The sequence below is a fragment of the Empedobacter sp. R132-2 genome, assembly GCF_030324375.1.
In the GTDB taxonomy this organism is placed as follows: domain Bacteria; phylum Bacteroidota; class Bacteroidia; order Flavobacteriales; family Weeksellaceae; genus Empedobacter; species Empedobacter falsenii_B.
On record NZ_JACAGG010000012.1, the window covers coordinates 1 to 57671 of the forward strand.

The window sequence follows — 57671 nt, forward strand, 5'->3', positions numbered from 1 at the left end:
TGTAGTAACTACAATTTACTGCTTTTTAGCAGGTTGTACAACTTTTATATACAATCTAATACAAATGCACTACCGGTGTTTTTTAAATCTTTTACGTTTTGCGTAAAAGGTTTTTTTTATTCACATTCACAAGGTTCTCTACTTCGTCTTTTGGCTTCATTGTCCCAAAAAGGATAAAATTTTAATCCAAAATAAAAGTTCGCAGAAGTTAATTTTTTCTGTTTAAAAACGATTGGAATTGCATTATCACTGCCCAAAATTAGAGGGCCAATTCTTACATACCCACCAAATGTTATATTTTCAAAATCATAGATAGAAAGGGAAGGTCCAATTCCAAATCCATTTTTTTGGATAGTATAAGAAGTTTGTAGTACATTGATACGTTTCAAACTATTTTCAAAAACTGGAATTCGTTGCATCCAATTGAAATTTAAGTAATGATTTTCAATAATTTTTTTACTCAGATTAAGATGTAAACTCGTTGGTAAACCGATCGAAAAATTATTTCCCGTTTTAGATTTTGTTTCATCACCATAAACTTCTTTGCTCAAAAGTCCTAATTATTGATCAACACTTTCAAATTCAACTCCATCTAATTTTGGATTATTACGAATTTGAACTCTTTGCGAAGGATTGTAGAAATGATGGTTATCGCCTCTGAATTTTACTAATCCAACATCTAATAAATTTGCCGAAAATTTGAAATCATATAATTCATCATTCGCTCTTCTGTTCACAAAAGAAATTCCTAAATCTATTCCAACTCCATTTCCTCTATTTCGTAAAACATATTTATCTCGATCAAAATCATAATTGGTAGAATATCCTGCTTTTATATCATAATTTGACGCATAAATATTTGCATCAGGATTGTCGATTGTACTTGTTATAGTTGGTTCAGCTTCTAATTTTATCGCGTTTTTACTTTTGATATACGCGCCATCTAAACCCAAAAGATATTTAATATTTGCCCCAATAATAACTTCAGAAGTATTAGTTGTATACAAATTTGTCGCAACATTTAAGCCTAATTCAGCCCAATTCATTGCATTTGTCTTTGTAGGTTCAAACTCATAATTTTTTGGTTCTATTTCATTCTGATTACTAAAACGAAAATAATTATCTAAATCTTTAATAGAACCTTGTGTACGAAGTCGGGTGAAAATTCCAAGACGATAAGTTTGATTATTAATTTTCTTTTTAAAAGAAACGGAAGGTCCCAGAAAATCATTTTCCAAATGATAAGAAATCGTATTTCTAGTTGCGAAATCTAAAATATTAGAATGCGTTTCTCCTCTTATTCCAGCTTTTATATTTGCTGATTTTGTTTCACCTTTTATTAAACCTAATACGTTTTGATCGGATACGTAAGCGTAATCATTTCTGAATAAAATATCCTCAGAAATAATATTAATATCCCATTTATTCGGGTTAAAATATGAAGTTGTCGGAGAAAAAACACTACCGTTAATCCCGCTATATTGATCATTACTAAAAGATAAAATATTTTGTCCAAACGTAAATCCTGAACAAAAAATAACGGTTAATAGAAGTTTTTTCAAATGATAAAATTTTTATTAAAAATAAGAAAAATCAATTGAAATAAATTACGGTTTTACGTACAGCTCAAAAAAAAGAGTTTCAATTTGAAACCCTTCTTTATAAAATTAAATTTTAATCACCATCAATTAATCTTCCTAAACCTCCTAAAATAGAACCTTCACCTTGTGAAGAACCGCCTGCAGAAGGTGCATGTGCAATAATACGATCAGCCAATCGGCTAAAAGGTAAAGATTGTATATATACAACACCAGGACCTCTTAATGTAGCAAAGAAAACACCTTCTCCTCCGAAAAATGTATTTTTAATTCCGCCTATAAATTCGATATCGTAATGAACAGATTGTTCGAAACCAACAATGCAACCTGTATCAACTTTCAGAACTTCGCCAGCTTGTAAAACACGACGATGTAATGTTCCACCAGCATGAATGAAAGCCATTCCGTCGCCTTCTAATTTTTGCATAATGAAACCTTCTCCTCCAAAAAGTCCAGTTCCTAATTTTCGATTAAATTCAATTCCAACCGAAACTCCTTTTGCAGCACAAAGAAAAGCATCTTTCTGGCAAATAAATTTTCCGTTCACTTCTGGTAAATCTATCGGAACAATTTTTCCTGGATATGGTGCAGCAAAAGACGCTTTCTTTTTTCCTTGTCCGTAATTTGTGTACGAAGTCATAAACAAACCTTCACCTGTTAACATTCGTTTTCCGGCATTTAATAATTTTCCGAAAATTCCACCACTTTGTTGAGAACCATCGCCAAAAATTGTTTCCATTTTTACACCATCATCCATCATCATAAAACTACCTGCTTCTGCTACAACAGTTTCTTGTGGATCTAATTCAATTTCGACAAATTGCATTTCTTCACCGTAAATTTTATAATCTATTTCGTGTGAATTCATTTTTTTAATTTTACTAATTAGTCGACAAAATTCGTAATTCGTAACAGTTCTTATTTAAAATTAGTATTAAATATGAACCAATGAGGTATATTCTTTTTTTGAAAGTAAACAATCCGTATTTTTGTTTAACTTGAAAAAGTATTATGGCAGATATTAAAATTACAATTATAGATAGAGAAGGTGTTTCGCACGAAGTTGACGCGCCTACTGATATGAATATGAATATCATGGAGCTTGTGCGCGCCTACGAATTAGCACCAGAAGGAACCATTGGTATTTGTGGTGGAATGGCGATGTGTGCTTCTTGTCAATGTTATGTCTTAACACCAGAAATTCAATTACCAGAAATGACGCCTGATGAAGATGCAATGTTAGCAGAGGCATTTAATGTGAAAGATAATTCACGTTTAGGTTGTCAGTTACATCTTTCGAATGAAATGGATGGATTAGTTGTTGAATTAGCACCAGAATATTAAATTTTAGTTTTACGTGGTACGTTATAAGTTCTACGTTACAATTTTGTTATTATCGTTTAGCGTAAAACGTTTGGCGTAATACTTAAAACTTATTAAATGAATCAATTAGATAAAAGACTTTTTTTGTTAGATGCTTATGCCTTAATTTTTAGAGGGTATTATGCATTTATCAAAAATCCACGAATCAACTCAAAAGGTTTCAATACATCGGCAATTATGGGATTTACGAATTCCTTGTTCGATGTCATTCGACGTGAACAACCAACGCATTTGGCGGTTGTTTTTGATGTTGGTCAAGCAACAGTTCGTACGGTAGATTATCCTGAATATAAAGCAAATCGTGATGAAACGCCAGAAGCCATTCGTCAAGGCGTTCCGTATATTCAAGATATTTTACGAGCGTTAAAAATTCCAGTACTTTTCGCCGAAGGTTACGAAGCAGATGATGTGATCGGAACATTAGCACAGAAAGCAGAGAAAGCTGGTTATACAACTTATATGGTGACACCCGATAAGGATTTTGCGCAATTGGTAACGGAAAAAATTAAAATGTATCGTCCTGCTGCAAATGGAAAAGGTGTTGAGATTTGGGGAATTGAAGAAGTAAAAGAAAAATTTGAAATCGACGATCCAATTCAAGTTATCGATTACCTTGGAATGATGGGTGATGCTGTGGATAATATTCCAGGTTTACCAGGTGTTGGAGCAAAAACGGCAAGTAAATATTTGAAAGAATTTGGATCATTGGAAAACCTTTTAGCGAATACAGATAAGCTGAAAGGGAAAGCTAAAGAAAAGATTGAAGAGAATAAAGAGCTTGGAATTCTTTCGAAGAAATTAGCAACGATTATTACAGATGTTCCTGTAGAATTTGATGAAGAAGATTTAACGGTTTGCCCGCCAGATATAGAAAAAGTTACTGAACTTTTCACGGAGTTAGAATTCCGTCGTATGTTAGAAACGGTTTACAGAATTTATGGTTTGGATGTTTCGGGAATTATCAAAGAAGCGCAAGAAGAAATTTCTGCGGCAAGTCAGATTTCTTCGAATCAAGTGCAAATGGCTCAACAATCATTGTTCGATTTTACGTCTGATGAAGAAATCGTTCCACAAAATTCAGCTTTTACAGATATTTCAACAACCAATCATTTGTATCAATTGATCGATACAAAAAAAGGTCGTGAGATTTTGTTGCGAAATATTCTGAAACAAAAAGAAGTGACATTCGATACAGAAACGACTTCACTGGATGCATTGGAAGCAGAATTAGTCGGAATTTCGTTTTCTTGGGAAAAAGGAAAAGGATATTATATACCTTTTTCTACTGATTTTGAAGAAACAAAAGCAATTATCAATGAATTTAAACCATTTTTTGAAGATGAATCAATTTCGAAAATTGGTCAAAATCTAAAATATGATATTAAAGTTTTAAACAAATATGACATTGTTGTTTTAGGTCAAAATTTTGATACGATGATTGCACATTATTTGATTAATCCAGATATGCGTCACAATATGGAAGTGTTGTCAGAAACATATTTGAGTTATCAACCAGTTTCAATCGAAAGTTTGATTGGAAAAAAAGGAAAGAATCAAAAGAATTTCCGTGATGTTCCGTTGATGGAGCAAACCGAATATGGAGTAGAAGATTCTGATATTACAAATCAGTTGAAAAATCTTTTCGAACCAGAATTAATCAAATCAAATACACACAAATTATTCACTGATCTTGAAATGCCATTGATGCAAGTTTTGGCTGATATGGAATTGGAAGGTGTTAATTTGGATGTTCCGTTCTTGAAAGAACTTTCGGTAAAACACGAAGCGAAATTAAGAGAATTAGAAACAAAAATTCACCAAGATGCTGGAGAAGAGTTTAATCTTAATTCGCCAAAACAATTAGGAGAAATCTTGTTCGATAAGTTAAAATTAGATCCAAAAGCAAAGAAAACCAAAACTGGACAATATGCAACTGGAGAAGAGATCTTATCGAAACTGAAAGATAAACATCCAATTATTAAGGATATTTTAGAGTATCGTCAATTACAAAAATTAAAATCAACTTATATTGATGCGCTGCCAGAATTGGTGAATCCAAAAACGGGTCGTGTGCATACAACGTATGCGCAAACGGTTGCTGCAACGGGACGTTTGTCTTCTGTAAATCCGAATTTACAAAACATTCCGATTCGTTCAGAAGAAGGTCAGAAAATTCGTAAAGCCTTTGTTGCGCGAGATGAAAATCATGTGATTATTTCTGCCGATTATTCGCAAATTGAATTGCGTTTGATTGCACAAATGTCACAAGATCCTGCAATGGTAGAAGCTTTCAAACATGGAGAAGATATTCACGCTTCTACTGCCGCAAAAGTTTTCAATGTAGATTTAGATGAGGTGACGCGTGAACAACGTAGTCAAGCGAAAACGGTAAACTTCGGAATTATTTATGGTGTTTCGGCTTTTGGTTTAGCAGATCAAGCAAATATTTCTCGTAAAGAAGCCAAAGCATTGATTGATGCGTATTATGAAACTTATCCAACGTTGAAAGCGTATATCGAAAAACAAGTTGAGGTAGCTCGTGACCAAGGTTTTGTAGAAACGTTAATGGGTCGTCGCCGTTATTTGAAAGATATCAATTCGAGAAATGCTGTGGTGCGTTCGCATGCTGAGCGAAATGCTGTAAATGCGCCAATACAGGGTACTGCGGCGGATATCGTGAAAATGGCAATGATTCAAATTCAGAAAGAATTGAAGAAAAATTATAAAACCAAAATGATTTTACAAGTGCATGATGAGTTAATTTTTGATGCACCCAAAGATGAGTTTGAAAAAGTTTCTGAATTAATCAAATCGACTATGGAAGCTGCAATGCAAATGGATGTTCCGTTGATTGCAGAAGTCGGAGTAGGAGCGAATTGGTTAGAAGCTCATTAGAAAAATATTATTTACAATAATTACAAAGCGTTACTTTTTAGTAGCGTTTTTTTTTGTTAAAATATCTACAAAATATTCTGATTAACAAATTCTTAACGAGATTAAAATATATCTTTAATTCATTATTGATTTTAAATTATATGAAAAAACTATTTTACTTATTTACATTGTTTACGATTTGTTTAAATGCTCAAATTATAAATCTAAAAATATTAGACCTTTCGGATAATTTACCACTTTATGATGCAGATGTATATTTCAAAAATTCGACTAAGAATTTTGTATCAGACATGAAAGGAAAAGTTGTGGTTGATTTAAACAATGTTTCGCAAACAGATGAGTTAATCGTTTCGAAAAAAGATTATCAAGATGCAATAATCAACGTATCGGAATTAAAATCTGAAATGATAATCAAACTCGAAAGAGTATCCGAAATCGAGTTAAAAGAAGCTTTTGTAACAAACTTGAAAGCCGAAGATGTTCTACAGAAAGTTTATGATAATTATGATAAAAACTTTAATATTGAACAATATTATTTCTTAGTTAATTTTCAACAAGATTTGTTATTTAATAATAATGAACGGGATTTTATTGATGCAGATTTACAGTTTAAATTTAAACGAGGAGATTTGAAAATTAAATCAAAAGGAATTGTAAACAACGAAATAAAAAGTGGACGAGAACCAAATTCAAATATTCGTTTGATTTATTATTTGGAGAGTATTTATTTGAAAGAAAAATATATTAAGCAATTTGTATACTTATTAAAGGAAAAGAAATATGAAGAATCTAATTTATCATTAACAAAATATGGAGATAGTTTTGTTTATGAAGTTACAATAAAAACAAAATCAAGAGATGTATTTCTGACAATTGATAAAGATACATTTGCTGTTGTTGAGTTTTATTGGGAAACGACTATTCCGGAAACTAAATATTCAGAAAATGAATTTTTAAGAGAAGCAAAAGTTGTTTATAAATATCGTCCTCATAACGGGAATTGGGTGTTGAAAGAAACGTCTGCAATTTGGAACACTACTTATGAAAAAGATGATGAAAAAACAGATTTAGATATGAATTTTAGTATAATCGTAAATGATTATAACACGCAATCTTTTTCAGAGTTCAACAAATCGGTGAACGAAAAGATGGATATTAGAAAAAGTTTTAAATAAAATAAAAACCCAATAAATAAAAATATAATTGTCGCAATTACCTCGTTTTTAGGAATTAATCTGTCAGCACAAACGCAAAAAGAAAGCATACGAGCAACTTACAAAGCCGAATTTATTTTTGATTATGAACAATCGAAGGATATGTTTTCAAAGAATTTGCAACCAGCTTTCAAAATGGCTATAGATAGAGGAGTTTTTGTCGATTTTATATTAGAAAGTAATAAAAATTTATCTGTTTTTCGAGCAGATACAAAAGTGAATAACGCACAACATGAAGCGGATATGGTTGTACAAGAGATTTTGAAATCGGAACAAAATCCTTTGTATAAAGATTTTTCTAAAAATGAATATTATAAACAGTTTGATATTAATGTAAAAACGTATTTGGTTAAAGAAAATATACCTAATTTTAATTGGAAATTAACGAAAGAAAAAGCTGTGATTAATGGTTATAATGTCGTAAAAGCGATTGATCAAGATCGAGATGGAAATGAATTTACGGCTTGGTATTCGCCTGAAATAAGATATAAAGATGGACCTTATTATTTTTCGAATTTACCGGGGTTGATTTTACAAGCAGAAATTATTTCGCCTTATTTTACAGTGATTTTTAAGATTAATCAACTTGAAATTTTGAAAGAAAATCTTAAAATTAATTTACCTACAAGAGGAAAAGTAATGACGTTAAGAGAAATGCAAAACGATATGAATGCATCGTAAACATCGAATGAAGGAGTTGAAAAATAGTCAAAATAAAAGCGTTACTCAAAAAAGTAACGCTTTTATTTTGACTATTTTTAAATGAATTATACCGCTGGTTTGCGAACAACTGGTAAAATTTCACCTTTTTCTAAACAATATTTTAGTACATCTTCCGAAGGAATTTGTTTGGTGTAATCTGCTTTTTCTACAATAAATCCTACATCTTCCAAACGTTTGTAATAATCTAAACCATAAACACGAACGTGATCATATTGTCCAAATTTTTCTTTACGTTCTTCTTTTGTTGTAACCGTTGGATCTTCGTACGTTACATCACGTTGATACGAAATTGGAACTTGCAGAATTCCCCAACCTCCTGGTTTCATGACACGAAATAATTCGCTCATCGCTTTGTGATCGTCAGGAATATGTTCCAAAACGTGATTACAAAAAATGATATCAAATGTATCATCACCAAAAGGTAAATCGCAGATATCTGCTTTTACATCTGCCAAAGGCGATTCTATATCACTTGTGATGTATTCTAAATTCTTCATCGCACGAAAACGCTTGATAAAAGATTGCTCTGGAGCAATGTGCAAAACTTTAGCTTTTTCAGTAAAGAAAGACGTTTCATTTTTTAGGTACAACCACATCAAGCGATGTCTTTCTAATGAAAAAGTTCCGGGTGAAAGTACATTATCACGCTGTTTTTCGTAACCATAAGGCAACAAACTATAATAACCTTGTCCATCAATTGGATCTACGAAACGATTTCCTTTCATAAACCAAACTAAAACTGGACGAACGATATAACTACCTTGAATCAACAATGGACGAGGTAGAATATTCATGATTTTTTTTAAAAGCTTTTTCACAAAAGTTTTTTAGGGTTTGAATAAAAATGGTTTTTCTTCATCAGATTTGATACCTAACGCATCGTAAATAAACTGATAAGTTGACAATAATTTTGGTTCGCCATCTATCACACAAACATCATGTTCGAAGTGAGCCGAATATTTATCGTCGCGCGTTGTAACCGTCCAACCATCTGGATGAAAGAAAACCTTTTCAGTCCCCATATTTACCATTGGTTCGATGGCTAACACCATTCCTTCTTCAATTTTTTTACCAGATCCACGACGTCCATAATTCGGAACTTGTGGTTCTTCGTGCATTTTACGACCTAATCCGTGTCCAACTAATTCACGAACGATTCCGTAACCTTCTTTTTCACAGTATTGTTGAATTGCAAAACCAATATCACCAACGCGATTACCTTTTTTCATTTGTTCAATTCCTTTGAACATCGATTCTTTCGTAATGCGTAATAATTTTTCGGTTTCAGCATCTACTTCACCAACTGCGAATGTATAAGCGTGATCTCCGTAAAAATCATTCATATAAACACCACAATCTACCGAAACAATATCTCCTTCGTTAAGCGGTTCGTCGTTTGGAATTCCATGAACAACTTGTTGATTTGGAGAGATACAAAGGTTTTTAGGAAAATCGTACATTCCTAAAAATGCAGGATATCCACCATTGTCGCGAATAAATTCGCCTCCTAATTTATCTAAATGATTGGTTGTAACACCAGGTACTACTTCTTTGGCTAACATACCCAAGGTTTTTGAAACCAATTGAGCGCTTAGGTACATTAGTTCTAATTCTTCTTTACTTTTTAAATGTATCATAATCCGAAAAATCCTCTTTTCTTTTTCTTCTCAGGAGCTTTTTGTCCGTTTGCGTGAACGCTCAATTCAATCTTTTTTGTAATGATTTGATAAACGTCACTCCAACCTGGGAAACCTCCTAAATTTCTGTCGTCGATAAAGATATCGGCATTTATTTTTCGACTTTGCGTATTTTTGTCAAAATCCTCTCCGTCAAAACTATTGTTGATGGCATAAAACTCAATACCGTTTTGTTTGCAAAACTCAACTGCTTCGTCTAAATATTTACCACTACGATAAGTCCATAAAGTAAGGCGATATCCGTCGTTTTGTAATTGTTTCAATGTTTCGAAAGCAAAGATTTTAGCTTTTCCAATTTCTGGATATTTATCATCTACCACAGTTCCATCAAAGTCAACAGCAATAATTTTATTAATCATGTTTGTAAGTATTTTAAAGTTATTTAGGTTATTTTTTCTGAACAATAATATTTCCAGTCATTTCGGTTGGAATTTCAATTCCCATCAAAGTTAAGATAGTTGGCGCAATATCTCCAAGTTTACCATGCTCAACATTCCATTCGATATCTTTCTGAGCCAAAATAAATGGAACAGGGTTCGTTGTGTGTTGCGTATTAGGAGATCCGTCTTCGTTCATCATAAAATCTGAATTTCCGTGATCAGCCAAAATCACCACATTGTAACCATGTTCTAAAGCTGCATTTATAATTTTTTCCGCACAAGAATCTACTACTTCAGCAGCTTTTATTGCCGCAGACATAACACCTGTATGTCCAACCATATCTGTATTAGCGAAGTTAAGACAAATGAAATCCGCTGATTCTTTTTCGATTTCTGGTACAATTGCATTTGTAATATCATATGCTGCCATTTCTGGTTTCAAATCGTAAGTCGCAACATCTCTTGGCGAAGCACATAAAATACGAGATTCACCAACGAAAGGTTCTTCGCGACCACCATTGAAAAAGAAAGTTACGTGTGGATATTTTTCAGTTTCAGCAATACGAATTTGCTTACGACCAACATTCGCAATAACTTCTCCTAACGTATTTACAATATTTTTCTCGTCAAAAATTACCGCAACTCCAGTATATGTAGCATCATATTCTGTGAGAGTGATATATTTTAGATTTAATTTATGCATTCCAAATTCTGGAAAATCATGTTGCGTTAAAACTTCTGTGATTTCACGTCCACGATCAGTTCTAAAATTGAAACAAATCACTACATCATCATTCTCGATTTTAGCTTTTGGCTGATCATTTTCATCCGTTACAATAATCGGTTTGATGAATTCATCTGTCACGCCTTCATTATAAGATGCACGAATTGCTTCTAATGGATTTGTTGTTGTTTCACCAACTGCATTTACCATTGCATCGTATGCTAATTTCACGCGTTCCCAACGTTTATCACGATCCATTGCATAATAACGACCAGTAATCGAAGCGATTTCTCCTGTTGATTTTGTCATGTGGTTCATCAATTCTGTGATAAATCCTTCGCCAGATTTTGGATCGGTATCACGACCATCTGTGAAAGCATGTACAAAAACATTTTGTTGTAAACCTGATTGATTTGCTGCATCTAACAAACCTTTCAAATGATTGATATGTGAGTGTACACCACCATCAGAAACTAAACCGATGAAATGTACTTTTTTGTTATTCTCTAAAGCATATTGAAAAGCATCTTTTAAGATAGGTTCGTTTTGTAACGTTCCGTTTTCAGCCGCCATATTGATTCGAACTAAGTTTTGGAAAACTACGCGTCCAGCACCCAAGTTCATATGTCCAACTTCCGAATTACCCATTTGTCCTTCTGGTAAACCAACGGCTAAACCAAACGTATCCAACGTAGAATGTGGAAATTTCTCGAAACAGCTATCTATAAAAGGTGTATTTGCTTGCGCGATTGCAGAAACAGCAGGGTTTGGTCCAATTCCCCATCCGTCCAAAATCATTAATATTGCTTTATTGTTCATTTTTCTTGTAATAATTAAGCCCAAAGATAAGCATTCCTTGGGCTGAAAGTTTATTTTTTGTATGGTTTAATTTGCGACTTCACTGATGAATTTGATACGCATTAAACGTAATTCTTCTTCATCATAATCGTCACCAAATTCATCTAACAATGATGACATTGAGTCAGAATCTGCGTCCATCAAGAATTCATAAATTTCCTCTTGTTGGTCTTCGTCCAAAACTTCGTCAATGTAATAATTGATATTTAATTTTGTTCCTTGATAAACGATACTTTCCATTTCAGAAAGCAAATCGCTCATCGTCATATTTTTTGCTTCCGCAACATCTTCAAGATTTAACTTTCTATCTGTCGATTGAATGATGTAAACTTTGTGACTCGATTTGTCCGCAACTTGTTTAATCACCATATCTTCAGGGCGAATGATATCATTATCTTTTACATATTGCGCAATAAAATCTACAAATTCTTTCCCAAATTTCTGAGCTTTTCCTTCTCCAACTCCAAACACATTTGTTAACTCCTTAACAGTTGTTGGATATTGCATTGTCATATCATCTAAACTTGAATCTTGGAAAACTGCAAAAGGTGGAATCTGATGTTTTTTAGAGATTTTTTTACGTAAATCTTTCAATTGTTTCAATAAAACATCATCAAAAGCAATAGGAGCAGAAGACGTTTCTTCTTTATCAAAGCTACCTTCTGATAACAATTTTTTGAAATCAATATCTTCGGCAATTTCAAAAGAAGTTGGTTTACTAATGAAATCTTTTCCTGCTTTGTTAATTTTTAAAACACCATACGATTCGATTTCTTTCTCTAATAAATTACGAACAATTAATTGGCGTAAAATAGATTTCCAATAATAATCTTCTTTCGCTTTTCCAATTCCAAAGAAATCTTCGGAGCTCAAATTATATGATTTTGTAATCGAAGTTTCTTTACCAACGATAACATTTACAAGATCATTTAATTTTAATTTTTGATTTGTTTTCTGAACAACCTTCAATGCAATAACGGCATCATCTTTTGCTTCAACCATTTTCTTTGGATTGCGCATATTGTCGTCCATATTTGCACCTTCGCCGTTTTTGTCGTCAAATTCTTCTCCAAAATAATGTAACAAGAATTTACGACGTGACATTGAAGTTTCGGCATACGCCACAACCTCAGAAAGTAATTGCATTCCAACTTCGCGTTCTGCAACAGGTTTACTTGCTAAGAATTTTTCTAACTTTTCGATATCTTTATAATCATAGAAAGCAATACAAACACCTTCACCACCATCGCGACCTGCACGACCAGTTTCTTGGTAATAACTTTCTAACGATTTTGGCATATCGTAATGCATCACAAAACGTACATCTGGCTTGTCAATTCCCATTCCGAAAGCAATTGTAGCGACAACGACACTTGCATCTTCCATCAAAAACATATCTTGATGTTTGCTACGTGTTTTGGCGTCTAAACCTGCATGGTAAGGAATGGCATTGATTCCGTTTACTTGTAAAAGTTGCGTAATTTCTTCAACTTTTTTACGACTCAAGCAATAAATGACACCAGATTTACCATCGTTTTGTTTGATAAATTTGATGATTTGTTTGTCTTGATCAACCTTTGGGCGGATTTCGTAAAATAAATTCGTACGATTAAAAGAATCTTTAAAAACTTTGGCGCTTTGCATTCCCAAAGTTTTCTGAATATCTTCTTGTACTTTTGGTGTTGCTGTTGCTGTTAAAGCAATAATTGGCGCATCACCAATTTTGTTGATAATCGCTTTTAGATTACGATATTCTGGTCGAAAATCGTGTCCCCATTCAGAAATACAGTGCGCTTCATCAATAGCAAAAAAAGAAATTTTTACCGATTTAAAGAAATCGATGTATTCTTCTTTTGTCAAAGATTCGGGTGCAACGTACAACATTTTAGTTACTCCATCTTTAATATCTGTCATAACTGTTTTCGTTTCTGACTTGTTTAAAGATGAGTTTAATACGTGGGCAATTCCATCATTTTCAGAAATTCCACGTATAGCGTCTACTTGATTCTTCATCAGCGCGATTAAAGGGGACACAATAATCGCGACTCCATCTGACATTAATGCCGGTAATTGATAACATAAAGACTTACCTCCTCCAGTTGGCATCAAAACAAATACATCTTCTTTATTTAGTAAGCTTGTAATGATTTCGTGCTGCTGTCCTTTAAATTGGTCGAAACCAAAATATTTTTTTAGGTAAGATGTTAAGTTTTTCGAAGTGGCTTCCATCTACACAAAAGACTAAAATTAATATTATAAATTAAATAGTTCCTATATTTGATAACTCTTAAATATACACATAAATTTTATATGATTTATATATAATTGAGTGTAAATAAAAAAGGAGAGTAAAAGTACGAAAAATTTTAAAAATAGACAATAGAAATTTTATTGTGGAAAATTCAGAATTAATACAAATAGCGCAAGGGGTATTTCGAGAAGAAATTCAAGCGCTGGAAGCAATAGCTTCTCGTATTAGCGAGTCTTTTGTTGATGCGGTAAATGCGATATATAACACGAAAGGAAAGTTGGTAGTTGTTGGAGTAGGAAAGAGTGCACACATTGCAAATAAAATTGTAGCAACCTTAAATTCTACCGGAACTCCAAGTCAATTTTTACATGCGACGGAAGCTATTCATGGCGATTTGGGTCTTGTACGACCAGAAGATGTGGTGATTTGTATTTCGAAAAGTGGAAATACGCCAGAGATTACATATTTGGCTCCGATTCTTAAACAATATGCATCAGTTTTGATTGGTTTAACATCAAATTTGAAATCAGAATTAGCAAAAAATTCAGACATTGTTTTGGATGTTAATATTGATAAAGAAGCTTGTCCCGTAAATTTGGCACCAACAACTTCTACAACGGCTCAATTGGTAATGGGTGATGCATTGGCGGTAGCTTTGATGAAATTGAGAGCGTTTACACAAAACGATTTTGCAAAATATCATCCAGGTGGAGCTTTAGGAAAACGATTATTGTGGACAGTAGAAAATATTGTTGATCCAGAAAGAAAACCTTCTGTGCATCCAGATTCTTCGATTACAGAAGTCATTAATTCATTAACATCAGGTCGTCATGGAATTACAGTTGTGATTGATAATGATAAAATTGTTGGTGTGATAACAGATGGAGATTTGCGCCGAATGTTATTAAATAATGAAACTTTTGCACATTTAACTGCGAAAGATATTGCTTCAATGAATCCGAAAACAATCAAAAAAGCTGAAAAAGCAAGAGAAGCTTTAGCGATTCTTCGTCACAACAGTATTGGACAATTGGTGGTGGTTGATGAAGAAAATCATTATTATGGAATTTTGGATATTCACTCAATTTTAAACGAAGGAATCGAATAAGCGTATGGCAGATAATACAAAATCGAGTATGTCATTTTTGGCTCATATTGGTGAGTTGAGAGGACATTTGGTTCGTTCTATTTTATCAATTGTGATTACATCTATTGCAGTCGCTATTTATTGGGACGAATTGGTGGAACATGTGATTATGGCTCCATTAAAATCAACTTTTCCAACGTTTGATATTTTTAATCAATTTGGTGAATTAACAGGTTTCGGAAAAATTTATACCGAATCATTTGATATTTCGAAAGAATTGACCAATCTTAATCCATCAGGACAGATCACTTCACAATTTTTTGCAGTAATTGTGTGTGGTGTAATTATCGCAATTCCTTATATTATTTTTGAAATTTGGCGATTTGTAAAACCAGCATTAAAAGAAGCTGAACGAAAATATGCAGGATTTACCATTTTCGCTGTTTCGTTTTTCTTTGTAACAGGAGTCTTATTTAGTTACTATATGTTGCTACCATTGTGTACACAATTTTTATTCACTTACGATCCTTTTGGTGTAGGAAATACATGGACGTTGCCAAGTTATATCGATTTATTTGTTCAATTATTATTATCGATGGGAGTTATGTTTTTGATGCCTGTTTTCGTTTACTTCTTAACGAGTATTGGAATCTTAACACCAAAATTTTTGAAAGAATACCGTAAACACGCATTTATTGTTGTATTAGTGATTGCAGCTGCAATTACACCAAACGATGTGTACAGTATGATTTTAGTTACAATTCCTCTTTGGTTATTGTACGAACTAAGTGTATTGGTTTCAAATTCAGTTTATAAAAAACAATTGAAAGCGAAAAGTAACGACTTAGTAAAGAATTAACAATGTTATGCTTGCATAATAAAATAAATTAGTTATTTTTACATAAAAGAAAAAGTAAACACAAAATTATGAAGATATTAGTTTGTATTAGTAGTGTACCAGATACTACAGCAAAAATCAACTTCACAGCTGACGGAAAATCATTTGATAAAAATGGTGTTCAGTTCGTTATTAACCCGCACGACGAATTTAGTTTAAATAAAGCAGTAGAGTTACAAGAAAAACAAGGAGCTACTGTTACAATTTTAACTGTTGGAGATGCAACTGTAGATCCAGTTATGCGTAAAGCTTTAGCGATTGGTGCGAATGATGGAATTCGTATTGATGCTGATGCTCGCGATGATTTCTTTGTTGCTACACAAATCGCAAAAGCTGCTAAAGATGGTGGTTTTGATTTAGTATTGACAGGAAAAGAATCAATTGATTATAATGGAGGTTCTGTACCAGGATTAGTTGCTGCAATGTTAGATTATGGTTTTGTAAACGGATGTATCGGTCTTGATGTAGAAGGTTCTTCTGCAAAAGCTGTTCGTGAAATTGACGGAGGAAAAGAAACTGTAGAAGTTACTTTACCAGCTGTTATCGCAGGACAAAAAGGATTGGTTGACGAGGCTGCATTAAGAATTCCTAATATGCGTGGAATTATGCAAGCGCGTACAAAACAAATCGCAGTTGTTGCACCAGAAGCGACAGAAACTAAAGTTGAAGTTGTTGGTTATGTAAAACCTGCTGAAAGAGGTAATGTAACATTAATCGACAAAGACAATGTAGCAGAATTGGTAAGATTATTACACGAAGAAGCTAAAGTAATCTAATTATTCACCTAAAAAGAAATTAAAAAATGGCAATTTTTGTATACGCAGAGTCACACGACGGAAAATATAAAAAAGCAGGATTAGAAGCAGTTTCTTACGCAAAAGCTACAGCTGATGTTGCTGGAGATACTGTTACAGCAATCGTTTTTGGAAATGCTACTGCTGACGAATTATATAAATATGGAGCATCTAAAGTAGTTAAAGTTGATAATGCAGCTTTAGCAAAATTTGATGCAAATTCTTACGCAAAAGCTTTGGCTGAAGTTGCTCAAGGAGATGTTGTGGTTTTACCATCAACAAACGAAGGAGCGACTATAGCACCAGTTTTAGCATACAAAACAGGAGCATCTTTAGTAACAAATGTAGAAAAATCTCCAACAGCAGTTTCTCCATTCACAGTTGCACGTAAAGCATTCTCTGGAAAAGGAGTAGAAACTGTTGCAGTTTCAGGAAAAGTTGTAGTTACAGTTCTACAAAACGCATTCGGAGCAAAAGAAAATGCAGTTTCAGGTTCAGAAGAATCAGCTTCAGTATCAGTTTCTGATGCAGATGCAAAAGTAAAAGTTGTTTCAACAGAAATGGCTTCTTCTGATAAAATCGATTTGAAAGAAGCGGATATTGTTGTTTCTGCAGGTCGTGGAATGAAAGGTCCTGAAAACTGGGGAATGATCGAAGATTTAGCAAAAGTTTTAGGAGCTGCTACAGCATCATCTAAACCAGTTGCTGATATTGGTTGGAGACCGCATGCTGAGCACGTAGGACAAACAGGAAAAGCAATTGCGCCAAATTTATATATCGCAGTTGGTATTTCAGGAGCTATTCAGCACTTAGCTGGAGTTAATGGATCTAAAACAATTGTTGTCATCAACAATGATCCAGAAGCGCCTTTCTTTAAAGCGGCTGATTACGGAATCGTAGGAGATGCTTTTGAGATTGTTCCTAAATTAACTGAAGAGTTAAAAAAATATAAAGGTCAAGCTTAATCATTTTAAGATTATAAATTCAATCCGAATCATTTAGGTGGTTCGGATTTTTTTTATTCATTAAAAAAAGATTAAATATTCATCAGTTTTTCATAGATTTACGCCCAAATGGACAATTTAATTAGATTAAATATTAAAGGAATATCTTACAGTCAAACTCAGACTGGCGCATATGCGTTGATTCTAGAGGAAAATGTAGGAGGAAGAAAGTTGCCAATTATTATTGGGAGCTTTGAGGCACAATCAATCGCATTAGCTTTAGAGAAAGATATTAATCCACCTCGTCCATTAACACACGATTTGTTTATTTCATTAGGAAAAGAATTTCAATTGAATGTTGATTCTATTTATATTTATAAATTAGAAGATGGTGTTTTTTATTCGAATATTGTTTTTGTGAATGATGATGGACAACGTGCCGAGATTGATTCGAGAACTTCTGATGCAATTGCATTGGCTGTTCGTTTCAATGCACCTATCTATGCCTATGATAATGTTGTAGAAAAAGCTGGAATTCATTTGGACGTTATTGAAGAAGAAGAAAATATACGTCGCGCAGCAAATAACTTCGAAGATGATTTGGATATCTTGGCTGGTTTGGAAAATGATTTGTCTGATATCAACGAATATGAAGGTTGGACAAAATCTGAACTTGAAACTGAGATGGAAAAAGCTGTGAAGAATGAAGATTATGAATTGGCAGCTCGCCTTCGTGATCAAATCGATAACATGGGAAACTAATAACTATTTCAAATAATTATGTCTGTAAAGCTTAGACTTACAATCATGAGTTTCCTTGAGTTTGCGGTATGGGGAGCATACCTAACCTCTATGGGAAATTACTTAGGATCAGTTGGCTTAGGTCCAAAAATTGGTCTTTTTTACGCGATGCAAGGTATTGTGTCGATTTTTATGCCCGCAATAATGGGTATTGTAGCGGATAGATGGATTCCTGTACAACGTTTGTTGGGATTGAATCATTTATTAGCTGCGATTTTTATGTTTGCAGCAGGTTATTACGGAATGACAGCTGGAAACGATGTAGATTTTACAACAATCTTCGCACTTTATTCGGTTAGTGTGGCGTTCTTTATGCCAACAATCGCCCTTTCTAACTCAACAGCCTACACAATTTTAAAACAAAATAATTTAGACACAATCAAATCCTTTCCTCCAATCAGAACGTTTGGAACAGTTGGTTTTATTGTAGCGATGTTATTTGTTAATTTCTCTGGATTTAAAGATGGTGTTTTTGGATTTAACTTTTCAAGTGATCCAACATTCGTAAGTTTTCAATCCAATTATTATCAGTTCTTTGTATCTGGATTTTTAGGAGTTATATTGTTTTTATACAGTTTCTTATTACCTAATTGCCCAGTTAACAAAAGTTCTGAAAAACAATCTATTTCTGATGCATTTGGTTTAAAAGCTTTTGCATTATTTAAAGATAGAAAAATGGCAATTTTCTTTATCTTTTCAATGCTTTTAGGCGTTTCTTTGCAAATTACAAATGGATATGCAAATCCATTTATCACAACGTTTAAGGATATTCCAGATTATGCCAATACGTGGGGAGCAAGTAATGCAAATGCTTTAATTTCGTTGTCTCAAGTTTCTGAAACATTGTGTATTTTATTAATTCCTTTCGTGCTAAAACGATTCGGAATCAAAATCGTGATGTTGATGGCAATGGTAGGTTGGGTCTTACGTTTCGGATTATTTGGATTAGGAGATCCAGGATCTGGCGTTTGGATGTTTATCTTATCAATGATTGTTTACGGAATCGCTTTCGATTTTTTCAATGTATCAGGTTCGTTGTATGTAGACAAAGAAACAAACGAAGAAATTCGTTCTTCTGCACAAGGAGTTTTTATGATGATGACCAATGGTTTTGGAGCAACAATCGGAATGTTAATTGCACAATACATCGTGAATCATTTAGTGTATAGTCAAACTGATTTGACATTGCAGCTAGAAGGATGGAGACATTCTTGGTTTATTTTCGCAGGCTACGCATTAGTTGTTACGGTATTGTTCGCAATTGTGTTCAAATACAAACACAATCCAGACGAAGTACAAGATGTAAAACATTAAGGTGTAAAAAATATAAAAGCAAGAATCAAAATTCTTGCTTTTTTTATGCACGAAAGTTTCTAATCTATTCTTTTATACGTCACAAACGAGTAAGCATATGGATGTTTTTCATCTTTTTTGAAATCTTCTCGTTCTACTTCTTCCCATTCGTCCAAGTCTATTTCTGGGAAATAAGTGTCTCCATCAAATTCGTGATGAACTTCTGTGATGTACAAAATATCAGTAAATTCCATCGCTTGTTTGTAAATATTTCCACCACCGATAATGTAAATATCATCGTCAATTTTTTTCGCAACTTCTATTGCTTTTGGTAAAGAAGACGCAATTTCGATACCTTCTGTATTCCAATTCTGATCTCTTGTCACAACAATATTGGTACGATTTGGTAAAGGTCTACCCAATGATTCGAACGTTTTTCGTCCCATAATAATAGGATGCCCAGAAGTTATACTTTTGAAATGTTTCAGATCATTTGGTAAATGCCAAATCAAATCATTTTTTGCACCAATTACGTTGTTGCTTGCTTTTGCTACTACAATGTTTATCATAAGTTATAAGGTAAAAAAAGCTATCCTCTTGCAAGGATAGCTTAACAAATATAATAATTTTAGTGAATTATTTCATTTTATTTATAGCATCTTGTAATTGCTCCACTTGTTTTGCAATAGTTGCTGATTTAATTGTTTTTGCAGCATTCGTTTTTACTTGCAATGCTTTTTCAGCCATCATTTTCACAGCTTGTCCTGCTTGTGGATTTTGTTCTTTCAAATATGGATAATAACGCGAATATGTTTTAGCAATTTCAGCCGTTGCATCTGGTGTGTCATTGTTCATAATCCAATTGAAAGCTTGTTCAGCAATTTTTCCTTTTTCTGGATCTTGGAATTTTACGAATTCATACATCGCAGCAGATTCCGAAATTAAAGCAGCTTTATCCAATTGATTATTTTTGATCCAAGTCGGAACTAATGCCATTGCTAAATCTGGTGAACCTTTAATCACTTCATTATCAAGATTAGTTGTTAAATCATTAATTTTTGAAGGATTATTTTTTAAGATTCCAGTTAACGAGGCTCCTTGAACACTAAATGAAGGGCTTTTTGAAGCTTTCTCGAAAATTGCTACATCATAAATATTGGCATCATTCAAAGCACTTAAAGCAGCCGCTTGAACCAATGTTTTAGGATCATTAGAAGCCAATTGTTTTAATTTTGATGAAGCTTTATCAACAATCGTTTTTGATTTTGTGTCCAATTTATGAATCGCATAAATTCTTAATCCATCAAATGAATCATCTAAAGCATTAACCAAGGCATCAGCCGCTTTTGGATTAGTTGCTTGCGCATTTGCCATTGCTTCAATCGCTAATAAACGTGTCGTGTAATTTCCTTTTCCAGCTTTGTATTGCGCAATAAAATCTTCAACAGGTTTTTTATCGTCGATATCTGCTAATAAAACTTGATCCGCATTTGGAATAACGACATCAGGTTTTTGGTTTGCTGCAAATTCGAAAACAGTTTCGGCTTGTTTTGGAACCCAAACTTGTTGACGCGTTGTTTTTCCATTTTCGACAATATCAATCGCAAAAGGAAATTCAAATAATTTTGAAGCATCTTGACGAACAACAACTTTTATTTTTTTATTTGCTGAAGAATAATCTGAAACAACTGTTAATTTTGGATGACCATTTTCGTAATACCATTGATTGAAAAACCAATTTAAGTCACGACCAGAAACTTCTTCCAAAGCCAATCGTAATTGAGTAGATTCAGCTTTTCCGTATTCATTATCTTTCAAATATTTGTTCAAACCTTTGAAGAAAGCATCATCTCCTAAGAAGTTTCTCAACATATGTAAGATAATTCCACCTTTGTTGTACGAAACACCATCAAACATGTCTTCGCGAGAATTGTAATGAACTCGAACCAAATTTTTCGTTGGTCCATCGCCTTGTTTATAACCAAACATTTCGTTGTAACGATGCTCATCCGCTTTCTCTTTTCCGTATTTATATTCAAACCATAAATATTCAGAATAATTAGCAAACGATTCATTCACTGTTAAATTTCCCCAACTTTCAGCCGTAACTAAATCTCCAAACCAATGGTGAAATAATTCGTGCGCAATAACATATTCAGCAGTGTTTTCATCGACTAATTGACCAGCTTTTTGCTGAACACCATCATGAAATAAAGAAGCTGTTGTATTTTCCATAGCTCCAGAAACATATTCGCGAGCCGTCATTTGTGCATATTTATCCCAAGGATAAGGATAGTTTAATCTATCAGAAAAGAACTGAATCATTTCTGGTGTATTACCAAAAATTTGCTTTGCAACATCTTTATATTCTGGTTCTACGTAATAATCAACATTGATATTTTTCCATTTATCATTGATGACTGCGTAATCTCCAATCCCGAAAAAGAATAAATATGGCGCATGTTTTTTATCAAATTTCCAATAATCAGTTTTTGTTCCGTCCGAATTTTTCTTCGAAGATTTCATTGTTCCATTTGATAATGAAACATATTTATCAGGATATGTTAACGTGATTTCTTGTGAAGTTTTTTGATTCGTTTTATCAATTGTCGGGAACCAACAAGAAGAAGATTCAGTTTCGCCTTGTGTCCAAATTTGAGTTGGATAATTTGGTCGTTCACCTTTTGCATTGATAAAATAAACACCTTTTGCATCGTTTATGGCCGCACTTCCTTCTTGTTTTACTTCGTTTGGACGCGCTGTATACTTGATGTAAAGTGTATATTCTTGATCTTTTTTGTATTCTTTATCCAAATCGATGACTAATTGTAAATCATCGTATTTATAATTTAATTTTTTTTTTGTAGCACCATTTACCAAAGCGACTTCGCTAATCAACATTGCTTTTGCGTCTAATGTAACTTTGTTTGTAGCATAGAAATGTGGTTTCAATGTTACCCAAGCTTCACCTAAAACGTGCTCTTTTGCATAATCAAATTTAAGATCCAATTTGGTATGAACAAGATTATTAATTCGTTCTGCTTCTGCACGATAAATATCTAATTTGTTCGTTTGGTTTTCGTTATAACTCGGCGGTGGCGTCATTACTTGCGCATAAGTAAGACTTGATATAATAAAGGCTGATGAAAGCCAAAGGATTCGTTTTTTCATCGTAAAAATTTATTTCTATTGGTTGATAATTTTCTCGAAAAGTTACAAAAAAAGCCTCCAATTTGGAGACTTTAAGTGTTTTTTTATGATTAAACTGCTACAATTCCTTTGATGTGAGGATGAGCTTGATAATTTTCTAATTCGAAATCTTCGTATGTAAAATCAAAAATATCCTTTACATTCGGATTGATTTTCATTGTTGGAAGAGGAAAAGCTTCGCGTGTTAATTGTAGTTCAACTTGTTCAAAATGATTTTTGTAAATATGTGCATCTCCAAAAGTATGCACAAAATCGCCGACTTCTAAATCACAAACTTGTGCAACCATCATTTGTAATAACGCATATGACGCAATATTGAATGGAACACCTAAGAAAATATCTGCACTACGTTGATACAATTGCAACGATAATTTTCCATCATTCACATAAAACTGAAAAAATGCATGACATGGAGCTAAAGCCATTTGATCTAATTCTCCAACATTCCAAGCAGAAACTATAATTCTACGTGAATCAGGATTATTTTTTATTTGATCAATCGCAACTTTAATTTGGTCAACAACTTCTCCATTTGGTTTCCCCCATGAACGCCATTGATGACCATAAATAGGACCTAAATCACCATTTTCGTCAGCCCATTCGTTCCATATTCTTACACCATTATCTGTTAAATATTTGATATTCGTATCACCTTTCAAAAACCACAACAATTCGTAGATAATCGATTTTAAATGTAATTTTTTAGTCGTCACCAAAGGGAAACCTTTCGACAAATCGAAACGCATTTGGTAACCAAAAATACTTTTAGTTCCTGTTCCCGTTCTGTCTTCTTTAAAAGCGCCTTCTGCTAAAACCTTTTTACATAAATCGTGATATTGTTGCATTTTGAGTATATTTAACCTTTCAAATTTAGTGATTTTTTTTAGAATGAAAATTAGTTTAATTTTTACAATTTTAGTGCTTTTTATGTTTTTTGCTTCGTATAGCAAATCAGATTTTGGACGAAAAATTGCGCAACATTTTTATTTCCAAACTTTATTTAATGTTGTTTTGGTGGTTGTTTTTGTGTCAAAAATTGTTCATATCAAACTAAATTTAATCTCAATGATTTCGCTAATTGTTATTGGTTGCATGTTGTATATGAGCTTTCCAAATTATTTACAACAATTGAAGAGAAGGATAGGTAAATAGTTACGTATAATTTTTTATCTTTGCACTTATGAAAAACGAAGCGGGAATTTTTGGTTTAAGACCAGTAATAGAAGCGATTGAAGCAGGGAAAACAATCGACAAAATTTTTATTCAAAAAGGTTTACAAGGTGAAATTTTTTCTGAATTGAGAAAATTAATCACTGAATATGAAATTCCTGTAAGTTATGTACCTGTAGAAAAACTAAATCGTTTTACAGGAAAAAATCACCAAGGAGTCTATGCATTTATTTCGCCAATCGAATTTGATTCAATCGAAAATGTATTACCTCAAATTTGGGAACAAGGAAAAACACCTTTTATCTTGATTTTAGATCGTGTTTCTGATGTTCGTAATTTTGGTGCAATCGCTCGTACAGCAGAATGTGTTGGTGTTGATGCAATTATTATTCCAGCAAAAGGTTCGGCTTCTGTAAATGCAGATGCGATCAAAACTTCGACAGGAGCGTTGTACAATATTCCGGTTTGTAAAGAAGGAAATTTAGTGAATGTTATTAAATATTTACAATCGGCTGGAATCTCAATTTTTAGTGCTTCTGAAAAATCAGCAGAATTTATTTATGATGCAGATTTCTCTGTTCCTGCAGCTATTGTGATGGGAAGTGAGGAAGATGGAGTTTCGGATTCTATTATTAAAATTTCGGATAAAATTATTAAATTGCCTATGGCTGGACAAACTGCTTCACTGAATGTTTCGGTTGCGGCTGGAGCGATTTTGTACGAAGCTGTTCGCCAAAGAATGTTACAAGATTTATTTTAAAAACATATAACGATGACCTATTCTACTTTTATTGGATTTTTGTTGATTGCGATTAGCGTTGCAATGTACTATTTTACAAATTTAGATATCTCAAGATTATTTGCGGACAAAGAATTTTTAGTCGGAATAACAGGAGGTGCTGGAGTTGGATTTATACTTGGTGGATTCTTAGGTTGGTTGTACAAATACAAAGCAGTGAACAAAGCGAATGCAGAAATTGCAAACGAAGAAAAACGTAAAGTTGCAGAACAAAAAGCACAAGAAGCAGCTGCAAAAGAGCAAGCAAAGTTAGATGCGCAACAAGAAAAAGAAGAATCGGGATTGTAATTATGAAAGCAAATAGTTTTTTAAAAATTACATTTCTTTTTGTAATATTATTTTTTTCAAATTTTGTTAATGCTCAAAAAGTTTCTCATTATATCATTAATGAAGAATATTTTGAATTCCCTGGAAAATGGGAACATAAAGGACAACTTAAAAGTTCAAGTCAATATCATTTTGTTAATAAGAAAACCGATGTTAGCTTAATGATTGTCGTAGCGAAACCAGAAAAATATGAATTTTATGAAACAGGTTTGTCTGAAAGTGAACTTTTAGAGAAATATTATAAATGGGAGACTGATTATTGGAAAACCGGAGAAAAAGTATTAGTATCAGAATTAAAGAGAAACTCTAATTATATAATTTGGAGAATATTTAAGGAGAAAGTAAAAGGAAATATAGATTTAAATTCATATTTATTATTTTCGGTTCGTAATAATAAATTAACAGGGATTACTTTAAATGATAATGGAGAAAAACCGATGTCTGAAGAAGAAAAAATAAAATTTTTGGAAGATATTTTTCAAAGTCAAAATAAAAAATAAAAAACGGTCGAAAATTAATTTTCGACCGTTTTTTTATGTTGTATTTCTTGGTAATAAAAACAAGGAACTAAAATTAATAAAAACATGGGCTGAATGAGAAATCTTCTCACATAAAAGAAAACCATTTCGCCTGATGAAAAATGTGTTGAAATCAAATAATTATAGATTGGTAAAAGAACGATTAATCCAATAATCATAATAATGATAGAGAATTTAACGTAACTTTTTTTCCAGAAAATAAACCAAACAATTAATACCGTTAATAATGTATTGATTAGATAGCGAACCATCAGACTTGCGTTCAATTTTGGTAAATCAATTTCAGGGAATTTTGAATGACCAACAAAATGAAAGTATTTTAGGAAAGGATCATAAAATAAAACATCTTCAAATTTTCGGACTAATATTAATCCAAAAACAAGTAAAACTGCAATTGCGTAACGTAAATATTTATTTAGCATTTTGCTTATTGTATTTTGTTACAAAAAATTTGATCCAAACAATCCAAAGAATCACGATTGAACCATAAATAATTGCAGGAAACAGATAATCGTGTGCCATTTTACCATATTCTGCGTGGTATCTAAAAATATAATTTAACAACATAATTCTCGAAATATTCATCACAAAAAGAATTGCTAAACCAGATAAAATAAACAAAAAAGTTTGTTTGAAATTCGTGTAAAAAGCAACGATAAACGCTACGAAAATTATCAGAATAGAAATCGCATTACAACCTTCATTTACAATAGACGCCACTTGTCCGTCCATTACCAAACGCATCCAAGGCTGATTTTCTGCAATATTAGAAAAAGTAAAAAAACCACATTTGTTCAAACCAAAAGCTGTTACATCAGATGTTAATTTTGTAAATGGATCAGGGGTATTGTGCGGTAAATATTGATCCAAATACAATTTATAAGCTAAACTTAAAATAATGTAAGTTCCTAAAAAACGTGCAAGGAATAACAATAAAGGTTTAAATTCTTTCATTTGGTTAAAAAATCTTGAACAAATATAAATGAAAAACGTCAACTTTTGATTAAGTTATGATTAATCAATAAATTTGCTTTTTTAGAAGTAACAAAATGCAAGATTTACATAAACGCGTGGATGTCATAATTGATAGCGCAATTTCTACGGAAGATAGATTACAAAAGATTTGTCAATTGTTGAGTGACGAAGTTGAATACTATAATTGGGTGGGATTTTATTTCAAGAATGGAGATAAAAATGAACTAAAACTTGGACCTTATGTTGGTGCAGCTACCGATCATACAATAATTCCTTATGGTAAAGGAATTTGTGGGCAAGTGGCAGAATCTAACGAAACTTTTGTTGTGCCAGACGTTTATGCACAAGATAATTATTTGGCTTGTTCAATTGAAACGAAAGCTGAAATTGTTGTTCCAATTTTCAAAAATGGAGAAAATATTGGTCAAATTGATATCGATTCGCATAAAATTAATCCGTTTACAGAAGACGATACAAAGTTGTTAGATTACGTTTGTCAGCGAGTTTCAGAAATTATTTAAGCAATGATTGATTTAATTTTAAAATATTTTCCTGATTTAACGGAAAAACAAATCGAACAATTTTCGAAAGTTGGTGATTTGTACAAAGAATGGAACGATCAAATCAATGTTGTTTCTCGAAAAGATATTGATGAAATTTATACGAACCATATTTTACATTCTTTAGCGATTGCAAAAGTGATGGAATTTGCAGATGGTTCTTCTGTTCTGGATGTAGGAACTGGAGGTGGTTTACCAGGAATTCCGTTGGCAATTTTGTTTCCGAATGTTCAGTTTCATTTGGTAGATTCTATCGGAAAAAAAATCAAGGTTGTAAAAGGTGTGGCTGACGGTTTAGGTTTGACGAACGTAAAAGCAGAACAAAAACGTGCCGAAGAATTAACAGATAAATACGATTTTGTGGTTTCTCGTGCGGTGACAGCAATGCCAAGATTCGCAGAATGGATTCGAGGAAAATTTAAAAAAGAAGCGATTAATCCTTTTCCTAATGGCTTATTATATCTAAAAGGAGGTGATTTGACAGAAGAATTAGCAGGTTTTCCAAATGCTGTTTTGTTTGATATTCAAAACTTTTTTGACGAAGATTTCTTCGAAACGAAGAAAGTCGTTTATTTAGAAAAGAAAGATATTTAATTTATAGAAATTATATACTTGAAAACCGAAATCAATTTGATTTCGGTTTTTTATTTTAACAATAATCTTGTTTAAACTTTCAAATAGTGATTTTTAATTATTCAGCTATTTTTCTTTTTTTTAAGGTTTAAAAATAATGGTATTTAAAGCTTTGACGTTAATAAAATTGAATAAGCGTAGGTTATAAATGATTTAATGAACGTATGTGAATTTTTAAATCATTATCGAAGTGTTGATAATTTTTAGTCAAAGATTTATAACCTTGATTTTTTTGTTTCGTTTTTTTATCAAGAAAAAAATGAAAATAAAAAGAGATTAAAGAGTTATATCACGTTTTGCTTAGTAAAAAAGTTTAAACACAATAATTATTGAATTAATCCAAAAATTAAATTTTAAAACGTTATTTTATCCAATACTTTAAGTTCTTTTTAAGAGGTTTTCTCGTCAAAATTCACTATATTTGTTTGTTTTAAAAAGTTAGAGACATATTATGAGTAATAACACATATACGGCGGATAATATCCAAGCGTTAGAAGGAATGGAGCACGTACGTCTTCGTCCATCGATGTACATTGGAGACGTCGGAGTTAGAGGATTACACCACTTAGTTTACGAGGTTGTTGATAACTCTATTGATGAAGCTTTAGCAGGATACTGTGATACAATCAAGGTAACAATTTTAGAAGGAAACTCGATTCGTGTCGAAGATAACGGACGTGGTATTCCTGTCGACTTACATAAAAAAGAAGGAAAATCTGCATTAGAAGTTGTAATGACGAAAATTGGTGCAGGTGGTAAGTTTGATAAAGATACGTACAAAGTTTCTGGAGGTTTGCACGGTGTTGGAGTTTCGTGTGTTAATGCACTTTCTAACCATTTATCGGCAGAAGTTTTCAAGAACGGAAAACAATATATTCAGGAATATTCGAAAGGGAAACCTTTGTACGATGTAAAAGAAGTTGGAACGACTGATAAAAGTGGTACAACAGTAACTTTTACGCCAGATGATACAATTTTCCAAGAAGTACAAACATATAACTATTCTACTTTAGCAAATCGTTTGCGTGAGTTAGCTTTCTTGAACAAAGGAATCAATATTGTATTGGTTGATGAACGCGAAAAAGATGCTGATGGAAATCCTGTAACAGAAACTTTTCATTCTGAAGAAGGATTAAAAGAATTTGTTGAGTTTATCGACGGTAGCCGCGAATCTATTATGGACAAAGTAATCTTCATGGAAGGTGAACGCGATGGAATTCCAGTTGAGGTTGCAATGCGATACAATACATCGTATAACGAAAATGTACATTCGTATGTAAATAACATCAATACACACGAAGGTGGAACACATTTATCTGGTTTCCGTCGTGCATTGACACGTACATTGAAAAAATATGCTGAAGAAAACTTTAATCTTGCAAAAGAAAAAGTTGAAATCGTTGGAGATGACTTCCGTGAAGGATTAACAGCAGTGATTTCGGTAAAAGTAATGGAGCCTCAATTCGAAGGTCAAACGAAAACGAAATTAGGAAACTCTGAGGTTTCTCCTGCGGTTGATAAAATCGTGGCAGAAATGTTAACGAATTTCTTAGAAGAAAATCCAACAGAAGCAAAACAAATTGTTGATAAAGTAATTTTAGCAGCAAAAGCTCGTCAGGCAGCGAAGAAAGCTCGTGAAATGGTACAACGCAAAAACCCAATGGGAGGAAGTGGATTGCCAGGAAAATTAGCGGATTGTTCTTCTCGTAAACCAGAAGAGTCTGAGTTATTCTTAGTCGAGGGAGATTCTGCCGGAGGAACGGCAAAACAAGGTCGTGATCGTCATTTTCAAGCAATTTTACCATTACGTGGTAAAATCTTAAATGTTGAAAAAGCGATGGCGCACAAAGTTTTGGATAACGAAGAGATTAAAAATATATATACAGCTTTAGGTGTAACAATTGGAACTGAAGAAGATTCGAAAGCGCTTAATATTTCGAAATTGCGTTATCATAAAATTGTGATTATGACCGATGCCGATGTCGACGGTTCTCACATCGCGACATTAATTTTGACATTCTTCTTCCGTTACATGAAAGAATTGATTGAGCAAGGACATATTTATATTGCAACGCCACCTTTATATTTAATCAAAAAAGGAGCGAAAGCAGAATATGCTTGGGATGAAAAAGATCGTGAACGTTTAACTGCAGAATTTTCTACAGATGGTTCTGGTAAAGGAGTTACAATTCAACGATACAAAGGTCTTGGGGAAATGAACGCAGAGCAATTATGGGATACAACTCTTAATCCAGAGCACAGAACGTTGCGTAAAGTAACAATTGATAATGCGACAGAAGCAGATCGCGTGTTCTCTATGTTGATGGGTGATGATGTACCGCCTCGTCGTGAGTTTATCGAGAAAAATGCACACTATGCAAAAATTGATGTTTAAGAGTTTATTCTAATTAAGATAAAAAAAATCCGTTCAAAACTATTGAACGGATTTTTTTTGTTTAAACTCTTATTAAAGATTAATCGTATATAGATAACTGTTTAGAAAAGAAAATGTTCCATTTTTGTTGCTGAACTACATTTGCAGAATGGTTTGTTTCTTTATCATATTTAATTGCCATATCATTATATTTTTTTGAAACTTCTTTAATTAAATTTTGAAGAGTTATATTGAAATTACTCGTAGTAAATTTTGTTGTTTTATACTTTTTTAATATTTCTTTAATAGTTAAAATTCCTATGTCAAAATGTCCTTGCTCATGAATCAATAGATTGTCTGTGACTTTATTCATTTTTGCCCACGATTTAGTTTGATCTAATTCTAAGATAATTTCAAAACCATTGATGGTAATTGAATCCCCTTCAGTTTTTACACTTTCTATTTTTGTACGAAACTTATAAGAAGTGTAAGCTGTAAAAGAAGAGTTATTGTCAATTTTCCCTTTGAAATCATCCCAAGTCAATCTTCCTGTATACTCTTGGTTATTAACAATTATTTTTTGACCAAAACAGATTGTTGAAATAATTAAAGTAAGTTTAAGTAATAAAATTTTATACATTTTTTTTAGGTTTATTAAATTGTAGATTTTATTTTTTTGTACAACTAAAATAAAAAAAATATTTAATCTAAATCTATCATTAAAAACCACTAATATAATTAATTTTCCTCTACTCAGAAATAATCAAAGTGGTTGGTACATTGGAAATCCAAATGCTTTTCGTTTCGATAAGGTTTTTCCAGCTTTCCATACTAATCATCATCAAATCCATTTCATCCAAAAACTCTTTATCCAATTGTTGTTTGTACGAAAGACTAATATGATTTGGAGCAATATTTTCGATACTACGAATAATTTCTTTTACTTCTGAATGACGTTTCGTGTAACCGCTTACGTCTACAATAATAATTTGAGATTCGCTATTTGATATTAAACGTTGTGCATATTTCAGTAAATCGGCATCTTTATTTCCAAAAAGAGGAAGAAAAACTTTCTCCGCTTTAGTAAAATTTTTGTCCAAAACAATTCCAACAGGAACTGTTGATTTGTTCAATAATTGTTTCGTTCTTTCGTTGAAAATTGAATGATCAAACATGTTTTCTTTTCCAGTAACTTGACCAATCAAAATATCTGGATCGATAATTTTTGTCGTAAATCCTAAAATATTTCCTAATAACGAACCCGAATAAATAGAATTTCTAACACCCATCAACATTAAATCGTAATCACCTTTTTGTGCAATATCAATTGTCTCAAAAACCATATCTGTAGAAACTTTGAACATTGTCGTTACATCTTGATGTAATTCTTTGGAAACCTCAATAATCGGTTCGAAAATTTCTGCTTCTCTATCTTCAAGATTGAAATGTTGCACTTCGCTACTTTTCATCACATGAATTGCCGAAACAAGTGAGTTTTCGTCTTGTTTTTTGATAAAGCTATTAGCTATTCGTAACAATTCAGCACCTTTTTCAGGTGTTTGAAAATCAATTAATATTTTATATTTCTGACTTTGACTAATTTCAGAAAGTTCATTTTCTGTCTTTTGTTTTCGAAAAATCCAATTGATTAAATCTAAAGCTGGACCTGTCATAAAAGTTGTGACCAAAGCCATTATCACCATCATAGCGAAAACTTCTGGTGTTAAGACACCTAAATCATATCCAATGTTTAACACGACTAATTCCATCAAACCTCGTGTATTCATCAAAGCACCGATGGTCAAACTATCTTTCCAATTTTGTCCTACAAACTTTGCGGCGACTGCACTTCCAACAAATTTTCCTGTTACAGCAACCAAAATAATCAATCCCGCTGTTTGCCATAAATGTGGACTATCTAATAATCCAATTTGCGTTCTTAAACCTGTAAAAACAAAGAATAGTGGAAGTAATAAAACTAATGAAACATCTTCTATTTTTTCGATGAATAAATTTCTGAATTTTACATTTTCTGGCATAATTGTTCCAGCTAAAAAAGCTCCAAATAATGCATGAATTCCAATGATTTCGCTTAAGTATGAAGAAATAATTAAGACCAAGAAAAAGATTCCTATGATAGGTTTTGTAAGCGTTGTTTTACTCGAATGTACGTCTGCAATGCGCTTTAGAAAAGGGCGAACGAAACGAACCATCGCGATAACGTAAACAATAGCTAGTAAAATAACATATAATGAACTGACGAATGATCCAGCTTTTACGATGGCGATAACCGCAGCTAATAAACACCAAGCCGTGATATCGTCGGCAGCAGCGCAAGTAATTACAATAGAACCTAAACGAGTTTTACTAATTCCGCGTTCTTGTACAATACGAGCCAAAACGGGAAAGGCTGTAATACTCATCGAAATTCCGATAAAAAGGGCAAATGATAAAAAGTTAATTCCTTCTGGAGCAAATTCCATATAAATTAATCCAGCCAAAGCCAAACCAAGTGTAAATGGAATAATGATACTTGCGTGACTAATAACTATGGCGTCTTGTGCATTTTTCTTTAGCACTTTCAGGTCTAATTCCATTCCGATGACATACATGAATAGAATCAAACCGATTTGACTGATAAATTCTAAGTTTCCTAACGATTCTTTTGGGAAAAGATCACCAAAAAACTCTGGGAAATGCATTCCAATGAAAGAAGGACCAAGGAAAATACCTGCAATAATTTCTCCAATTACAGTTGGTTGTCCAATTTTATTAAATATCCATCCAAAAACTCTTGCGGTAAATATAATGGTCACAATTTGTGCTAATAAAATAGCAAGAGGGTGTCCAATATTGTGTGTAATACTGTTGATGAAATCATTGAAGTAATTGCTTCCATTTGCAGCATGAACAACATGTTTTCCAGCTTCCATTTCTTCTGCTTTAATCACAATAAAATACATCATGATTGAACAAAGTAGAATGGTTACGATATAAAAAATTGAATTTCTTGTCGATTTTTTCATGGCGTTAATTTTCAACAAAAGTCAGAAATTAATTTACAGAAAAATATCAATATTTTTTAAACTTGAGTAAAATGTAATGAAATGGATTTTTTTTGTAATCAAATTGAAATTTGAGCAATAAAATTAGCTTTGTAAACTTCACTTAACACCAAATTAATTTCTTTATTTTCTTTTGATAAAACATCTAAAGTAACATTGTCTGAGTGAAAATATTTAATATGATGTAAGCTAATTATTTCTCGTTTATTGATGCGAACAAAATCTTTTTCGGGTAACATTTCTGACAATGAATCAAGTGTAATGTTTTTAAAATCAAGAACGATAAATCTTGATAATAAACCACTTTATCACGGCTGTCAACACTAGAAGTTGTAATGTACAAAATTTGATTAAACTGCAACAAAATTTTTCCTTTATCCGAATTTAATTGTACAAAATTATTTGGTGTCGAAAAATTATTTTGCAAACGTTTTTTTACTTTGTCAACAGCTTGTTGTAAACGCTCTTTTTTGATTGGTTTTTGAATATAATCTGTCGCATCTAAATCAAAAGCATCAACAGCATATTCCTTATAAGCAGTGGAAAAAATAAACGGTTTTTCTTTTAATAAATTAGCGATTTGTAAACCATTAATTTTAGGCATTTCGATATCTAAAATACAAAAGTCAAAATCAAGATTTTCGATTTCGTTAATGAATAATTCAGGATCAACATAAGCTTTCACAACTTCGATGTCTTCCATTTGTTCACACAACATTTTCAGGTACTTTAACCCAAGAATTTCGTCGTCAATTAGTATGCATTTTAGTGTAAAACTCATGTAGATTTATTTTTAAGTTGGCTACAAAAATATCTTGTTCAATTGTTTTAGAAAGTGAGAAATCGTCGTCGTAAACCATTTTCAAGCGGTGTTCTAATGATTGACTTCCATGTCCGCCAGTTTCTTTTTTCAAACTATTTTTTGGAGAAATTTTATTCATTACCTGAATTTGAAATGATTTATTATTCAGTTCAAGCATAATTTTTATAAATGAATTGGCTTGTTGAAAATCGGTGTGTTTGAAAGCATTTTCAATAAAATCAATACTTAATAAAGGTAAGATAATTTTTTCTTGATAATAAGGTGAAGTTTCATCAATTTTCGTTTTAACTTGAAAATCAAACAAAGGCGAAACTTTTACTTTATTAATTTCAATAAAGTTTTTAGTGAAATCTATTTCATCTTTTATCGTCACAAAATTGTCTTTGCTTTCGTACAAAATATAATCCAACACATTTGCCAATTTATCAATAGTATAATAGGTTTGATAAGCATTTGACTGAATAGAATTAAGTATGTTTTTGAACAAATGTGGATTCAATTTTGCTTCGTATGACTCTAGTTTTAACTCGTCAACTTTTGTAGATAAATTGTCTAAACGCTGCGTTTGTTCATGACTTATTTTTTTCTCAGATTTTAATGAATGGATTAAATATGTAATCATAATGATTAGAAAAATAATCAATGCAATAACGAGATAAAGTAATATGGTAGGAAGTTGAATCATGCGAAAAATTCTAACTCAAAGATAGAATAATTTATGAATAAAAAAATCCAGAAAGTAGAACCTTCTGGATTTTTAGAAATATGGTGAAAGAAATTATTAAGCGTAATATTTTGCTTTTAATTCTTTTACTTTTGGATCATCTAAGAATTCATCATACGTCATATAACGATCGATGATTCCGTTTGGAGTTAACTCGATAATACGGTTACAAGTTGTTTGAATCAATTCGTGGTCATGAGAACCCATTAAAATTGTTCCTTTGAAATTAACCAAAGAATTATTCAATGCTGTAATCGATTCTAAGTCTAAGTGACCTGTTGGCTCGTCTAACAATAATACGTTTGCACGTAATAACATCATGCGAGAGAACATACAACGCATTTTTTCACCTCCTGATAAAACAGAAGATTTTTTAAGAGCTTCGTCTCCAGAGAATAACATTTTCCCTAAGAAACCACGCATAAATTCTTCGTGACGTTCATCGTCTGATTCTGTATATTGACGTAACCAATCAACCAAGTTGATATCTTCTTTGAAGAAATCTGTATTATCTAAAGGTAAATACGCTTGTGTTGTTGTAATTCCCCAAGTAAAATCTCCAGAATCTGGCTGAGCTTTTCCTGAAAGAATTTCGAAAAATTGAGAAACTGCTTTCGAGTTACGAGAGAAAATACCAATTTTATCACCTTTTTTCAAGTTGATGTTCGCATCTTTAAATAAAACTTCTCCATCTACAGAAGCAGATAAATTGTTTACTTCTAAGATTTGATCACCAGCCTCACGCGATTGTTCCCAGATAAGTGCTGGATATCGACGAGAAGAAGGTTTGATATCTTCGATATTTAATTTCTCGATCATTTTTTTACGAGAAGTCGTTTGTTTTGCTTTAGCAACGTTAGAAGAGAAACGAGCAATGAAATCTTGTAATTCCTTTTTCTTTTCTTCTGCTTTTTTGTTTTGTTGCGCACGTTGTTTTGCAGCTAACTGAGAAGACTCGTACCAGAATGTATAGTTACCAGAATATAGGTTTAATTTAGAGAAATCTAAATCACAAATATGCGTACAAACTGCGTCTAAGAAGTGACGGTCGTGCGATACAACGATTACAGTATTCTCGAAATTACCTAAGAAATCCTCTAACCATTGAATTGTATTAACGTCCAATTCGTTGGTAGGCTCATCTAAGATTAACACGTCAGGATTTCCAAATAAAGCTTGAGCAATCAAAATACGAACTTTCGCTTTATTATCTAAATCTCCCATTAATGTATAATGCATATCCGAATCAATTCCTACATTCGATAATAATGTAGCAGCATCAGATTCTGCATTCCATCCGTTCATTTCTTCATAAACGACACCTAATTCTCCTGCTTTGATACCATCTTCTTCAGAAAAATCTGGTTTAGCATATAAAGCATCCATACGTTCTTTAATATCGTATAATACTTTATTTCCACGTAAAACAGTATCCAATACTGTATATTCGTCATATTTGAAGTGATTCTGTTCTAAAACAGACATACGTTTTCCTTTTTCAAGACTAACTTGTCCTGAAGTTGGATCGATTTCACCTGATAATATTTTTAAGAAAGTAGATTTTCCTGCTCCATTGGCACCAATTATCCCGTAACAGTTGCCATTTGTAAATTTTATATTAACTTCGTCGAAAAGTACACGCTTGCCGAATTGAAGCGATAAATTAGAAACATTTAACATAATTTTTGGTATGATGTTTGTTTGACCTTCCGGCAAAGTTACAAATTTTAATTGGAATAAAATAAAGTGCAGAAAGAAGTTACGATTAAGAATAAACGTGCAAGGTTTGAGTATGAATTATTAGATTCTTACGAAGCCGGCATCCAATTATTTGGGACTGAAATAAAATCTATCCGAATGGGAAAAGCTTCGATTACCGAAAGTTTTTGTCAAATGAAGGATGGAGAACTCTATATTGTCAATATGTTTATTGACGAATATGATTGGGGAACATACTTTAATCATAAAACTAGACGAGACAGAAAACTTTTATTACAAAAATCTGAGTTGAGAAAATTAGAACGCAAAACGAAAGAGACTGGATTAACGATTGTAGCAACCACGCTATTTATAAACAATAAAGGGTTGGCAAAATTGAAGATATATTTGGCAAAAGGGAAGAAACTTTTTGACAAAAGAAACACAATAAAAGGAAAAGATTTGAAAAGAGATTTGGATAGAATGATAAAGAATTCTTAAATTTGTCTTATAATTGTATAAAATTAAGTAAAATTTAATATATTTAAAACGCTAAATATTTGATAATGAAAAAGTTTAATCTATTATTATCTGCAGTAGTATTATTCCTAGCGGGTAATTCTTTTGTAGATGCTCAGAATTCTAAGAATCCTTGGGCAATTACAGTTGGTGCTCACGCAGTTGATCACAACTCAGTGACTGGACCATTCAACCAGTATTTCAAAACAGATAATTGGGATATCGTTCCTCCTTTATCTAAATTATCTATTATTCGTAACTTAAACAGATCTTTTGATGTTGATTTAACTGCTTCTGTAGGTGAAGTTGATAACAACAGATTAGCTATTAAAGATGAGTTATTCATTAACGCTGGTTTAGGTTTACGTTATAAGTTAGCTAATGGTTATATCTTAAAAGAAGATTCTTGGTTTGATCCATATATCCGTGTAGGTGCTGGTTACCACAGATACGATTACACAGGATTACAATTTCCATTGACAGCTTACTACGGTAACGAAAATGGAGGTACATACCAAATTACTGAAGCAGAAGATTTAGAGAAAAATCACTTTGTAGCTTCTTTAGGAGGTGGTATTAACTTTTGGTTTACTAAGAACTTCGGTTTAAATGTTGCTTCTGATTACAACTGGTTACCAGCTTACGGAGGAAACAATTATTTCGATTTCTTCCAACACACAGTAGGTGTTACTTTTCGTTTCGGAAAACAAGATAGAGATAATGATGGTATTCCTGATGACGAAGATGCATGTCCAGATACTCCAGGTATCGCTACAGGAGATCCTGCTACAAACGGATGTCCAGATACAGATGGAGACGGAATCTTTGATAAAGATGATGCTTGTCCAAACGAACCAGGTTTAGCTGAATTCCAAGGTTGTCCAGATACAGATGGTGACGGAGTTCCAGATAAAGATGATGCTTGTCCAGAAGTTGCTGGTCCAGTAGAAAATAACGGATGTCCTTGGCCAGATACAGATGGTGATGGAATCTTAGATAAAGATGATGCTTGTCCAAACGAACCAGGTTTAGCTGAATTCCAAGGTTGTCCTGATACAGACGGAGATGGTATTCCTGATAAAGATGATGCTTGTCCAACAGAAAAAGGACCAAAAGAAAATAACGGATGTCCATGGACAGAAGTTCACGTAGCAAAACGTTTATCTAACATCTTATTCGAGTACAACTCTGATAAAATTGTTCCTTCTTCTTACGAAGACGTACGTGTAGCAGCTCAAATTTTAAATTCTGATGATTTAAAAGCGAAAAACTTCTACATTGACGGACATGCTGATCAAAGAGGTAAAGATGCTTACAACAAAACATTATCTTTAAAACGTGCTCAAGCGTTAGTTAATATTTTAGCTGAAAGAGGTGGAGTTGATAAAGCTCGTTTAACTCCTCGTGGATTAGGAAAATCTCAATTATTATGTACTGAAAACACTGAAGAGTGTTACCAAAAAAACAGACGTGTTGAGGTATTACCAAAAACAGCGGTAGTTACAGAAACTAAAGTTGTAAAACCAGCTACAAAAAAGAAAAAATAATTCTTGAATAGCTTACAATAGAAATAGCCACCTCATTGAGGTGGCTATTTTATTTTTATGAAATTAGGATTAAAATTATTTCTTTCTAAAAACCAATATAATGATGCAACCAGCTGTAAAAATAGATAACAAATAGCCAATCCAAGAAAGTAACGGCATATCCAAAACTATGGGACGAACAGTCGTATTCGCAAGCATACTTGCTCCAATTCCAAAAGCTAAAGTAAGAATAGCTAAAACAAGTTTATTGATACTATCTTTTATTAATTTCTGAATATTATCTATTTGGTCAATCTTGAAGTTTAAAGCCAATTTATCATTGTTTACTTTTTCAATTAATTTTAAGGTGTCTTCTGGTAAATCGTTGATTAAATCTTGAATATCTTTGAAATTATCAATTGCTTTTTTACTCAAATATTTTGGATGAAATTTTTGTCGAGCCAATTTTACCGCATACGGACGCATTGAACGTTGTACATTAAGATCAGCATGTAATTGTTGTCCAATTCCTTCTATAAGTGCAATTCCGCGTAGTAAAATGTAAACATATTCGGGTAATAAAACATGATTTCGTTGCAGAATATGATTGAATTTTTTGATGATGATTTGAACTTCTATCGTATCAACAGTATTGTATTCTAAATAATCGAAAATATCTGCAATATCACGTTCTAATTGTTTTTCGTTTTCGATATAATGTTTAATTGCCATTTTTTTGAGTGAACGAACAATTCGTTTCGGATTTTTTAATCCAAAATCAATCACTACATTTTCTAAAGCTTCTTTTTCGTTGATGGCTAAAATTCCCATCGAACCAAAATCTATAAAAGCTAAACGTCCATCTTTTAAAATAAAAATATTTCCGGGATGTGGATCAGCATGAAAAAATCCATCATCAAGTAATTGTTTCAAATAAATATCAAAACCTTTCTGTACGATTTTTTTCGGGTCAACTCCTAAAGCTTCTAACTGTTCAACATCATTTACCTTGAAACCTTCTATGAATTCCATGCAAAGAAAATTGTTGTTCGAATAATCTTCGTACGTTTTTGGCACATAAACATCTTTACTATTCTCGAAGTTTTTCCTGAATCGTTCAATATTTTGAAATTCATTAGTTAATGAAAGTTCTTTCAGAATTGAATTTTCAAATGATTTTTCGATTTCAGAAATGAATAATTTTTGAAGTTTCTCATATTTTTTTTCCAAAAAATGAACAATATCTCGAATCAGGGCTAAATCAGATTCAATTATTTTCTGAATATTAGATCGTTTTACTTTGAAAACAACTTTTTCACCATTTAATAAAGTTGCGCGATAAACTTGCGAAATACTTGCTGCAGCAAAAGGTTGTTCTTCTATAAAAAGAAAATGTTCGTCAGGTTCTATTCCAAATTCGTCTCTAATTTTTTGTTTGATGTCAATTTCTTCTGGCGGAACATTATCTTGTAATTTTTTTAGTTCTTCAACCAAAGATTCGGGAACCAAATCTTTTCGATTACTCAATAATTGTCCAAATTTTATATAGGTCGGACCAAGTTCTTCCAAAGCCATTCGGAAACGTTGATTGAATGATTGGTTGAAAAATTCGTTGTTTTGGTCAGAATGAAATAAATCGTTTCCGCGAGAAAGAATTTCTTCAAAACCATATTTAGAAACGACTTTTACGATTTTAGAAAATCGTTTTATTTTCTTTAGACTATCCATAAAGTTGAGATTCGATTACAAGTTACGAATAAACAAGTGTGTAATTTCTTTATAAAATCTTAAATTTCTTTGAGTTGAATCTAAAATTATTCCAAATATTAAAATATAATTGTTTATCTTTGCACTCGCTAAAATGGTTTAGGAATCAAGCGATTAATTATTAAGTTAAACATCTCTCGGTCATTTATTTGCATTTGAAGATTCCGAAATAAAATAGATTGAGATACAAATTTTTAGAATTATGTCTAAAGAAACAAAACAAGAGGAGGTACAAGAAGTTGTATTAAACACTCCAGTATTAGATGCGTCTGCTAATGCAAACGTAGCGCCAGAATCATTTGATTGGGAATCTTTCGAATCAGGATTAAACGAAGAAGATCGTAAAGAAAAAGCTGAATTAGAGCAAATGTACGATACAACTTTAGAAGACTTACATGAGAATGAAGTATTCAAAGGACAAGTTGTACGTATTACAGATAAAGAAGCTATCGTAGATATCAACTTCAAATCAGAAGGTGTTATTTCATTAAACGAATTCCGTTACAACTCAGACTTGAAAGTTGGGGATATTGTTGAAGTAATGGTTGATCAACGTGAAGATAAAAATGGTCAATTAATTTTATCTCACAAAAAAGCTCGTACATTAAATGCATGGGATGCTGTTAATAAAGCACACGATTCTCAAGAAATCGTTAACGGTTACATCAAAGCTCGTACTAAAGGTGGTATGATCGTTGACGTATTCGGAATTGAAGCTTTCTTACCAGGTTCTCAAATCGATGTTAAACCAATCCGTGATTACGAACAATTCGTAGGAAAAACTATGGAGTTCAAAGTTGTTAAAATCAACCCAGAATTCAAAAACGTAGTAGTTTCTCACAAAGCGTTAATCGAGGCTGATATCGAAGTTCAGAAAAAAGAAATCGTTGCTCAATTAGAGAAAGGACAAGTATTAGAAGGTGAAGTTAAAAACATCACATCTTACGGTGTATTCGTAGACTTAGGAGGTGTTGACGGTTTAATCCACATTACTGACTTATCTTGGTCTCGTATCAATCACCCATCTGAAATCTTAGAAGATGGACAAAAAATCAACGTTGTAATCTTAGATTTCGACGAAGATAAATCTCGTATCCAATTAGGTATTAAGCAATTAGAAGCTCATCCATGGGATGCTTTAGATGCTGATATCAAAGTTGGTGATAAAGTTAAAGGAAAAGTAGTTGTTTTAGCTGACTACGGTGCATTCGTTGAGGTTGCTCCAGGTGTAGAAGGTTTAATCCACGTTTCTGAAATGTCATGGTCTACTCACTTACGTTCTGCTCAAGATTTCGTAAAAGTAGGTGATGAGGTTGAAGCAGTAGTTTTAACTTTAGATAGAGAAGAAAGAAAAATGTCTTTAGGTATCAAACAATTAACTCCAGATCCTTGGACAGATATTACAACTAAATACCCAGTAGGTTCTACTCACAAAGGTAAAGTTCGTAACTTCACTAACTTCGGTGTATTCGTAGAATTAGAAGAAGGTGTTGACGGATTAATCTACATCTCTGACTTATCTTGGACTAAGAAAATCAAACACCCATCAGAATTCTGTGCAGTTGATGATATCTTAGACGTAGTAGTTTTAGAATTAGACGTAGAAGCTCGTCGTTTATCTTTAGGTCACAAACAATTAACTGAAAATCCATGGGATCAGTACGAAGCTAAATATGCAGTAGGTACAGTTCACACAGGAGTTGCAGTTGATGTATTTGACAAAGGTGCTACAGTTCAATTTGAAGATGCTGACGTTGAAGCTTTCGCTCCAGCTCGTACATTAGAGAAAGAAGACGGATCTCGTATCAAAAAAGGTGAAGAAACATCTTTCAAAGTTATCGAGTTCAACAAAGAATTCCGTCGTGTAGTAGTTTCTCATACAGCAACTTTCCGTGAGGAAGAAGTTAAAGCTGAGAGATCATCTAATAACAATAACAACAACAATTCATCTAACACAATCGAAACTTCTACATTAGGAGATATTGATTCATTAGCTGCATTGAAAAAGAAAATGGAAGAAGGAGGAAACTAATTCTCTAACCAAAATTTTTTAAAATAATAGAAAGGCTGCTCAATTTTGAGCAGCCTTTTCTTTTGAATAAAGATGTTTTTTTTGGAATTTAAAATGAATTTAATTTACAGTTTAAAATAATATCAAGAATAAGATACAAATTTTAATATATTTTTTGAATATTATTCAAAATAGTCTTAATTTTGCAGTCGAAATGGAAAAGATAGAATTTAATTTAGATGCTACTGATTTGAAAATCATGCGATTAATGCAAGATAATGCACGCATTAACAATGCAGATATCGCAAGAGAATTGGGAATGGCACCTTCTGGAATATTAGAACGTGTGAAAAAGCTTGAAAATAAGCAAGTTATTTTGGCTTATCACGCAAAAATAAATCCAGTGGCAGTTGGACAAAAATTACTTTCGTATATGTTTATCAAAACCGTAGATATTATCGGTGATGAAACAGTAGGAAGACAACTTGCCGAAATTCCAGAAGTTTTAGAGGTTCATGATATTGCTGGAGAAGATGGTTATCTAATCAAAGTGAGAACTTCTGATAACGAAGGTTTGGTGGAATTGATGCGCAAACATTTGAGTAAAATTGGCGGAATCACTTCTACGCGTACAACTATAGTTTTACAAACAATAAAAGAAGAACAAAATATCGTTATACCAACGATTTAAAAAATAGAGATTGAATGAAAGGGAATCAACCAAGTAAGTGGCTGATTATTGCAGCATATTTCGTGGTTTATGTAGTTTGGGGATCAACTTATTTTTTTATAGATAAGGCTTTGCATGGTTTTAGTCCGTTTATTTTGGGTTCGTTTCGCTTTATTGCGGCGAGCACAATGTTGATGGGATATTGTAAGTTGAAAGGTTACAAGCTGTGGGATAAACAAATTGTGAAACAATGTATGTTTACAGGTTTTATGTTGTTGTTTATTGATATGGCTGGGATTATTTGGTCCGAACAATTTTTACCAAGTGGAATTGTTGCAATTATGGCAGCATCGGCAGCAATTTGGTTTATTGTCTTAGATAAACCGAAATGGAAACAAAATTTTTCAAGTATTCCTACGATTTTAGGTGTTTTGTTAGGTTTTGTTGGAGTTCTGATGTTATTCTATGAACAAACAACCACTGTGCACGCAGATGCAGATCAGCAGTTCTTAAATATGATTGGGTTGATTGTTCTGATCTTTTGTTCGATTGCTTGGACGTTAGGTTCTTTGTATTCAAAATATGTAACAGAAAAGCAGAAAAAAGAAGTTACAAAGCCAAAAGAAGATTTGAACATCATGGTCAAAACGGCTTGGCAAATGATTACTGCTGGTGTTTTGTTTAATACAGTTGCAATCTTCAATGGAGAATATGCTAATTTCAATTTTGCGAATGTAGCGACAGAAGATTGGTTGGCAATGGCTTATTTAACAACTTTTGGCTCTATTCTAGCTTTTGGTTCTTACGTTTGGTTGTTACAATATCGTCCAGCTGTGGAAGTTTCTACATATGCCTATGTTAATCCGATTGTAGCGGTTGCATTGAGTTATTTTTTTACAGATGATGTCGTAACTCATTTGCAGATTTATGGTTTGGCAGTAATTTTGTTCAGTGTTTTATTAATGAATTGGAATTTATACAAAAACACGAAATTAGTTCAAAAAATTTTGCATTTTGTTTCTCGTAAACGCTATGCACATTAAATATTATGTGATTATTAATAAGAAAGCTTCTCGATCGCGAGAAGCTTTTTTTATAATACATTTATATCAAAATTTATATCATTTGTAATTTCAAAGCTTTTAGCAATGCACTCGAATAAATCATCGTGAAAAGTAATTACATAATGATTTAAAGAATTCCATTTATCCTCATTAAAATAAGGATGGTTTTTATCGATTTCTTTTAATTCATTTATCCAATCTGAATCTTTAATCAAATAAATCTCAGACGAATTAATTCCGTAAATACTATAAGGATGATAATAAAGAGTTTCATTTCCTGGATAATTTATTTTGTATAGATGATTGTTAAGAAATTTTAAAGTAATTGTATCATAGTTTTCATCATCAACTCTAAAATTTAAATAAAGATTATTAGAGTTAGAAATTATTTTAGGAGAAGTAAATCCATCATCAATAATAAATTCGGTTTCAATTTTTTCTATTGTAATAATTTTTTGTGCTAAATAATTCTTTTCAGAAAATTTTATTTAGAATACAGTATTTTCTCTAGTTTTATAATTTCATCAAATGCCCCAAAAGCTGCTGTGTTACTTTTAGATTCTGTAAAAGTTGATTGCTAACATTTGAAACAAATTTTAGCTATTTCTACTATTTTGCTTTCTTATTTGAAAACCAAAATATCATTATAAAATGGTATACAAGCTGTAGTAAATCCTTCAATTCCTTTGTTTTCGTTGTAACAAAATAATTTATTTAATTGTTCATATTTAGAATTAGGAACGATAGATTTATTAAAATCATCTATTGATAAATAATTTAATTTACTAACATCTTTAATTTTTGTAAAAGTAGTGCCTTGAAATACTTCAATTAAAAATTCATTATTTTTTAAATCAGGAGGAATGTTATCTAAATTACGTTTGTAATTATACCATTCTATTTCATCATAGTCATAAAAAAGTTTACAGGTCTCTTTTGAGCATGATAAACAAAGTATGATAATTAAAATGATTGTAGAAGTAATTAATTTTATTTTCATAGGTGTGATAATTAGTAGTTAAATCTACAAAAAAAAAGCAGCTCTTTTCAGAACTGCTTTTGTATATATTGGACAAATTATCTTTTACAATTTAGTACATTTTACAATTTCCAAACCATATTGTGTTGTATGTGGTTCTTCTAAAGTACGCGTAATTAAATTCATTTTTTGGATGCCTAAATCTTTGATGATTTGAGAACCAATTCCATGATCTTTTTCATCGGCTGGTAAAACACCAGATTTTGATTTTCCTTCAGAAAAACTTTTGAAAATCTCTAATTTTTGTTCAATCAATTCAGAATTTTGAATATTATTAATAAAAATCACAACACCTCTTTCTTCTTCATTAATGATGTTCATTGTTTTTTCTAACAATGGTGTTTCGCCGTTTTGTAAAGCGCTAAACAAATCATAGTAGCTATTTGTCGATTTTACACGAACTGGAACTACATCATCTTTTGTCCATTTTCCTTTTTTCAAAGCGAAGTGAACTTGATTATTTGTTGTTTGTTGATAAGCGATTAATTCGTATTCTCCGAATCTTGTTTTTGCAGGAAATTGCTCGATACGTTTTACTAATGATTCGTTTTCTAATCGGTAAGCAATCAAATCTTCAATCGAAACAATTTTAAGATCAAATTTCTTTGCAATCTCTAACAATTCTGGCAAGCGAGCCATTTCTCCATCTTCTTTCAAAATTTCGACAATACATCCAGCAGGATAATATCCTGCCATGCGTGCCAAATCAACAGCAGCTTCTGTATGTCCCATTCGAACCAAAACTCCACCATCTTTTGCAATTAATGGGAAAATATGTCCTGGTTTTCCTAAATCATCTGGATTTGTATTTTTGTCAATTAAAGCTTGAATAGTTTTAGAACGATCAGAAGCCGAAATTCCTGTCGTACATCCGTGACCTTGTAGATCCACAGAAACCGTAAAATTAGTTTCGTAAATTGCAGTATTGTGCCCAACCATAAGGTCCAAACCTAATGCTTTACATCTTTGTTGTGTAAGTGGTGTACAAACTAATCCGCGTCCGTGCGTAACCATAAAGTTAATAACTTCTGGCGTTGCAAATTCGGCGATACATAGGAAATCTCCTTCATTTTCACGATCTTCATCGTCAACTACAATGATAACTTTTCCTTGTTTTAAATCTTCTAAAGCTTCTTCAATTGTGTTTAATTGAGATGATCTATTTTCCATTGTTTTATGTTATTGATAACGAGAATGCTCCTCGTTTTTGTTTGTTTTCTTAAACTTATTAAAGTATTTTACAATTGGATCAACGTAAATACTGATATCAAATAATCCAGAATCTTGATTGGCTTTGTAACTAAACAAAATAGAGAACGGAAGCGCAATAATATTAGCTGCCCAAGCGGCAAAAGTTGGATCTAATTTTCCGTTTTTCGCCATATTTTCTGCCGAGAAATTAAGAATGAAATAAATAACGAAAATGATAATTGAGATGACAACTGGCATTCCAATTCCTCCTTTTTTTACGATTGCACCTAATGATGATCCAATCAAAAAGAAAATAATACATGTTACTGCATACGAGAAATTTCGTTGGTAATGAATATTTACTTTTGAATATAACTTTTCTCTGTTTACAATTTCTTGTTCAGAAAACGTCATATTTTCTTGATCACGATTTACCATTTGTATAGCTTGATTAAGCACTTGATCTTGTTCTTGACGATTTCGCTCTTTCAAGTCAAAAATCATATTTGTTTTTATCGTATCAATATCTTTTATTTTGATTGAATAGAAATAGTTTTGATTAAACATATTCGTTTTCAAATCTTTGTAATACTTCTTATAATCTGTGTTTAATGAATCGATAAGATGTCTTAAACCTTTTCCGTCCAAATATTTATAAGAGTTTCCTGGGTCTTCGTCTTTACCAGAATTTAAAATATCCGAAATGTCAATATAATAGTTTAATGTATCAAATTTAGTATATTGATTTTCTTGACGTTTGCGTTGATCAAAGTTTTTATTTTTGATGTTGTCGGTATAAGCAATTCCATCAAAAAGTTCCATTTTTAGATAATGATTATCGTTTTTGTCTGGCGCAAGATTTCCTCTTTTAGAAATAATTGTCATCGTATTTTCACCAAACGGTGCATTTTGATGAACAAAAACATCTTCTAATTTTTCTGAATTTTCACCCGAAACTTTATTTATTTTCATCTGAAATCCGGGAACGGTTTCGATAAAAACGCCTTCTTTCATACTTACCGTTGGTTTGGTTTGTAAGATATTGAAGTACATTGTTCGCGCTTTTTGTTGGGAATAAGGCATTACTTTGTCTCCGAAAAAATACAATCCGACAGACATTAAAGCAACTAACGTAAACAATGGTGCAAGGATTCTGGTAAGTGAAATTCCAGAAGCTTTCATTGCAGCTAATTCGTATCGTTCTCCAAAACCTCCCATGGTCATAATAGACCCCAAAAGGATTGTAAGCGGTAATACAAGCTGAATAACGTTAATTCCTAACCAAAAAAGTAATTCGGTAATAGTGTACCATTCTAAACCTTTTCCAACAAATTTTTCCATTTGTTGCCATGCAAATTGCACGATAAAGATGAAAAATAGAACACTAAATATGAAAAAAAATGGACCTAAAAAGGTCTTGATTATATACCAGTCAAGTTTTTTTAACATTGATTATAATTGAGTAATCATATAGCCTTGCGACTTATATTTCTTTTGGTCAAAGTTAAAGTAACTTTTGTGAATAAGTAAATTTTGAACGTAATCTTTTACAATGATTGATGTTGTATCACCATTTTTACCATATTCCTTGTAATCGTAGATTTCATTATTCGCTGTATTGACTCCTAAAACCGAATATTTGATTGTTGAAGTTTTAGTTGGCATTAATTTTATGTACTGAATTGTTTTTCCTCCAACCGTTTTTTTATCTGTTAAAGTGTAGCTGAAATCTGTACGATATGTATTCAAAACTTTAGTTGGTGTTAAGAAATCATCTGTGTTAGATGCATCAGAAATAGTTACTTCTTTGTCATCTTTTGCAATTGTATATAATTTAGTTCCTGTAAAAATTTGGTTGATATCGCCTACATTCAAGTTAAATTTTTGCTTCATTGCAAAAACTTCTCCCGAACGACTTGTTGATTTTCCATTTGCGTTATGGCTAAAATCAAATTTGATGTAATACGAGTTTGCGTTGGTATATTTAGCGTAAACTTTGTCTAAGATTTGTTTTGCTGATTGAGCGTTTAATGTTCCAACCCCTATTAATAAGAGTATGAAAGAATAGATTATCTTTTTCATACAATTTAATTTTCTATCTGTTTTTAATAAATTTTAGTTCAAATTATTCAACAACTGTTCCAAACTCATGTCATCTTGTATCAATACCTGTCTTGCTTTACTTCCTTCGAAAGGACCAACAATTCCAGCAGCTTCCAATTGATCAATCAATCGTCCGGCGCGATTATATCCTAATTTTAATTTTCGTTGTAATAAAGACGCGGAACCTTGTTGATTCATTACAATCAATCGTGCAGCATCTTCAAAAAGTACATCACGATCAGATAAATCAATATCTAAATTAGATCCACCTTCTTCCCCAACATATTCTGGTAAATGCATTGCATCTGGATAACCACGTTGTTCACCAATAAATTCGGTGATTTTATCGACTTCTGGTGTATCAACAAACGCACATTGTAAGCGAATTAATTCGTTTCCAGTGGTGTACAACATATCACCTTTACCAATTAATTGATCAGCTCCTTGCGAGTCTAAAATTGTTCTCGAATCGATTTTTGACGTTACACGGAAAGCGACACGACCTGGGAAATTGGCTTTAATTGTTCCTGTAATTACATTTACAGACGGACGTTGAGTTGCAACAATCAAGTGAATACCAACGGCACGAGCTAATTGAGCTAAACGAGCAATCGGTAATTCTACTTCTTTACCAGCTGTCATAATCAAATCTGCAAACTCATCCACGATTAATACAATATATGGTAAGAATCTGTGACCAGCTTCTGGATTTAATTTACGTTGTTTAAATTTCGCGTTATATTCTTTGATGTTTCGAACGAAAGCATTTTTCAATAATTCGTAACGATCATCCATTTCAATACAAAGTGAATTCAATGTGTTAATTACTTTTGTATTATCTGTGATAATTGCTTCTTCCGAATCTGGTAATTTTGCTAAATAATGACGCTCTATTTTAGAATATAAAGTTAGCTCAACTTTTTTCGGATCGACCATCACAAATTTTAATTCAGATGGATGTTTTTTATAGATTAACGAAGCGATAATAGCATTCAAACCAACCGATTTACCTTGTCCCGTTGCACCAGCCATCAACAAGTGAGGCATTTTTGCTAAATCGGCAACAAAGGTTTCGTTCGTAATTGTTTTCCCGAAAGCAATTGGCAATTCCATATCAGCATTTTGGAACTTTTGCGAAGCAATAACCGAATGCATGGAAACCATCGAAGGATTAGAATTTGGAACCTCGATACCAATTGTTCCTTTTCCAGGAATCGGCGCAATAATACGAATACCAAGCGCAGCCAAACTTAAGGCAATATCGTCCTCAAGATTTTTGATTTTAGAAATACGAACACCAGCTTTTGGTACAATTTCATATAAGGTAACTGTAGGACCGATTGTTGCTGAAATTTCATCGATTCCGATTCCGTAATTTCCTAAGGTTTCGACAATTCTATTTTTGTTCGTTTCTAATTCTTTTTGATCAATTAACGTATTTCCGTTGTCATATTTTTTTAACAATGAAATAGGAGGAAATTGATAATTTGGTAAATCTAAACGTTGATTGTACTCACCTTGTTCTTGTACCAATCGAGCAGAAGTCGCTTCAAATTCTTCTTCTTCATCAACATGTTGAACTTTTAATTCTAATCCATTTTCAGAAGAATTTTGAGTTGGTTGAATTTCTGTTTCGAAATTTTCTTCATCATTAATTGATAAAAAATCTACTTGATTATTTTCTTCCTCATCATCTGCCAAATCTTCAACTACTAATTCTGTAATATTAAGTGGAGTTTCTTCGATTGTTTCTTCCTCTTTTGGTTGATTAATTTTAAATTCTTGATGAAATGCTTCGTTTGGATTTACTTTATGAGATTGAATTGCTTCTTTCTCTTGTTGTTCTATCAATTCTAATTCTTGCGATAAACTATCTTCTTGTTGCTTTTCAGCATCTTGATTGAATTTATTTATCTTTTCTTGTTCTTCTTTTTCCTTACGTTTTCTTAATTCAAGCTGTTCTCTCTTGATTTTTTCTTGCTCTTTTTCTATGCGCTCAATTTCTTTTTGTTTCGCACGTTCTTCCATTTTTTCTTGGATAGATTGATACGTCATTCGGAAATGAATGACACAATAAATCAATAAACTAACGAAAAGCAATAAAATTACACCCCATTTACCAATAAAGCTATTTAGGAAATCATTAATTTCAAATCCCATTACGCCAGAAAACATGTGTTGAGTTGGTAAAATACAACCAAAAAATATTGGCAACCAAATCATGAAGAAAATGCTTTGATAAAGCGTTGTGAAAGGCTTAATTTTTTTCCAATTTGTAGCAACTTTAACTCCTAAGAGAATAAAGAAGACTGGGACAAAAAATGAAACAATTCCGATTCCTTGCAAAATGAATGTTTCACCTAATAATGCGCCAAACTTCCCGAAAATATTTTCGGCGGTTTGACTTTTATCTAATAAATCAGAGATTTGGCTCTGATCCATAAAACCATTAAAAAAATAAGAAATAAACGAAGCTAATAGTAATAAACCGATTACTAAAAACAGTATACCTATAATTGTTTTGACGATTTGTTTTTTAGGAGTTTTTGGTGTTTCCTGTGTGTTTTTTATAGCCATTTTAAGGTTGAGTATAATTGAAGCAAAAATAATAAATCTAAAAGTACGAATCTAACGAAAAGTATTTAATTTTATATAAAATGATAAAGACTAAGATGATTTAATTTTTTTTTATGATGAATACAGAAAGCCCTTTTTTTATTTTATCCTTATTATTTGGTCTAATATTTATAATTATGGGAATTGTACAATTAATTTTTCCTGCAAAAAATATTAATCCATTATATGGTTATAGGTCAAACTTATCAATGAAAAATATTGAGAATTGGAATTTTGCACAAAAATATTCCAGAAAAATTATGTTTTATTTTGGAGTAATTTTTTTATTAATTGCCTTATCAGGACTTTTATTTGAAATAAATTACATCTTTGCTTCAATTATTTCACTAGGTTGTATGACTACCTTTTGTTTTTTAACATTCGTTTTGACAGAAAAAAAATTAAAAAAAATGAATAGATTTAATTCTTAAAATTATAACCATTATATTTGCCAATAGTATGGAAAATTTTGTTGTTTCAGCCAGAAAATATCGCCCGTTAAATTTTGAAGATGTAGTTGGACAAGCGTCTATTACAAATACTTTGGAGCAAGCGATAAAGTCAAATCAATTGCCACAAGCTCTTTTATTTTGTGGACCAAGAGGTGTTGGAAAAACAACATGTGCTCGAATTTTAGCACGTAAAATCAACGAAGAAAATGGAGTAGAAGGCGATCAAGATTTTGCTTTCAATATTTTTGAGTTGGATGCGGCATCTAATAATTCGGTTGATGATATCAGAAATTTAATCGATCAAGTACGTATTGTTCCTCAAATTGGGAAATATCGTGTCTACATTATTGATGAGGTTCATATGTTGTCAACAGCTGCTTTCAATGCGTTTCTGAAAACCTTAGAAGAGCCACCAGCGCACGCTATTTTCATTTTGGCAACTACAGAAAAACATAAAATTATTCCTACTATTCTTTCTCGTTGTCAGATTTATGATTTCAAACGAATTGGAGTTGAAGACATCAAAGGGCATTTGAAAAATGTTGCTGAAAAAGAACAAGTAACTTTTGAAGATGATGCATTGCATTTGATTGCTCAAAAAGCAGATGGTGCGTTACGCGATTCTTTATCAATCTTTGATAGAATGTCAACTTTTACCAATAAAAATTTGACCTATTCTTCAGTAGCAGAAAACTTGAATGTATTAGATTACGATTATTACTTCAAGATGACAGACGCGTGTTTGGAAAATGATATTCCGCAAGCGATGTTGCAATTGAATGATATTTTGAACAAAGGTTTTGATGCACATTTATTTATTTGCGGTTTGGGCGCTCATTTCCGAGATTTATTGATGGCGAAAACAGCTAATACAGTAAGTTTGTTGGAAGTTGGTGAGCGTATAAAAGCAAAATATTTGGAGCATGCACAAAAATGTTCAGCAACGTTTTTATTTGGAGCAATTGAAATTTGTAATGAGGCCGATTTAAACTACAAATCGAGTAAGAATCCTCGTTTAACAGTTGAAATTGCATTGATGCAATTGGCTTCGTTAACGGCAGAAGAAAACGGGCTTAAAAAAAAAAGTATAGGATAGTTCCGCCAACGTTTTATTTTTCTGAACAACAAACTTCTAAAATTGAAGTTCTTCAAATTCAGCAAAATAATTCTATTCCTCAAAATGGACAAACTTCACAACAGGTAAATACGCAACACGTTAAAACTTCGATTTCAGAAGAAGTCAAAGAATATACGCGTGCTTCAAAACCGATTAGAACAAATGGTAATTCGTCGTTTAGTCTTAAGATGGCTTTGCCTGGAGCAAAAGTAGAAGAACATCAAGAGGAGATTTTACGAAATGATTTGCCTCGAGAAAAGTTTACATTGGATCAAGTAAAAGAAGGCTGGAAAAGATTTTTGGATCGATTAAAAATCGAACATAATATTCCGTCCTATAATGCTTTGATGACAACTGAACTTGGCTTGGAAGGTGATGAAATTATTTTCGAATTTACTTCTCATTCATCGGAACAAGAATTTGAGGAATACCGTGATCGAATCAGAAATAGTTTGAGAGCATTCCTTAAGAATCACTATTTTAGTATTCAAATTAAGTTTTCTGAGAAGGAAGCAACGAATCATATCTTATCAAACAAAGAAAAATTTGAGAAATTATCAGATAAAAACCCGATTTTGTTAAAATTAAAAGAAGAATTTGGTTTAGATTTGTATGATTAATGAAAGTTTCTTATTAAACTTGCAATAAATTTTTATAAATAATGAAAAAAGTTCTTTTAGGGATTTTTGTTGTTGCGTCGTTAGTGTCTTGTAACAAAGGAAAATCTGTAGACAAATTAGAAAGCGAAGATCAAAAAGCTTCTTATGCTTTCGGAACTGGTCTTGGTGAGCAAATCAAAGGTCTTGGAGGACGTTTAGTTGAAACTGATAGTATCAACTACGATCAATTAGAAAAAGGGATCCGCGATTACTTAAAAGCAGGTAAAGAAGGTAGAGAATCTTACGCGATTGGTCAACAAGTTGGTCAGCAAATTGAGACGGTTATTAACCAACAACAATTAGATCAAATGGACAAGGATATTATTGTTCAAGGGATTATGGATGTTGTACGTCACAAAAAATTGTTGATTACACAAGAAGCGGGAATGGGAATTTTAGATACGTATGCAAAAAATCACCAACAAAACTTGGTTAAGAAAAATGCAGACGAGTCTAAAAAATTAGTAGACGAGAAGAAAAAAACTTCTGGTGCTAAAACAACTGCTTCTGGATTAGTTTATGTTGTAGAAAAAGAAGGAACAGGTGCTAAACCAAACATTAATAGTATTGTTAAAGTAAAATATACTGGTAAAATTTTAGCTACTGGTAAAACTTTTGACAGTACAGATAAAAACCCTGAAGCTAAAGGAGGTGTAGAATTTCCTTTGAACCAAGTTATTCCAGGATGGTCAGAAGGTTTACAATTAATGTCTAAAGGATCTAAATACAAATTCTATATTCCAGCTAACTTAGGTTACGGTGAAATGGGAGCTCCTGGAGGACAAATTGGACCAAACCAAGCATTAGAGTTCGAAGTAGAATTAGTAGACTTTAAAGAAGGTCAACCAGCGCCACAAGGTCAACCAGGTGCGCAAGGAGGACAAGGTTTATCTGAAGAGCAAATTAAAGAATTACAAAAACAATTCGAAGCTCAAGCACAACAAGGTAAATAATCATCGATTAGATATAACAAAAAAATCCACTCAATTGAGTGGATTTTTTTTATGGATTAATTTTTAAATTATTTCAAATATTTAAAAATTTGATTTGCTTCTACAGAACCTTTTTTGATTGTAACAAGACTTTTATCCTTGTCGAATAAATAAAATGTAGGAATAGAAGTTGGTTGAAAAATTGGACCAAATTCGTAATTAGAATCATATAATAATTCTACATTTTTATTGTTTACAAAATTAGATGCGTGCTCTTTTAGGAAAGGGATAGCGTCTTTTGCTTCGTATTCAGAAACCAAAATAATCTGATTGTTTTTTAAATGTTCTTCGTAATTATTGCTAAAATGATTCAAGGCTAATTGGCAGTGAATACATGTTGGCGAATATAAAACGATTAACGTTTGTTTTCCTTTTTTGATATCTTTTGAACTGAAAATTCCTTCGGATTGCATTTTTACAAAAGAAAATTCTGGAATAGATTTTAGCGTATTTTCTGTTTGTGCAAATGTAAAAATCGAACAAAAGAATATCAATAAAGCAGTAATTTTTGTTTTCATGTTTTAAGAAAAATTTTGACGAAAGTTAGTCAATTCTATCCAAAATAAAAACGACAGTTTATAAAACTGTCGTTTTCCTATTAAATAAATGCTAAAAATATGTTTAACTCTGAGAAAATTAGAATTTGAAATTTACTTGTGCAGCCATATTAAATGGATCGATTTGGTTGATGTAACCTCCACGGAAGTAAGAATTGTATCCTAACTGATCTGTAATGTTATTAAAGAATAAACGGAAGTCAAATCTTTTCATAGAATATCCAACTTGCGCATTTAATGTATAATAATCTGGCAATAAGAAAGGTTTGCTTCCTCCGTAGAAATTACCATGAGCATCACGATCTAAACTTTGTTCGTTAGATGGTCTTGAACCTACGTAGTAAACACCAGCAGAAACAGTGAAACCATTCAAGAAATTATTTTCAATAAATTTATATTGAACCCAAGCATTTGCTGTATTGTAAGGCGCATTAGATGGTCTTGAATCTTCTACATATTGAGGAGAATCGTGGTAACCAGCATCTAAGTATGCATATCCTAACATAACTTGTAAGTTTGGTAATGGACGACCAGCAACTTCAAACTCGATACCTTTACGTCTCAAATTACCAGCTTTTTCGTATAAACCAGTTGCTGTTTGATTTTCGTATGTTTCGAATGTTAAGTTATCGTTGTTCATGTTGAAGTAAACTACGTTTGCACGTAAACGGTCGTTGAACCATTGTGTTTTAACACCAACTTCTACTTGATCTGTAACAGAAGGTCCAGCTTTGCTTCCATCAGTCATAATGTTTAAAGCAGAGCGTAAACTTGTGTTTGTTGCATAAGTAATGTAAGCATTTACATTTCTCCAAGGAGAAACAACTAAACCAACAACAGGATCTACAACACCATCGTGGTTATCGATTAAATAGCTATAACGTAAACCTCCAACAAATGTGATTAAATCTTTATAAGAGAAATGATGTTGTGTCATAAATCCGTAAGAATAACCTCTTGATAGATTTGTTTTGTCTTTGTTCCAAGCTAATTTAGCTTCTTGCTCAGGAGTTAAGTTGATCGAATGGTTAATATCTTTGAAAACATCAATTTGATCAATAGTTCCGATACCATCTGCAGTTCTTGTTTCTAAACGGTTGATTGTATAATCATATCCAGCTTGCCAATTCCATTTGAAATCACCAAATCTCATATCTTTACCAATCAAGTCAATTTGTAAAGTCGAGTTTCTATCATCTCTAAAAGAACGACCTAATCCACGATTACGAATGTTATATTCTGTACTTCCTTTTGGTGAAGCTAACGTTGCTCCTAATTGGTCACTGTTGTAGAAGTTACTAAAGTAAGCAACTCTAGCACTAATATTATTTGTTAACTGTCTTGTAATACGAGCAGCGTAAGAATAGTTTTTGATTTCGGTATTATCGATATCATATCCCATAAATTTATCACCGATATCGTATAAAGCTTCAGTAAAATTATCTCCTAAATTGATAGTTCCACGATCTGGCGTTTTATCTCCTTTGTAATAATCAAACTCAGCAACAAATTCAGTTTTATCATCAATTTTCCAAGCCATAGATGGATTTACATAGAAAGAATTACTGTTAATAACATCTCTATAACTATCTCCATTGTTATATGAACCTGTTAAACGGAAAGCTAAATTTTTATCTTCTGTAACTGTTCGTTGAATATCATATGTAGAACGGAAAGTATTCCAGCTTCCATATTGAGCAGAAATATGTCCTTGGTTGATGTAACGTGGCGTTTTTGTTGTAACGTTAATTACACCTCCAGCAGAACCTAATCCATTTCCAATTCCTTGTGTAACCGCAGCAGAACCACGAATAACTTGAATAGATTCTACACCAGCCATATCAATAACAGCAGATCCTGTACGGAAATCAGAGTCCATACGAACACCATTTTTTAAGACAGGAACTCCTCTATATCCACGAATAGACATCGACTCGCGAATACCTCCATAATTTCCAAATAACGTAACACCTGGTACATTACGAGTAGCATCTGTAATTGTTTGTGCACCTTGTTCTTCAATTAACTTTTCAGAAATAATTGAAATAGATTGAACTTGATTTTGAGGATTTGCAGGAAAACGTGTAATTGTTTCTAAACCTCTTTGATTCTTGTTACGATCTCCAAAAATTTCAACTTCTTGTAGATTGCTAATTGAATCTTTTTTCTCTTTCGTTGTTTCTTGAGCAAATGCCGTAGAAAAACTAAGCAGAGTAATTGACGCAAGTAGAAGATTATTTCGTTTCATATGTTATATATATTTATTCTAAATAAAATTAATGCTGCAAATTTAATTAGACTTAGTATAAATAAAAAAAAGAAATCGACTGATAGATATCATCTATCAGTCGATTTTGTTAAATATTTTAAGAAAATGGATGTTTACTCGAAAAAAGAGAAGTGTACGTTTCCGTATTTTTTGTGCTGTACAAAGTTTGGATGCTCTTCAAAAGAAATGCTTGATGGATGTTCTAAAACAAAATTTCCACCTTCTTCTAACCATTTATTATCGATAACCAAATTTGGGATTTTTTTGTAAATTTCTACATCCAAATCGTAAGGAGGATCAGCAAAAATAATATCAAATTTTTTGATTGGTTGCTTATCCAAATATTTCATGACATCACTTTTTACAGTAGAAATAACATCATCTAATTTTAATTGTTTCGCTATTTCGTCCAAAAATTTTACACAACCGTAGAAATTATCAACCGAAGTTACTTTTTTTGCTCCACGTGAAGCAAATTCTAATGAAATACTTCCAATTCCAGAGAATAAATCTAAAACGGTAATTTCGGCAAAATACCATTCGTTGTTTAAGATATTAAATAAAGCTTCTTTCGCGAAGTCTGTTGTTGGGCGCACCGGCAAGTTGGTTGGTGCTGTGATTCTTTTTCCTTTTAATGTTCCTGAAATGATTCGCATTCGAATAATTTATATAATGTAAAATA

At 32.3% G+C, this 57671-nt stretch carries 55 protein-coding genes (1 of these 55 running past the window's edge); 26 read left to right on the forward strand and 29 right to left on the reverse strand.

Annotated elements, in window-relative coordinates; translation table 11 throughout:
* Nucleotides 1-116: 116 nt before the first annotated feature.
* The 3 genes from HXZ69_RS07370 to HXZ69_RS07380 all read right to left on the reverse strand — a co-directional run bounded on the left by HXZ69_RS07370 (nt 117) and on the right by HXZ69_RS07380 (nt 2466).
* On the reverse strand, nt 117-551 hold the full coding sequence (locus HXZ69_RS07370) for a hypothetical protein (RefSeq protein WP_286495511.1): 435 nt from the start codon (nt 549-551) through the stop codon (nt 117-119).
* Between the two features lie 9 nt (nt 552-560).
* Nucleotides 561-1562, reverse strand: a complete 1002-nt coding sequence (locus HXZ69_RS07375) for a DUF5723 family protein (protein WP_286495513.1) — start codon at nt 1560-1562, stop codon at nt 561-563.
* Between the two features lie 112 nt (nt 1563-1674).
* Nucleotides 1675-2466, reverse strand: a complete 792-nt coding sequence (locus HXZ69_RS07380; protein WP_286495514.1) for a TIGR00266 family protein — start codon at nt 2464-2466, stop codon at nt 1675-1677.
* 143 nt (nt 2467-2609) lie between these two features.
* Between HXZ69_RS07380 and HXZ69_RS07385 the strand changes: the two genes are divergently transcribed.
* From HXZ69_RS07385 to HXZ69_RS07400, 4 genes are all read left to right on the forward strand, one after another.
* Entirely contained in the window at nt 2610-2942 is a 333-nt protein-coding gene (locus HXZ69_RS07385; protein ID WP_286495515.1) for a 2Fe-2S iron-sulfur cluster-binding family protein, read from the forward strand.
* Between the two features lie 96 nt (nt 2943-3038).
* Nucleotides 3039-5876, forward strand: coding sequence for a DNA polymerase I (gene polA / locus HXZ69_RS07390; protein ID WP_286495516.1), 2838 nt, complete (start codon nt 3039-3041; stop codon nt 5874-5876).
* A gap of 140 nt (nt 5877-6016) precedes the next feature.
* Entirely contained in the window at nt 6017-7051 is a 1035-nt protein-coding gene (locus HXZ69_RS07395; protein WP_219034878.1) for a hypothetical protein, read from the forward strand.
* Between the two features lie 27 nt (nt 7052-7078).
* Nucleotides 7079-7771: a GLPGLI family protein gene (locus HXZ69_RS07400; RefSeq protein ID WP_286495559.1), complete on the forward strand. Its 693-nt coding sequence runs from the start codon at nt 7079-7081 to the stop codon at nt 7769-7771.
* Between the two features lie 86 nt (nt 7772-7857).
* On the opposite strand, the gene HXZ69_RS07405 is transcribed toward HXZ69_RS07400, so the two are convergent.
* The 5 genes from HXZ69_RS07405 to recQ form a co-directional block, all read right to left on the reverse strand.
* A complete protein-coding gene (locus HXZ69_RS07405; RefSeq protein ID WP_286495518.1) occupies nt 7858-8607 on the reverse strand; it encodes a class I SAM-dependent methyltransferase in 750 nt (249 codons plus the stop codon).
* 33 nt (nt 8608-8640) lie between these two features.
* A complete protein-coding gene (gene map, locus HXZ69_RS07410) occupies nt 8641-9450 on the reverse strand; it encodes a type I methionyl aminopeptidase (protein WP_286495519.1) in 810 nt (269 codons plus the stop codon).
* Nucleotides 9447-9869 (reverse strand): BT0820 family HAD-type phosphatase, encoded by a 423-nt coding sequence (locus HXZ69_RS07415; RefSeq protein WP_280045217.1) that lies wholly within the window; start codon nt 9867-9869, stop codon nt 9447-9449. Before HXZ69_RS07415 ends, map begins: the two co-directional genes overlap by 4 nt.
* Nucleotides 9870-9897: 28 nt before the next feature.
* Nucleotides 9898-11433, reverse strand: a complete 1536-nt coding sequence (gpmI, locus tag HXZ69_RS07420) for a 2,3-bisphosphoglycerate-independent phosphoglycerate mutase (RefSeq protein WP_286495520.1) — start codon at nt 11431-11433, stop codon at nt 9898-9900.
* Nucleotides 11434-11499: 66 nt separating this feature from the next.
* A complete protein-coding gene (gene recQ / locus HXZ69_RS07425; RefSeq protein WP_286495521.1) occupies nt 11500-13701 on the reverse strand; it encodes a DNA helicase RecQ in 2202 nt (733 codons plus the stop codon).
* Between the two features lie 164 nt (nt 13702-13865).
* On the opposite strand from recQ, the gene HXZ69_RS07430 reads away from it, so the two are divergent.
* The 6 genes from HXZ69_RS07430 (at nt 13866) to HXZ69_RS07455 (ending at nt 19561) form a co-directional block, all read left to right on the forward strand.
* Entirely contained in the window at nt 13866-14831 is a 966-nt protein-coding gene (locus HXZ69_RS07430; protein ID WP_125349795.1) for a KpsF/GutQ family sugar-phosphate isomerase, read from the forward strand.
* 4 nt (nt 14832-14835) lie between these two features.
* Nucleotides 14836-15669 carry a twin-arginine translocase subunit TatC gene (tatC, locus tag HXZ69_RS07435; protein ID WP_115001876.1) on the forward strand — a complete coding sequence of 278 codons (834 nt, stop codon included), beginning with the start codon at nt 14836-14838 and terminating at the stop codon, nt 15667-15669.
* A 68-nt stretch (nt 15670-15737) separates the two neighbouring features.
* Complete coding sequence (locus HXZ69_RS07440) at nt 15738-16484, forward strand: electron transfer flavoprotein subunit beta/FixA family protein (RefSeq protein WP_115001874.1); 747 nt, start codon at nt 15738-15740, stop codon at nt 16482-16484.
* 26 nt (nt 16485-16510) lie between these two features.
* Nucleotides 16511-17467: an electron transfer flavoprotein subunit alpha/FixB family protein gene (locus HXZ69_RS07445; RefSeq protein WP_115001872.1), complete on the forward strand. Its 957-nt coding sequence runs from the start codon at nt 16511-16513 to the stop codon at nt 17465-17467.
* 108 nt (nt 17468-17575) lie between these two features.
* Complete coding sequence (locus HXZ69_RS07450) at nt 17576-18208, forward strand: bifunctional nuclease family protein (RefSeq protein WP_038332620.1); 633 nt, start codon at nt 17576-17578, stop codon at nt 18206-18208.
* An 18-nt stretch (nt 18209-18226) separates the two neighbouring features.
* Nucleotides 18227-19561: an MFS transporter gene (locus HXZ69_RS07455; protein WP_180905208.1), complete on the forward strand. Its 1335-nt coding sequence runs from the start codon at nt 18227-18229 to the stop codon at nt 19559-19561.
* A 59-nt stretch (nt 19562-19620) separates the two neighbouring features.
* On the opposite strand, the gene HXZ69_RS07460 is transcribed toward HXZ69_RS07455, so the two are convergent.
* The 3 genes from HXZ69_RS07460 to HXZ69_RS07470 all read right to left on the reverse strand — a co-directional run bounded on the left by HXZ69_RS07460 (nt 19621) and on the right by HXZ69_RS07470 (nt 23595).
* A complete protein-coding gene (locus HXZ69_RS07460; RefSeq protein WP_115001867.1) occupies nt 19621-20109 on the reverse strand; it encodes a dihydrofolate reductase in 489 nt (162 codons plus the stop codon).
* A 67-nt stretch (nt 20110-20176) separates the two neighbouring features.
* Nucleotides 20177-22711 (reverse strand): M1 family metallopeptidase, encoded by a 2535-nt coding sequence (locus tag HXZ69_RS07465; protein WP_286495522.1) that lies wholly within the window; start codon nt 22709-22711, stop codon nt 20177-20179.
* Nucleotides 22712-22800: 89 nt separating this feature from the next.
* Nucleotides 22801-23595 (reverse strand): thymidylate synthase, encoded by a 795-nt coding sequence (locus HXZ69_RS07470; protein WP_286495524.1) that lies wholly within the window; start codon nt 23593-23595, stop codon nt 22801-22803.
* A gap of 43 nt (nt 23596-23638) precedes the next feature.
* Between HXZ69_RS07470 and HXZ69_RS07475 the strand changes: the two genes are divergently transcribed.
* From HXZ69_RS07475 to HXZ69_RS07490, 4 genes are read left to right on the forward strand one after another with little or no spacing between them, the layout of a single operon-like run.
* Nucleotides 23639-23902: a hypothetical protein gene (locus tag HXZ69_RS07475; RefSeq protein ID WP_221854513.1), complete on the forward strand. Its 264-nt coding sequence runs from the start codon at nt 23639-23641 to the stop codon at nt 23900-23902.
* A gap of 28 nt (nt 23903-23930) precedes the next feature.
* Complete coding sequence (rlmB, locus tag HXZ69_RS07480) at nt 23931-24680, forward strand: 23S rRNA (guanosine(2251)-2'-O)-methyltransferase RlmB (RefSeq protein ID WP_219034413.1); 750 nt, start codon at nt 23931-23933, stop codon at nt 24678-24680.
* 12 nt (nt 24681-24692) lie between these two features.
* Nucleotides 24693-25007 carry a hypothetical protein gene (locus HXZ69_RS07485; RefSeq protein WP_219034412.1) on the forward strand — a complete coding sequence of 105 codons (315 nt, stop codon included), beginning with the start codon at nt 24693-24695 and terminating at the stop codon, nt 25005-25007.
* A 2-nt stretch (nt 25008-25009) separates the two neighbouring features.
* On the forward strand, nt 25010-25546 hold the full coding sequence (locus HXZ69_RS07490; protein ID WP_286495525.1) for a hypothetical protein: 537 nt from the start codon (nt 25010-25012) through the stop codon (nt 25544-25546).
* Nucleotides 25547-25560: 14 nt separating this feature from the next.
* Here the strand turns inward: HXZ69_RS07490 and HXZ69_RS07495 are convergent, their stop codons facing one another.
* Both HXZ69_RS07495 and xrtF read right to left on the reverse strand, forming a co-directional pair.
* Complete coding sequence (locus HXZ69_RS07495; RefSeq protein ID WP_286495527.1) at nt 25561-26007, reverse strand: exosortase F system-associated membrane protein; 447 nt, start codon at nt 26005-26007, stop codon at nt 25561-25563.
* Nucleotides 25997-26539 (reverse strand): exosortase family protein XrtF, encoded by a 543-nt coding sequence (gene xrtF, locus HXZ69_RS07500; protein ID WP_286495528.1) that lies wholly within the window; start codon nt 26537-26539, stop codon nt 25997-25999. The genes HXZ69_RS07495 and xrtF overlap by 11 nt, the downstream gene beginning before the upstream one ends.
* Nucleotides 26540-26634: 95 nt before the next feature.
* On the opposite strand from xrtF, the gene HXZ69_RS07505 reads away from it, so the two are divergent.
* The 3 genes from HXZ69_RS07505 to gyrB all read left to right on the forward strand — a co-directional run bounded on the left by HXZ69_RS07505 (nt 26635) and on the right by gyrB (nt 30148).
* A complete protein-coding gene (locus HXZ69_RS07505) occupies nt 26635-27081 on the forward strand; it encodes an XrtF-associated fRMsr-like GAF protein (protein WP_038332644.1) in 447 nt (148 codons plus the stop codon).
* Nucleotides 27082-27087: 6 nt separating this feature from the next.
* Nucleotides 27088-27714, forward strand: coding sequence for a 16S rRNA (guanine(527)-N(7))-methyltransferase RsmG (rsmG, locus tag HXZ69_RS07510; protein WP_125349806.1), 627 nt, complete (start codon nt 27088-27090; stop codon nt 27712-27714).
* Nucleotides 27715-28204: 490 nt separating this feature from the next.
* Complete coding sequence (gene gyrB / locus HXZ69_RS07515; protein ID WP_286495530.1) at nt 28205-30148, forward strand: DNA topoisomerase (ATP-hydrolyzing) subunit B; 1944 nt, start codon at nt 28205-28207, stop codon at nt 30146-30148.
* 79 nt (nt 30149-30227) lie between these two features.
* Here gyrB and HXZ69_RS07520 read toward each other — a convergent pair whose 3' ends face one another.
* From HXZ69_RS07520 to HXZ69_RS07545, 6 genes are all read right to left on the reverse strand, one after another.
* Nucleotides 30228-30767 (reverse strand): DUF922 domain-containing protein, encoded by a 540-nt coding sequence (locus HXZ69_RS07520; RefSeq protein ID WP_280035481.1) that lies wholly within the window; start codon nt 30765-30767, stop codon nt 30228-30230.
* A gap of 109 nt (nt 30768-30876) precedes the next feature.
* The gene (locus HXZ69_RS07525) at nt 30877-33153 is read right to left on the reverse strand and encodes a cation:proton antiporter (RefSeq protein WP_286495531.1); all 2277 of its coding nucleotides are present in this window, start codon (nt 33151-33153) and stop codon (nt 30877-30879) included.
* Nucleotides 33154-33251: 98 nt separating this feature from the next.
* Nucleotides 33252-33431, reverse strand: coding sequence for a hypothetical protein (locus HXZ69_RS07530; protein WP_286495532.1), 180 nt, complete (start codon nt 33429-33431; stop codon nt 33252-33254).
* Nucleotides 33386-33910, reverse strand: coding sequence for a LytR/AlgR family response regulator transcription factor (locus tag HXZ69_RS07535; RefSeq protein WP_286495533.1), 525 nt, complete (start codon nt 33908-33910; stop codon nt 33386-33388). Before HXZ69_RS07535 ends, HXZ69_RS07530 begins: the two co-directional genes overlap by 46 nt.
* 31 nt (nt 33911-33941) lie before the next feature.
* Nucleotides 33942-34637, reverse strand: a complete 696-nt coding sequence (locus HXZ69_RS07540) for a sensor histidine kinase (RefSeq protein ID WP_286495534.1) — start codon at nt 34635-34637, stop codon at nt 33942-33944.
* A 159-nt stretch (nt 34638-34796) separates the two neighbouring features.
* Nucleotides 34797-36419, reverse strand: a complete 1623-nt coding sequence (locus HXZ69_RS07545) for an ABC-F family ATP-binding cassette domain-containing protein (RefSeq protein WP_038332655.1) — start codon at nt 36417-36419, stop codon at nt 34797-34799.
* Nucleotides 36420-36485: 66 nt separating this feature from the next.
* Between HXZ69_RS07545 and smpB the strand changes: the two genes are divergently transcribed.
* Together smpB and HXZ69_RS07555 are read left to right on the forward strand one after the other, a co-directional pair.
* Complete coding sequence (smpB, locus tag HXZ69_RS07550) at nt 36486-36938, forward strand: SsrA-binding protein SmpB (protein ID WP_038332657.1); 453 nt, start codon at nt 36486-36488, stop codon at nt 36936-36938.
* A gap of 65 nt (nt 36939-37003) precedes the next feature.
* Complete coding sequence (locus HXZ69_RS07555; protein WP_286495536.1) at nt 37004-38503, forward strand: OmpA family protein; 1500 nt, start codon at nt 37004-37006, stop codon at nt 38501-38503.
* A 75-nt stretch (nt 38504-38578) separates the two neighbouring features.
* On the opposite strand, the gene HXZ69_RS07560 is transcribed toward HXZ69_RS07555, so the two are convergent.
* Nucleotides 38579-40210, reverse strand: coding sequence for an ABC1 kinase family protein (locus HXZ69_RS07560; protein ID WP_221854521.1), 1632 nt, complete (start codon nt 40208-40210; stop codon nt 38579-38581).
* A 241-nt stretch (nt 40211-40451) separates the two neighbouring features.
* Here HXZ69_RS07560 and rpsA point away from each other — a divergent pair, with 241 nt between their 5' ends.
* From rpsA to HXZ69_RS07575, 3 genes are all read left to right on the forward strand, one after another.
* Nucleotides 40452-42281: a 30S ribosomal protein S1 gene (gene rpsA / locus HXZ69_RS07565; protein ID WP_221854522.1), complete on the forward strand. Its 1830-nt coding sequence runs from the start codon at nt 40452-40454 to the stop codon at nt 42279-42281.
* Nucleotides 42282-42474: 193 nt separating this feature from the next.
* On the forward strand, nt 42475-42951 hold the full coding sequence (locus tag HXZ69_RS07570) for an Lrp/AsnC family transcriptional regulator (RefSeq protein ID WP_038332665.1): 477 nt from the start codon (nt 42475-42477) through the stop codon (nt 42949-42951).
* Between the two features lie 14 nt (nt 42952-42965).
* A complete protein-coding gene (locus HXZ69_RS07575; RefSeq protein WP_286495538.1) occupies nt 42966-43973 on the forward strand; it encodes an EamA family transporter in 1008 nt (335 codons plus the stop codon).
* Between the two features lie 643 nt (nt 43974-44616).
* Here the strand turns inward: HXZ69_RS07575 and HXZ69_RS07580 are convergent.
* From HXZ69_RS07580 to HXZ69_RS07600, 5 genes are all read right to left on the reverse strand, one after another.
* On the reverse strand, nt 44617-44994 hold the full coding sequence (locus tag HXZ69_RS07580) for a hypothetical protein (RefSeq protein WP_286495539.1): 378 nt from the start codon (nt 44992-44994) through the stop codon (nt 44617-44619).
* An 84-nt stretch (nt 44995-45078) separates the two neighbouring features.
* Nucleotides 45079-46203, reverse strand: a complete 1125-nt coding sequence (ribB, locus tag HXZ69_RS07585) for a 3,4-dihydroxy-2-butanone-4-phosphate synthase (protein ID WP_286495540.1) — start codon at nt 46201-46203, stop codon at nt 45079-45081.
* A gap of 9 nt (nt 46204-46212) precedes the next feature.
* Nucleotides 46213-47673 (reverse strand): LptF/LptG family permease, encoded by a 1461-nt coding sequence (locus tag HXZ69_RS07590; protein ID WP_286495541.1) that lies wholly within the window; start codon nt 47671-47673, stop codon nt 46213-46215.
* Between the two features lie 3 nt (nt 47674-47676).
* Nucleotides 47677-48306, reverse strand: a complete 630-nt coding sequence (gene lolA1 / locus HXZ69_RS07595; RefSeq protein ID WP_286495542.1) for an outer membrane lipoprotein periplasmic chaperone LolA1 — start codon at nt 48304-48306, stop codon at nt 47677-47679.
* A 33-nt stretch (nt 48307-48339) separates the two neighbouring features.
* On the reverse strand, nt 48340-50904 hold the full coding sequence (locus HXZ69_RS07600) for an FtsK/SpoIIIE family DNA translocase (protein WP_286495543.1): 2565 nt from the start codon (nt 50902-50904) through the stop codon (nt 48340-48342).
* 113 nt (nt 50905-51017) lie between these two features.
* On the opposite strand from HXZ69_RS07600, the gene HXZ69_RS07605 reads away from it, so the two are divergent.
* The 4 genes from HXZ69_RS07605 to HXZ69_RS07620 all read left to right on the forward strand — a co-directional run bounded on the left by HXZ69_RS07605 (nt 51018) and on the right by HXZ69_RS07620 (nt 54124).
* Complete coding sequence (locus HXZ69_RS07605) at nt 51018-51374, forward strand: SdpI family protein (RefSeq protein ID WP_286495544.1); 357 nt, start codon at nt 51018-51020, stop codon at nt 51372-51374.
* Nucleotides 51375-51402: 28 nt separating this feature from the next.
* Nucleotides 51403-52491, forward strand: a complete 1089-nt coding sequence (gene dnaX, locus HXZ69_RS07610) for a DNA polymerase III subunit gamma/tau (protein WP_115001827.1) — start codon at nt 51403-51405, stop codon at nt 52489-52491.
* Nucleotides 52492-52700: 209 nt separating this feature from the next.
* Complete coding sequence (locus HXZ69_RS07615; RefSeq protein ID WP_115001825.1) at nt 52701-53132, forward strand: DUF8439 domain-containing protein; 432 nt, start codon at nt 52701-52703, stop codon at nt 53130-53132.
* 41 nt (nt 53133-53173) lie between these two features.
* Entirely contained in the window at nt 53174-54124 is a 951-nt protein-coding gene (locus tag HXZ69_RS07620) for an FKBP-type peptidyl-prolyl cis-trans isomerase (RefSeq protein WP_125349774.1), read from the forward strand.
* A 68-nt stretch (nt 54125-54192) separates the two neighbouring features.
* Here the strand turns inward: HXZ69_RS07620 and HXZ69_RS07625 are convergent, their stop codons facing one another.
* The 4 genes from HXZ69_RS07625 to HXZ69_RS07640 all read right to left on the reverse strand — a co-directional run.
* Complete coding sequence (locus tag HXZ69_RS07625; protein WP_286495545.1) at nt 54193-54681, reverse strand: TlpA family protein disulfide reductase; 489 nt, start codon at nt 54679-54681, stop codon at nt 54193-54195.
* Nucleotides 54682-54799: 118 nt separating this feature from the next.
* Complete coding sequence (locus HXZ69_RS07630) at nt 54800-56968, reverse strand: TonB-dependent siderophore receptor (RefSeq protein WP_286495547.1); 2169 nt, start codon at nt 56966-56968, stop codon at nt 54800-54802.
* A 134-nt stretch (nt 56969-57102) separates the two neighbouring features.
* On the reverse strand, nt 57103-57645 hold the full coding sequence (locus HXZ69_RS07635) for an RsmD family RNA methyltransferase (protein ID WP_286495548.1): 543 nt from the start codon (nt 57643-57645) through the stop codon (nt 57103-57105).
* Nucleotides 57621-57671 carry the final stretch of a DUF3822 family protein gene (locus tag HXZ69_RS07640; RefSeq protein WP_286495550.1) on the reverse strand. Its footprint extends 741 nt past the window's final position, so 51 of the gene's 792 nt are visible here — the last part of the coding sequence; the start codon falls outside the window, past its right edge; the stop codon is at nt 57621-57623. The genes HXZ69_RS07635 and HXZ69_RS07640 overlap by 25 nt, the downstream gene beginning before the upstream one ends.

What these genes read in the sequence shown, in the direction of transcription:
- HXZ69_RS07635 (WP_286495548.1), bottom strand. Translation starts at nt 57,645, where the DNA reads ATGCGAATCATTTCAGGAACATTAAAAGGAAAAAGAATCACAGCACCA.
- HXZ69_RS07405 (WP_286495518.1), bottom strand. Translation starts at nt 8,607, where the DNA reads ATGAATATTCTACCTCGTCCATTGTTGATTCAAGGTAGTTATATCGTT.
- dnaX (WP_115001827.1), top strand. Translation starts at nt 51,403, where the DNA reads ATGGAAAATTTTGTTGTTTCAGCCAGAAAATATCGCCCGTTAAATTTT.
- HXZ69_RS07490 (WP_286495525.1), top strand. Translation starts at nt 25,010, where the DNA reads ATGAAAGCAAATAGTTTTTTAAAAATTACATTTCTTTTTGTAATATTA.
- HXZ69_RS07485 (WP_219034412.1), top strand. Translation starts at nt 24,693, where the DNA reads ATGACCTATTCTACTTTTATTGGATTTTTGTTGATTGCGATTAGCGTT.
- gyrB (WP_286495530.1), top strand. Translation starts at nt 28,205, where the DNA reads ATGAGTAATAACACATATACGGCGGATAATATCCAAGCGTTAGAAGGA.
- HXZ69_RS07615 (WP_115001825.1), top strand. Translation starts at nt 52,701, where the DNA reads ATGGCTTTGCCTGGAGCAAAAGTAGAAGAACATCAAGAGGAGATTTTA.
- polA (WP_286495516.1), top strand. Translation starts at nt 3,039, where the DNA reads ATGAATCAATTAGATAAAAGACTTTTTTTGTTAGATGCTTATGCCTTA.
- HXZ69_RS07470 (WP_286495524.1), bottom strand. Translation starts at nt 23,595, where the DNA reads ATGCAACAATATCACGATTTATGTAAAAAGGTTTTAGCAGAAGGCGCT.
- HXZ69_RS07495 (WP_286495527.1), bottom strand. Translation starts at nt 26,007, where the DNA reads ATGCTAAATAAATATTTACGTTACGCAATTGCAGTTTTACTTGTTTTT.
- HXZ69_RS07475 (WP_221854513.1), top strand. Translation starts at nt 23,639, where the DNA reads ATGAAAATTAGTTTAATTTTTACAATTTTAGTGCTTTTTATGTTTTTT.
- recQ (WP_286495521.1), bottom strand. Translation starts at nt 13,701, where the DNA reads ATGGAAGCCACTTCGAAAAACTTAACATCTTACCTAAAAAAATATTTT.
- rlmB (WP_219034413.1), top strand. Translation starts at nt 23,931, where the DNA reads ATGAAAAACGAAGCGGGAATTTTTGGTTTAAGACCAGTAATAGAAGCG.
- HXZ69_RS07630 (WP_286495547.1), bottom strand. Translation starts at nt 56,968, where the DNA reads ATGAAACGAAATAATCTTCTACTTGCGTCAATTACTCTGCTTAGTTTT.
- HXZ69_RS07450 (WP_038332620.1), top strand. Translation starts at nt 17,576, where the DNA reads ATGGACAATTTAATTAGATTAAATATTAAAGGAATATCTTACAGTCAA.
- HXZ69_RS07380 (WP_286495514.1), bottom strand. Translation starts at nt 2,466, where the DNA reads ATGAATTCACACGAAATAGATTATAAAATTTACGGTGAAGAAATGCAA.
- HXZ69_RS07535 (WP_286495533.1), bottom strand. Translation starts at nt 33,910, where the DNA reads ATGTTGTGTGAACAAATGGAAGACATCGAAGTTGTGAAAGCTTATGTT.
- HXZ69_RS07520 (WP_280035481.1), bottom strand. Translation starts at nt 30,767, where the DNA reads ATGTATAAAATTTTATTACTTAAACTTACTTTAATTATTTCAACAATC.
- HXZ69_RS07540 (WP_286495534.1), bottom strand. Translation starts at nt 34,637, where the DNA reads ATGATTACATATTTAATCCATTCATTAAAATCTGAGAAAAAAATAAGT.
- HXZ69_RS07575 (WP_286495538.1), top strand. Translation starts at nt 42,966, where the DNA reads ATGAAAGGGAATCAACCAAGTAAGTGGCTGATTATTGCAGCATATTTC.
- HXZ69_RS07525 (WP_286495531.1), bottom strand. Translation starts at nt 33,153, where the DNA reads ATGAAAAAATCGACAAGAAATTCAATTTTTTATATCGTAACCATTCTA.
- HXZ69_RS07385 (WP_286495515.1), top strand. Translation starts at nt 2,610, where the DNA reads ATGGCAGATATTAAAATTACAATTATAGATAGAGAAGGTGTTTCGCAC.
- HXZ69_RS07625 (WP_286495545.1), bottom strand. Translation starts at nt 54,681, where the DNA reads ATGAAAACAAAAATTACTGCTTTATTGATATTCTTTTGTTCGATTTTT.
- HXZ69_RS07445 (WP_115001872.1), top strand. Translation starts at nt 16,511, where the DNA reads ATGGCAATTTTTGTATACGCAGAGTCACACGACGGAAAATATAAAAAA.
- HXZ69_RS07505 (WP_038332644.1), top strand. Translation starts at nt 26,635, where the DNA reads ATGCAAGATTTACATAAACGCGTGGATGTCATAATTGATAGCGCAATT.
- HXZ69_RS07440 (WP_115001874.1), top strand. Translation starts at nt 15,738, where the DNA reads ATGAAGATATTAGTTTGTATTAGTAGTGTACCAGATACTACAGCAAAA.
- HXZ69_RS07465 (WP_286495522.1), bottom strand. Translation starts at nt 22,711, where the DNA reads ATGAAAAAACGAATCCTTTGGCTTTCATCAGCCTTTATTATATCAAGT.
- HXZ69_RS07600 (WP_286495543.1), bottom strand. Translation starts at nt 50,904, where the DNA reads ATGGCTATAAAAAACACACAGGAAACACCAAAAACTCCTAAAAAACAA.
- HXZ69_RS07555 (WP_286495536.1), top strand. Translation starts at nt 37,004, where the DNA reads ATGAAAAAGTTTAATCTATTATTATCTGCAGTAGTATTATTCCTAGCG.
- HXZ69_RS07590 (WP_286495541.1), bottom strand. Translation starts at nt 47,673, where the DNA reads ATGTTAAAAAAACTTGACTGGTATATAATCAAGACCTTTTTAGGTCCA.
- HXZ69_RS07620 (WP_125349774.1), top strand. Translation starts at nt 53,174, where the DNA reads ATGAAAAAAGTTCTTTTAGGGATTTTTGTTGTTGCGTCGTTAGTGTCT.
- HXZ69_RS07580 (WP_286495539.1), bottom strand. Translation starts at nt 44,994, where the DNA reads ATGAAAATAAAATTAATTACTTCTACAATCATTTTAATTATCATACTT.
- rpsA (WP_221854522.1), top strand. Translation starts at nt 40,452, where the DNA reads ATGTCTAAAGAAACAAAACAAGAGGAGGTACAAGAAGTTGTATTAAAC.
- lolA1 (WP_286495542.1), bottom strand. Translation starts at nt 48,306, where the DNA reads ATGAAAAAGATAATCTATTCTTTCATACTCTTATTAATAGGGGTTGGA.
- map (WP_286495519.1), bottom strand. Translation starts at nt 9,450, where the DNA reads ATGATACATTTAAAAAGTAAAGAAGAATTAGAACTAATGTACCTAAGC.
- HXZ69_RS07605 (WP_286495544.1), top strand. Translation starts at nt 51,018, where the DNA reads ATGATGAATACAGAAAGCCCTTTTTTTATTTTATCCTTATTATTTGGT.
- HXZ69_RS07415 (WP_280045217.1), bottom strand. Translation starts at nt 9,869, where the DNA reads ATGATTAATAAAATTATTGCTGTTGACTTTGATGGAACTGTGGTAGAT.
- gpmI (WP_286495520.1), bottom strand. Translation starts at nt 11,433, where the DNA reads ATGAACAATAAAGCAATATTAATGATTTTGGACGGATGGGGAATTGGA.
- HXZ69_RS07395 (WP_219034878.1), top strand. Translation starts at nt 6,017, where the DNA reads ATGAAAAAACTATTTTACTTATTTACATTGTTTACGATTTGTTTAAAT.
- HXZ69_RS07455 (WP_180905208.1), top strand. Translation starts at nt 18,227, where the DNA reads ATGTCTGTAAAGCTTAGACTTACAATCATGAGTTTCCTTGAGTTTGCG.
- ribB (WP_286495540.1), bottom strand. Translation starts at nt 46,203, where the DNA reads ATGGAAAATAGATCATCTCAATTAAACACAATTGAAGAAGCTTTAGAA.
- HXZ69_RS07570 (WP_038332665.1), top strand. Translation starts at nt 42,475, where the DNA reads ATGGAAAAGATAGAATTTAATTTAGATGCTACTGATTTGAAAATCATG.
- xrtF (WP_286495528.1), bottom strand. Translation starts at nt 26,539, where the DNA reads ATGAAAGAATTTAAACCTTTATTGTTATTCCTTGCACGTTTTTTAGGA.
- tatC (WP_115001876.1), top strand. Translation starts at nt 14,836, where the DNA reads ATGGCAGATAATACAAAATCGAGTATGTCATTTTTGGCTCATATTGGT.
- HXZ69_RS07545 (WP_038332655.1), bottom strand. Translation starts at nt 36,419, where the DNA reads ATGTTAAATGTTTCTAATTTATCGCTTCAATTCGGCAAGCGTGTACTT.
- HXZ69_RS07530 (WP_286495532.1), bottom strand. Translation starts at nt 33,431, where the DNA reads ATGTTACCCGAAAAAGATTTTGTTCGCATCAATAAACGAGAAATAATT.
- HXZ69_RS07560 (WP_221854521.1), bottom strand. Translation starts at nt 40,210, where the DNA reads ATGGATAGTCTAAAGAAAATAAAACGATTTTCTAAAATCGTAAAAGTC.
- HXZ69_RS07460 (WP_115001867.1), bottom strand. Translation starts at nt 20,109, where the DNA reads ATGATAAACATTGTAGTAGCAAAAGCAAGCAACAACGTAATTGGTGCA.